55 protein-coding genes (2 of these 55 cut by a window edge) are annotated in these 57,671 nt (G+C 40.0%); 15 read left to right on the forward strand and 40 right to left on the reverse strand.

The annotated features are described in order from the left end of the window. The 5 genes from AB6T38_RS05630 to AB6T38_RS05650 all read left to right on the forward strand — a co-directional run. On the forward strand, positions 1-1,702 hold the 3' portion of the coding sequence (locus AB6T38_RS05630; protein WP_372546377.1) for a VWA domain-containing protein. Its footprint begins 197 nt before the window's first position; 1,702 of the gene's 1,899 nt are visible here — the last part of the coding sequence; its start codon lies off the left edge, out of view; its stop codon occupies positions 1,700-1,702. A gap of 1 nt (position 1,703) precedes the next feature. Next, on the forward strand, positions 1,704-3,452 hold the full coding sequence (locus tag AB6T38_RS05635; RefSeq protein ID WP_372546378.1) for a BatD family protein: 1,749 nt from the start codon (positions 1,704-1,706) through the stop codon (positions 3,450-3,452). 18 nt (positions 3,453-3,470) lie between these two features. Continuing rightward, positions 3,471-5,324 carry a DUF885 family protein gene (locus tag AB6T38_RS05640; protein ID WP_372546379.1) on the forward strand — a complete coding sequence of 618 codons (1,854 nt, stop codon included), beginning with the start codon at positions 3,471-3,473 and terminating at the stop codon, positions 5,322-5,324. Positions 5,325-5,492: 168 nt separating this feature from the next. Next, positions 5,493-6,050 (forward strand): sigma-70 family RNA polymerase sigma factor, encoded by a 558-nt coding sequence (locus AB6T38_RS05645; protein ID WP_348492786.1) that lies wholly within the window; start codon positions 5,493-5,495, stop codon positions 6,048-6,050. After that, the gene (locus AB6T38_RS05650; RefSeq protein WP_372546380.1) at positions 6,043-6,756 is read left to right on the forward strand and encodes a DUF3379 family protein; all 714 of its coding nucleotides are present in this window, start codon (positions 6,043-6,045) and stop codon (positions 6,754-6,756) included. Before AB6T38_RS05645 ends, AB6T38_RS05650 begins: the two co-directional genes overlap by 8 nt. Before the next feature lie 91 nt (positions 6,757-6,847). Here the strand turns inward: AB6T38_RS05650 and AB6T38_RS05655 are convergent, their stop codons facing one another. Then, positions 6,848-7,354, reverse strand: a complete 507-nt coding sequence (locus AB6T38_RS05655; RefSeq protein ID WP_372546381.1) for a DUF3087 domain-containing protein — start codon at positions 7,352-7,354, stop codon at positions 6,848-6,850. Between the two features lie 131 nt (positions 7,355-7,485). Here AB6T38_RS05655 and AB6T38_RS05660 point away from each other — a divergent pair, with 131 nt between their 5' ends. The 3 genes from AB6T38_RS05660 to AB6T38_RS05670 all read left to right on the forward strand — a co-directional run bounded on the left by AB6T38_RS05660 (position 7,486) and on the right by AB6T38_RS05670 (position 9,193). Continuing rightward, positions 7,486-8,034 carry a hypothetical protein gene (locus AB6T38_RS05660; protein ID WP_372546382.1) on the forward strand — a complete coding sequence of 183 codons (549 nt, stop codon included), beginning with the start codon at positions 7,486-7,488 and terminating at the stop codon, positions 8,032-8,034. Continuing rightward, positions 8,035-8,229 (forward strand): YwbE family protein, encoded by a 195-nt coding sequence (locus AB6T38_RS05665; protein WP_372546383.1) that lies wholly within the window; start codon positions 8,035-8,037, stop codon positions 8,227-8,229. It begins immediately after the preceding gene. A gap of 106 nt (positions 8,230-8,335) precedes the next feature. Further along, a complete protein-coding gene (locus tag AB6T38_RS05670) occupies positions 8,336-9,193 on the forward strand; it encodes a PA4780 family RIO1-like protein kinase (protein WP_372546624.1) in 858 nt (285 codons plus the stop codon). Positions 9,194-9,247: 54 nt separating this feature from the next. Here AB6T38_RS05670 and flhB read toward each other — a convergent pair whose 3' ends face one another. The 19 genes from flhB to AB6T38_RS05765 all read right to left on the reverse strand — a co-directional run bounded on the left by flhB (position 9,248) and on the right by AB6T38_RS05765 (position 28,574). Continuing rightward, the gene (gene flhB, locus AB6T38_RS05675; protein WP_372546384.1) at positions 9,248-10,372 is read right to left on the reverse strand and encodes a flagellar biosynthesis protein FlhB; all 1,125 of its coding nucleotides are present in this window, start codon (positions 10,370-10,372) and stop codon (positions 9,248-9,250) included. Between the two features lie 11 nt (positions 10,373-10,383). After that, a complete protein-coding gene (gene fliR, locus AB6T38_RS05680; RefSeq protein ID WP_372546385.1) occupies positions 10,384-11,166 on the reverse strand; it encodes a flagellar biosynthetic protein FliR in 783 nt (260 codons plus the stop codon). A 4-nt stretch (positions 11,167-11,170) separates the two neighbouring features. After that, positions 11,171-11,440, reverse strand: a complete 270-nt coding sequence (gene fliQ, locus AB6T38_RS05685) for a flagellar biosynthesis protein FliQ (protein WP_348492779.1) — start codon at positions 11,438-11,440, stop codon at positions 11,171-11,173. A gap of 12 nt (positions 11,441-11,452) precedes the next feature. Further along, entirely contained in the window at positions 11,453-12,202 is a 750-nt protein-coding gene (fliP, locus tag AB6T38_RS05690; RefSeq protein WP_372546386.1) for a flagellar type III secretion system pore protein FliP, read from the reverse strand. After that, entirely contained in the window at positions 12,195-12,695 is a 501-nt protein-coding gene (gene fliO, locus AB6T38_RS05695; RefSeq protein WP_372546387.1) for a flagellar biosynthetic protein FliO, read from the reverse strand. Before fliO ends, fliP begins: the two co-directional genes overlap by 8 nt. Next, a complete protein-coding gene (fliN, locus tag AB6T38_RS05700; protein ID WP_372546388.1) occupies positions 12,655-13,071 on the reverse strand; it encodes a flagellar motor switch protein FliN in 417 nt (138 codons plus the stop codon). Before fliN ends, fliO begins: the two co-directional genes overlap by 41 nt. 27 nt (positions 13,072-13,098) lie before the next feature. Then, positions 13,099-14,157 (reverse strand): flagellar motor switch protein FliM, encoded by a 1,059-nt coding sequence (gene fliM, locus AB6T38_RS05705; RefSeq protein ID WP_372546389.1) that lies wholly within the window; start codon positions 14,155-14,157, stop codon positions 13,099-13,101. A gap of 31 nt (positions 14,158-14,188) precedes the next feature. After that, positions 14,189-14,710 (reverse strand): flagellar basal body-associated protein FliL, encoded by a 522-nt coding sequence (fliL, locus tag AB6T38_RS05710; RefSeq protein WP_372546390.1) that lies wholly within the window; start codon positions 14,708-14,710, stop codon positions 14,189-14,191. 92 nt (positions 14,711-14,802) lie between these two features. Continuing rightward, a complete protein-coding gene (locus AB6T38_RS05715) occupies positions 14,803-17,169 on the reverse strand; it encodes a flagellar hook-length control protein FliK (protein ID WP_372546391.1) in 2,367 nt (788 codons plus the stop codon). Positions 17,170-17,208: 39 nt separating this feature from the next. Further along, positions 17,209-17,646 (reverse strand): flagellar export protein FliJ, encoded by a 438-nt coding sequence (gene fliJ / locus AB6T38_RS05720; RefSeq protein ID WP_372546392.1) that lies wholly within the window; start codon positions 17,644-17,646, stop codon positions 17,209-17,211. Beyond that, positions 17,646-18,980 carry a flagellar protein export ATPase FliI gene (fliI, locus tag AB6T38_RS05725; protein WP_372546393.1) on the reverse strand — a complete coding sequence of 445 codons (1,335 nt, stop codon included), beginning with the start codon at positions 18,978-18,980 and terminating at the stop codon, positions 17,646-17,648. Before fliI ends, fliJ begins: the two co-directional genes overlap by 1 nt. Before the next feature lie 3 nt (positions 18,981-18,983). Beyond that, the gene (gene fliH / locus AB6T38_RS05730; protein WP_372546394.1) at positions 18,984-19,793 is read right to left on the reverse strand and encodes a flagellar assembly protein FliH; all 810 of its coding nucleotides are present in this window, start codon (positions 19,791-19,793) and stop codon (positions 18,984-18,986) included. Positions 19,794-19,835: 42 nt separating this feature from the next. Continuing rightward, on the reverse strand, positions 19,836-20,873 hold the full coding sequence (gene fliG, locus AB6T38_RS05735; RefSeq protein ID WP_303470190.1) for a flagellar motor switch protein FliG: 1,038 nt from the start codon (positions 20,871-20,873) through the stop codon (positions 19,836-19,838). Positions 20,874-20,881: 8 nt separating this feature from the next. Continuing rightward, positions 20,882-22,585, reverse strand: coding sequence for a flagellar basal-body MS-ring/collar protein FliF (gene fliF / locus AB6T38_RS05740; protein WP_348492769.1), 1,704 nt, complete (start codon positions 22,583-22,585; stop codon positions 20,882-20,884). 19 nt (positions 22,586-22,604) lie between these two features. After that, positions 22,605-22,925, reverse strand: coding sequence for a flagellar hook-basal body complex protein FliE (gene fliE, locus AB6T38_RS05745; protein WP_348492768.1), 321 nt, complete (start codon positions 22,923-22,925; stop codon positions 22,605-22,607). 314 nt (positions 22,926-23,239) lie between these two features. Continuing rightward, positions 23,240-24,583, reverse strand: coding sequence for a sigma-54-dependent transcriptional regulator (locus AB6T38_RS05750; protein WP_372546395.1), 1,344 nt, complete (start codon positions 24,581-24,583; stop codon positions 23,240-23,242). Further along, positions 24,580-25,761 carry a PAS domain-containing sensor histidine kinase gene (locus AB6T38_RS05755; protein WP_372546396.1) on the reverse strand — a complete coding sequence of 394 codons (1,182 nt, stop codon included), beginning with the start codon at positions 25,759-25,761 and terminating at the stop codon, positions 24,580-24,582. The genes AB6T38_RS05750 and AB6T38_RS05755 overlap by 4 nt, the downstream gene beginning before the upstream one ends. A 188-nt stretch (positions 25,762-25,949) precedes the next feature. Beyond that, positions 25,950-27,431 (reverse strand): sigma-54-dependent transcriptional regulator, encoded by a 1,482-nt coding sequence (locus AB6T38_RS05760; RefSeq protein WP_372546397.1) that lies wholly within the window; start codon positions 27,429-27,431, stop codon positions 25,950-25,952. Positions 27,432-27,773: 342 nt separating this feature from the next. Continuing rightward, entirely contained in the window at positions 27,774-28,574 is an 801-nt protein-coding gene (locus AB6T38_RS05765) for a flagellin (RefSeq protein ID WP_372546398.1), read from the reverse strand. 292 nt (positions 28,575-28,866) lie between these two features. Here AB6T38_RS05765 and AB6T38_RS05770 point away from each other — a divergent pair, with 292 nt between their 5' ends. The 7 genes from AB6T38_RS05770 to AB6T38_RS05800 all read left to right on the forward strand — a co-directional run bounded on the left by AB6T38_RS05770 (position 28,867) and on the right by AB6T38_RS05800 (position 38,611). Then, on the forward strand, positions 28,867-32,337 hold the full coding sequence (locus AB6T38_RS05770; RefSeq protein WP_372546399.1) for a 6-hydroxymethylpterin diphosphokinase MptE-like protein: 3,471 nt from the start codon (positions 28,867-28,869) through the stop codon (positions 32,335-32,337). Then, complete coding sequence (locus AB6T38_RS05775) at positions 32,327-33,655, forward strand: sulfotransferase (RefSeq protein ID WP_372546400.1); 1,329 nt, start codon at positions 32,327-32,329, stop codon at positions 33,653-33,655. Before AB6T38_RS05770 ends, AB6T38_RS05775 begins: the two co-directional genes overlap by 11 nt. A gap of 170 nt (positions 33,656-33,825) precedes the next feature. Further along, positions 33,826-34,482, forward strand: coding sequence for a class I SAM-dependent methyltransferase (locus AB6T38_RS05780; protein WP_372546401.1), 657 nt, complete (start codon positions 33,826-33,828; stop codon positions 34,480-34,482). A 38-nt stretch (positions 34,483-34,520) separates the two neighbouring features. Continuing rightward, entirely contained in the window at positions 34,521-35,384 is an 864-nt protein-coding gene (locus AB6T38_RS05785; protein ID WP_372546402.1) for a radical SAM/SPASM domain-containing protein, read from the forward strand. An 8-nt stretch (positions 35,385-35,392) separates the two neighbouring features. Beyond that, positions 35,393-36,382 carry a class I SAM-dependent methyltransferase gene (locus tag AB6T38_RS05790; RefSeq protein WP_372546403.1) on the forward strand — a complete coding sequence of 330 codons (990 nt, stop codon included), beginning with the start codon at positions 35,393-35,395 and terminating at the stop codon, positions 36,380-36,382. 3 nt (positions 36,383-36,385) lie between these two features. Further along, complete coding sequence (locus AB6T38_RS05795) at positions 36,386-37,618, forward strand: aminotransferase class III-fold pyridoxal phosphate-dependent enzyme (protein ID WP_372546404.1); 1,233 nt, start codon at positions 36,386-36,388, stop codon at positions 37,616-37,618. Between the two features lie 3 nt (positions 37,619-37,621). Beyond that, entirely contained in the window at positions 37,622-38,611 is a 990-nt protein-coding gene (locus AB6T38_RS05800) for a hypothetical protein (RefSeq protein WP_372546405.1), read from the forward strand. Positions 38,612-38,677: 66 nt separating this feature from the next. On the opposite strand, the gene AB6T38_RS05805 is transcribed toward AB6T38_RS05800, so the two are convergent. The 20 genes from AB6T38_RS05805 to pseC all read right to left on the reverse strand — a co-directional run. Then, a complete protein-coding gene (locus tag AB6T38_RS05805; protein WP_372546406.1) occupies positions 38,678-39,634 on the reverse strand; it encodes a glycosyltransferase in 957 nt (318 codons plus the stop codon). Between the two features lie 66 nt (positions 39,635-39,700). Next, the gene (locus AB6T38_RS05810) at positions 39,701-40,465 is read right to left on the reverse strand and encodes a class I SAM-dependent methyltransferase (protein ID WP_372546407.1); all 765 of its coding nucleotides are present in this window, start codon (positions 40,463-40,465) and stop codon (positions 39,701-39,703) included. Positions 40,466-40,524: 59 nt separating this feature from the next. After that, a complete protein-coding gene (locus AB6T38_RS05815) occupies positions 40,525-41,709 on the reverse strand; it encodes a glycosyltransferase family 2 protein (RefSeq protein WP_372546408.1) in 1,185 nt (394 codons plus the stop codon). Between the two features lie 6 nt (positions 41,710-41,715). Further along, positions 41,716-42,246: a hypothetical protein gene (locus AB6T38_RS05820; RefSeq protein WP_372546409.1), complete on the reverse strand. Its 531-nt coding sequence runs from the start codon at positions 42,244-42,246 to the stop codon at positions 41,716-41,718. A 7-nt stretch (positions 42,247-42,253) separates the two neighbouring features. Next, complete coding sequence (locus tag AB6T38_RS05825; protein WP_372546410.1) at positions 42,254-43,459, reverse strand: hypothetical protein; 1,206 nt, start codon at positions 43,457-43,459, stop codon at positions 42,254-42,256. Positions 43,460-43,461: 2 nt separating this feature from the next. Next, positions 43,462-44,373, reverse strand: coding sequence for a LicD family protein (locus tag AB6T38_RS05830; protein ID WP_372546411.1), 912 nt, complete (start codon positions 44,371-44,373; stop codon positions 43,462-43,464). After that, positions 44,373-45,467, reverse strand: a complete 1,095-nt coding sequence (locus AB6T38_RS05835) for a phosphonoacetaldehyde reductase (protein ID WP_372546412.1) — start codon at positions 45,465-45,467, stop codon at positions 44,373-44,375. Before AB6T38_RS05835 ends, AB6T38_RS05830 begins: the two co-directional genes overlap by 1 nt. After that, entirely contained in the window at positions 45,464-46,591 is a 1,128-nt protein-coding gene (aepY, locus tag AB6T38_RS05840) for a phosphonopyruvate decarboxylase (protein ID WP_372546413.1), read from the reverse strand. The genes AB6T38_RS05835 and aepY overlap by 4 nt, the downstream gene beginning before the upstream one ends. Beyond that, positions 46,591-47,892, reverse strand: coding sequence for a phosphoenolpyruvate mutase (gene aepX, locus AB6T38_RS05845; protein ID WP_372546414.1), 1,302 nt, complete (start codon positions 47,890-47,892; stop codon positions 46,591-46,593). The genes aepY and aepX overlap by 1 nt, the downstream gene beginning before the upstream one ends. Positions 47,893-48,014: 122 nt before the next feature. Next, entirely contained in the window at positions 48,015-49,187 is a 1,173-nt protein-coding gene (locus tag AB6T38_RS05850) for an acyl-CoA reductase (protein ID WP_372546415.1), read from the reverse strand. After that, entirely contained in the window at positions 49,184-50,293 is a 1,110-nt protein-coding gene (locus AB6T38_RS05855) for an acyl-protein synthetase (RefSeq protein ID WP_372546416.1), read from the reverse strand. The genes AB6T38_RS05850 and AB6T38_RS05855 overlap by 4 nt, the downstream gene beginning before the upstream one ends. Continuing rightward, positions 50,293-51,705 carry an AMP-binding protein gene (locus tag AB6T38_RS05860; RefSeq protein WP_372546417.1) on the reverse strand — a complete coding sequence of 471 codons (1,413 nt, stop codon included), beginning with the start codon at positions 51,703-51,705 and terminating at the stop codon, positions 50,293-50,295. The genes AB6T38_RS05855 and AB6T38_RS05860 overlap by 1 nt, the downstream gene beginning before the upstream one ends. 3 nt (positions 51,706-51,708) lie before the next feature. Beyond that, complete coding sequence (locus AB6T38_RS05865) at positions 51,709-52,449, reverse strand: SDR family NAD(P)-dependent oxidoreductase (protein WP_372546418.1); 741 nt, start codon at positions 52,447-52,449, stop codon at positions 51,709-51,711. Beyond that, positions 52,427-52,672 (reverse strand): acyl carrier protein, encoded by a 246-nt coding sequence (locus AB6T38_RS05870; protein WP_348491023.1) that lies wholly within the window; start codon positions 52,670-52,672, stop codon positions 52,427-52,429. The genes AB6T38_RS05865 and AB6T38_RS05870 overlap by 23 nt, the downstream gene beginning before the upstream one ends. A gap of 11 nt (positions 52,673-52,683) precedes the next feature. Then, positions 52,684-53,256, reverse strand: coding sequence for a GNAT family N-acetyltransferase (locus tag AB6T38_RS05875; protein ID WP_372546419.1), 573 nt, complete (start codon positions 53,254-53,256; stop codon positions 52,684-52,686). Between the two features lie 7 nt (positions 53,257-53,263). Next, on the reverse strand, positions 53,264-54,346 hold the full coding sequence (pseG, locus tag AB6T38_RS05880) for a UDP-2,4-diacetamido-2,4,6-trideoxy-beta-L-altropyranose hydrolase (RefSeq protein WP_372546420.1): 1,083 nt from the start codon (positions 54,344-54,346) through the stop codon (positions 53,264-53,266). Between the two features lie 78 nt (positions 54,347-54,424). Beyond that, on the reverse strand, positions 54,425-55,477 hold the full coding sequence (pseI, locus tag AB6T38_RS05885) for a pseudaminic acid synthase (protein ID WP_372546421.1): 1,053 nt from the start codon (positions 55,475-55,477) through the stop codon (positions 54,425-54,427). After that, positions 55,470-56,429: a glycosyltransferase family 9 protein gene (locus AB6T38_RS05890; protein ID WP_372546422.1), complete on the reverse strand. Its 960-nt coding sequence runs from the start codon at positions 56,427-56,429 to the stop codon at positions 55,470-55,472. The genes pseI and AB6T38_RS05890 overlap by 8 nt, the downstream gene beginning before the upstream one ends. Position 56,430: 1 nt before the next feature. Beyond that, positions 56,431-57,123: a pseudaminic acid cytidylyltransferase gene (gene pseF, locus AB6T38_RS05895; RefSeq protein WP_372546423.1), complete on the reverse strand. Its 693-nt coding sequence runs from the start codon at positions 57,121-57,123 to the stop codon at positions 56,431-56,433. Continuing rightward, positions 57,120-57,671: the 3' end of a UDP-4-amino-4,6-dideoxy-N-acetyl-beta-L-altrosamine transaminase gene (pseC, locus tag AB6T38_RS05900; RefSeq protein ID WP_372546424.1), read on the reverse strand. 612 nt of this gene lie beyond the right edge of the window; only the last 552 of its 1,164 coding nucleotides appear in the window; the start codon falls outside the window, past its right edge — the gene reads right to left on this strand; it ends in the stop codon at positions 57,120-57,122. The genes pseF and pseC overlap by 4 nt, the downstream gene beginning before the upstream one ends.

Below are 57,671 nucleotides of genomic sequence, written 5' to 3' on the forward strand. Positions count from 1 at the left end.
AGCATTGGGTTGGATTATTGCAGTTACCGCTTTAGCTGGACCGACTTGGGAGCGACTCCCACAACCCGTGTTTCAACTCAATGCGGGGAAGGTGGTAGTATTGGATATGTCCATGTCCATGCGTTCTGCGGACTTGAAGCCTGACAGGTTAACTCGAGCCAAATATAAAGCGATTGATTTAATAAATGAAATTGCAGAAGGTGATGTTGGTTTAGTGGCATATGCTGGCGATGCGTTTACCATCAGCCCATTGAGTTCTGACGCTCAAAATTTAACGACTTTACTGCCTAGCCTAACACCGGAGATCATGCCAGTTTCTGGCAGTGAGCCCTACCTTGGTCTTAAAATGGCCGCCGATTTGTTAAAAAATGCCGGTTTTCTAGAAGGTGAAATATTTTGGATCACCGACGGTGTCGAGGTTTCTCAGTTAGCTGAACTCAATAGTTATATTGAAATCCTGCCCTATCGCATTTCCATTTTAGGTGTGGGTTCGGCCCAAGGAGCGCCTATTCAATTGCTCGATGGCGACTTCTTGAAAGACGATCGGGGCGCAATTGTGGTGCCTAAGATGGATGCACAAATATTGTCAGGCTTAGCTCGCAAAAGTGGCGGTAAGTTTTATGCTATTTCAGCAAATGACAGTGATATTAAATATCTAACTCAGCAAAACCTAATTAATCGCGAAACCATGTCGAATAAAGATGACAGTGAACAGTTCGGCGATGAGTGGCAAGAAGCTGGCCCCTATTTGCTTTTACTTTTATTACCCATAGCGGCATTTGCATTTCGAAGAGGTTACGTCGCAATCTTTGTTGTTATGATGATGGGCAATGCTTTCACACCTCAACCAGCATTTGCTAAAGGGTGGCAAGATTGGTTTAAGAACAGTGACCAACGAGGATTAGAAGCCCTGCAAAACGAGCAGTATGAGCAGGCCGCAAATGAGTTTAAAAACCCAATGTGGCAAGGTGCCGCCCAGTACAAACAAGGAAACTATCAAGCAGCCTTAGATGCGTTCTCCCAAGCCGAAGGTCCCCAAGCCCTTTACAATCAAGGAAATACTTTAGCGCAACTTGGTGAACTCGATGAGGCCATAAAGCGATATGACGAAGTTCTTGAGCAGCAACCTGACCATGCTGACGCCTTGAAAAACAAAGAAATTCTTGAACAGTTAAAGGAGCAGCAAGAACAACAGGAGCAGGAGCAACAACAAGATCAACAAGGAGACGACTCTGAAAATCAACAGTCTGAAGATCAGCAATCGGAACAACAGGATGGTCAAGATCAGCAGTCTCAACAGGATCAACAAAGCCAAGAGCAGCAAAATCAAGATCAGCAATCCCAACAAGATCAACAGAATCAAGAGCAGCAACAGCAGTCACAGAACGAACAAGACTCCGAGCAAAATCAGCAAGATTCTCAACAAGAGGATGCTAAGCAAAATGATTCAGAGCAAGAAGCTCAAGCTGAACAGCAAAAAAGCGATGAAAAGCAACAAAACGAACAACAACAAACTGCAGAACAATTGCAACAAGCAGACGAACCAATGACGGATGAAGAGCGTGAAGAAATGCAGAGAATGCAAAACTTATTGAATCGTGTCCCCGATGATCCGTCCTTTTTATTAAAACGCAAAATGCAATTGGAAAATCAACAAAGACGTCGTCAACGTACGCCAAGCCAGTCGAAGAGGAATTGGTAACATGTTAGTTAAATTGTTAACCCGTAAAACCCTGTTATTTACCCTGTTGCTTTTTAGCTTAATAAAAGTAACTGCTGTATATGCTCAAGTAGATAGCGTGACCGCCAGCGTGGACAAAAACCCAGCAATGGCAGATGAATCTATTGTGTTATCAGTGGTTGCCTATGGCAGTGCTAACAACGCTGATTTTGACCCTAGTGTGTTAGAAGACGACTTTGTTGTGGGTCGAACCTCAGTGAGCACGCAAACTCGTGTGATTAATTTTGATACCACACGCTCGACTACCTGGACAACCATTTTAATCCCGCGCCAAGAAGGAACCTTTACAATTCCAGCCTTCGATGTGGGCGGTAAATCAACGCAACCTATAACCGTTAGAATTATTCCCGTTTCCGCAGCAAGTAATAATAAAGCTCGAGAAGCCTTTATCACTGCTGAAGTAGATGTTGGCCAACCTTATGTACAACAAATGGTGAAATATAAGGTAAAAATCCATCTAGCCACCAGTTTGCAGCGAGGAAGTTTGTCTGAACCTATTTTGGAAAACGCAGATATAAGTCTTATTGGAAAAGATAAAGATTATTCTGAAATTGTCGATGGCCAACGCTACCGCATAATCGAACGCAATTACGCCGTAATCCCGCAAACTAGTGGCCAAGTTAAAATTAAAGGCCCATTGTTCGAAGCAGAAATCATTGATCGTAGCCAAAATAGCTTTAGTTACTTTAATCAGACTCGTCCTATTAACCGCGTTGCTCCAGACGTTGTTTTAGATGTGCAACCTATCCCATCGGATTTCGACGGACATTGGTTACCCAGTGAGTTTGTGCAATTAAATGAAGAGTGGCAACCTGATTTATCACAAGCCACTGTAGGCGAGCCTATTACTCGAACCCTTACGTTATCTGTTTTGGGTGTTTCAGAACAACAATTACCGCAAATTTCAGGCCGTTATCCACCTGATTTTAAGGTTTATCCTGATCAAGCTACAACCGCCTCGGTTACTCGAGAAGATAATGTCATTGCTCAACGGGTAGAAAATATTGCAATCATTCCAAATCGCGCTGGAAATTTTGTTTTACCGCCAGTGAAAGTAGCCTGGTTTAATACCTTAACCAAACAAACCGAATACGCAGAATTACCAGCGCGCAGCATTGAAGTGGCGGCATCCACGACATCTACTCAAACCAACACTCTGCCTGAGACACCTACCCCAGTGTTGGAACCTCAGTCTCCTAGTAATTTGGATAATGACAGCAGCAGTCCATTGACTCCTAAGGTAATAACCGTAACCGAAAAATCCATTTGGAGTATTAGTAGTTGGGTTCTTCTTGTAGTTTGGCTGTTAACGCTAGTGCTTTGGTGGTTTACCCGCAAGCCTAGAACAGCTGCTCATTCAACGCCCCAAGAGTTGCATACCAGTGAGTTAGAGACTGAAAATTGGAAACAACTCAAATCTACATTGAAGGGACATAAATCGAGTGAAATTTACCCTGCATTTCTTAAATGGCAGTCCAGCTTAGCGGATTCTTATAACACAAAATTGTTCGATGAAAATGATATTTCAAGCTCAGAGTTGCAAGAAGAGCTGAAATCAATGTTCGCCAGTCAATATGCGCAAGGTGACAAAAATTGGAAAAGTGATACCCTAGCAGCCGTGTTAGCACGTTTACGTCAAAATATAATAAAAAATAAAAACAATTCGTCTTCGTTGCATCCTCTATATGCTTCCCAACGGGTTGTGACTTAACGCCAGGAAAAGTACATCATGAAAAATTTAAAACAATTTGTTCCATTAAGCCTGATTTCACTTGGACTCATTGCTTGCTCTGAACCGGCGCAAAACGTTACGCCAGATACGCAAACTCATGTTGAAAAACCACTCAATGAACAAGTTGAAGTCAGCGAGTCGGAAAAGCTTGCTACGTATTTCGCAGATATGTTCAAAGCAGATTTGAAACGCTCTCCTATGTCTCAAAGTTATTTAGGGTATAAATGGGACTACGGTAAGTGGGACGATATTTCTGACCATGCCGCAGATCAAGATGTAGCCATTTTGCAGGAACGATTAAAAGACTTAGAGGGCTTCGATAAAGAGCAACTTAATCAGCAAGAAAAAATGAGCTTAGAAATTGCTAAAGTCGATATTCAACGTCGTTTGGAAAATGATAAATATAGACATCATACCTATATAATGGATCAATTCCGCGCCTATCATACGGTGGTTCCTAGCTTTTTAGTGAATATCCACAGAGTCAAAGATGTTAAGGATGCTGAGGCGTATATTTCTCGCTTAGACAAAGTAGACGAACTTTTTGGGCAAGTAATAGAGCAACTTAAAATTAGACAAGAGTTAGGTGTTTTCCCACCGAAATGGTCTTACGATCAAATGATTCAAGCATCACAAAATGTGATTAGCGGAAACCCGTTTATTGAATCAGCAGAAGACTCCACCATTTGGAATGATTTTCAACAAAAATTGGAAGAGTTAGATATTTCTAACGCCGAAAAAACTGGCTTGAAAAAACAAGCTAGAGATGCGCTGCAGGAGTCTGTTTTACCGGCTTATCAAGCACTAATTGGCGAGTTGGAAATTCAACGAGAACTATCCCCAGAGGGTGATGGTGTTTGGCGCTTACCCGACGGTGACAAATGGTATGACAACCGTTTAGCTTGGTTTACGACAACGGATCTCTCTGCTCAAGAAGTTCACGATATCGGCCTTAAACATGTAGAGCGTATCCATACATTGATGCAAGAAATTATGGATAAAGTGAATTTTGAAGGTTCACTTCAAGAATTCTTCCACTTTATGCGCACCAGTGATCAATTCTATTACTCAAATGATGACACTGGCCGTGAGCAGTATTTAGCTGATGCCACTGCCCTCATCGATGTAATGAAAGACAAAATTCCAGAGTATTTTGGATTAATCCCTCAAGCAGACATGATTGTGAAACGTGTGGAACCCTTCCGCGAAAAATCTGCAGGTAAAGCATTTTATCAAAGTCCGTCAAAAGACGGCTCAAGACCGGGTAGCTACTACGCTAACTTATATAATATGAAAGATATGCCAACCTATCAGATGGAAGCTTTGGCTTATCATGAAGGTATTCCTGGACATCATATGCAACGAGCTATTGCTCAAGAATTAGATGGTATTCCTGAATTCCAAAAGTACGTATCTTTCACTGCGTATACTGAAGGTTGGGGATTATATTCCGAAGAATTAGCCAAAGATATGGGCTTCTATCAAGACCCTTATTCTGACTTTGGACGATTAGCTATGGAGCTTTGGAGAGCCTGCCGTCTAGTGGTGGATACCGGTATTCATTCGCAAAAATGGAGTCGTGAAAAAGCCATTCAATATCTTGTAGACAATACACCAAATCCTGAGGGTGATTCGGTTAAAGCAATTGAACGTTACATCGCTATGCCAGGCCAAGCCACCGCATATATGATTGGTAAGCTAAAAATCATGGAACTACGTGATTATGCTAAGCAAATATTAGGCGAAAAGTTCGATATTAGCGGATTTCATGACGAAATCTTAAAGGACGGTCCAGTCCCTCTTAATATATTAGAAGATAAGATAAAAGCTTGGGTAGATAGTCAGAAATAACTATACTGACTAAGCGAAGACATTTATTAGAAAATCCGGTCACCGCCGGATTTTTTATTGTCTATTACTTTATGAATAGTTAGGGTGATAGCCTAGATTTCATGCAATCATTTTTTAAATTTAATTCTTTTACTAATCATAAACTTAATAAAAAAGGTTTAAGAACTTATGTTTTTTCGAAAGCAATCTGCCAATGACTCGGTCTCTGATGATGTGGTAGCAAAACAAAAACGATACGAGGCACTGGTACATAGCCTTCATGCCGATATATTTCGGTATGCTTACTGGTTGGTAAAAGATAAAGCTGTAGCTGAAGATATTGTTCAGGAAACTTTTTTACGTGCTTGGAAATCGTTGGATTCACTTAAAGATGAAAAAGCTGCTAAGTCTTGGTTAATAACCATTCTTCGACGCGAAAATGCTAGAAGATTTGAACGTAAACAGTTTGATTTAGTCGACATGGATGATGTGACATTGGAAGGGGATAATTTGTCAAACGAATTAGAAATTGAGTATCAAGAACTCAGGTTACTAATGGCAGGTTTAAACGAAGAATACCGAGAACCCCTCATACTTCAGGTTATGTACGGTTATAGCGGAGACGAAATTGCTCAGCAATTAAACCTAAACAAAAATACAGTAATGACCCGATTATTTAGAGCCCGCAGTCAATTAAAGGAAGCTTTAGAGAAATCAAATAACAGTAGAGGTTATAAAAATGGATGATTTAACATTCCGTCGTACCATTTACGCAGACCCTAATTGTGCTGATGACGACGTAATACAGGCAGCGAAAGAAGATCCCCAGAAGCAACAATTTTGGGACGAGGTTAAACAGCTAGACGAATCTATTGCTAAAGCGGCTAGCATTTCTGTTCCAGATAACTTAGCTGAAAAGTTAATTTTAAGACAATCCACAGAAGTGGTTAAAACACAGCGAACTAAAAGTCGTATACATTTAGCAGTAGCGGCATCAGTAGCCTTTGTTATTGGTATTAGCGTTAGCCTGTTTCAACAACCAACAGGGATTGACTTAGGCGAGCATGCATTAGCCCACGTTACTCAAGAGGGAAATGGATATGCGCTGCAAGTCGATGGTGATTTCTCCTTAGATAATGTCAATGTTCAGTTGGCTAATCTTGGGGCAGAGTTCACTCAAAAAGTAGGCCGAATTTATTTTGCTAATTTTTGTGTATTCGACAATGTTCGCAGTTTCCATATGGTTTTGGAGTCTGAAGATGGTGAAAAGATAACGGTTTTTGTTGTGCCGCAAACTAACGATATGCATAGCAATGAAAACTTCTCTGGCAATCATTTGAAAGGCCAAATGTTTAGCAGCCATCAAGCTAACGTTATTGTCGTTGGTGAACACGGTAAGTCCGTAGGGAAAATGAAAGAGAAATTGCAAAAAACACTACGTTTTAGTGCTTAGTAATTTTTTGAAAACGTTTACTTAAAACTCATCAGCTGATGCTAACTTATATAGGTTAGCATCAGCTGACATTAAGCTAGCCCTACTCTCATCAGAATTGTTTCATCATTCTGTCATCATAATCATTAGCATTTAAAGATAAATTATATTGAGCGGCCATTGCATTGAGTTCAACTTGATGAATCGCTAACTCTTCCATGGTAATAGTATTATCATCGAGTTGCCAAAGTTGCCGAGAGCCTGCATAGCAGTATTGCAAAGTAATCAATGCATTCACATCTCCAGTTTGCGCTGCGGCCTTAATTTTCGTCATTTTACGATTAATTTTATTCAGTGCTTTTTTCAATTCCCAAACATAAACAACTTCAGTCATGAACTCATGAGTTCGGTATTTATTTAATAGCCAAGCAATGCTGATTGCGGTAATTAATACGCCGAGGAAATTCCAATGAAAATGACTGCCACGTTCATCAGGAAATAACAATATGAGCAGTTGAGAAATACCTAAACTGCCGGCAGCAAAGGTGATCACACAGGCAATAATAATTCGATTTAAGCGTTTACGATAAAGTGCTTTGTTAATATCTGTAAGGTGCATAATTAGCTGAGTACAACGTTAATAAATATTTTAATGTATGCAATTGTAACTAAGTTACTCTGTTAACTAAAAAGTATTTTATACTAGTTGCGAATAAATCTAATTTCGGTAAATAACGAAGGAAAAATCTCGTGAAGAAGATTACATATGTGTTATTGATAAGCTGTTGTTTTATGTTTAGTACATTTGCCTCTGAACAGGCACTCGATGTCCCCATACCGGAGCTGAAAAACTATCAGGTTAATAATACTAAAATGGTGAGCTCGGGGTTACCGACTAAACAACAATTACAACAGTTACAGAAGTTAGGTTTACACAATGTTGTTGATTTAATTCCCGGGGATAGAACAGAGCATCAAAGTTTAATCGATAGTATTCAATTGAATTATCATAACATTGCTGTTGAGTGGGAAAATCCCACCCTTGAGAATTTTCAAGAATACGTTTCAGTAATGCAAAGATTTAGGCAAAATGAAGGGGTAACCCTCACCCATTGCCGTGTCAATATGCGAGGCTCGGTTTTCACTTATTTATACCAGGTAACGCAACTACACATACCAGAAAAAGTTGCGCGCCAAGATATGTTAGCAATTTGGCAACCAAATGAGATTTGGTTAGGCTTTATTGACAAGGTTTTAACCACTTATGAATATCAAAATAAATTTAACAGGACAAAATAAATGAATGGCACTCAACGCTCGAATATCAAGATAGGCGCGAATGTGTCGATTGTTTTAAAACAAGATCAGCGCAGCGGTAATCTTACCCAAGGCATTGTTTCCGCCATACTCACTAAGTCACCTAACCACCCTCACGGCATTAAGGTGCGTCTGGAAGATGGTCAAGTTGGCAGAGTTAAGCAAATAGAGTCTTAACATCAACTCAACTTTAGGTTTAAAAACAGCTATTTGCTCAATTAAAAATCAAATAATTCAGACAAAAGCTATTTAAAAACGAGTGTGAGTGCTGTATAAACGCGCCATGAAAATTCCAAAACGTTTACAACCATTAGTCGAAGACGGACTTATTGATGAAGTGCTTTACCAGCTTATGAGCGGTAAAGAGGCGACTGTGTTTGTGGTAAAAAGTCAAGGCGAAATCCGTTGCGCCAAAGTATACAAAGAAGCAATGCAGCGTAGCTTTAAAAAAGCCGCGCAGTATCAAGAAGGCCGTAAAGTAAAAAATAGTCGTCGCGCTAGAGCCATGGAGAAAGGCTCTAAGTTTGGTAGAAAGCAACAAGAAGATGCATGGCAAAATGCCGAAGTAGACGCACTATTCACCCTTTCCAAAGCTGGCGTCCGCGTGCCCCAACCTTTCGGTTGTTATGATGGCGTGTTATTGATGGAACTCGTCACCGTTGATAATGGTGAAGTTGCCCCCCGTTTAAACGACGTTTCGATGTCTCAAGAACAAGCCCTAGAAGATCATGCTCAGGTCATGTTTTATGTGATGCTGATGTTATGTTCTGGTTTAGTCCACGGAGATTTATCGGAGTTCAATGTGTTGGTTGATGATTATGGCCCAGTGATCATTGACTTGCCTCAAGCGGTCAACGCAGCGGCGAATAATAATGCATTTAGTATGCTTCAGCGGGACGTACGTAATATGACAGAATATTACGGAGAGTTTGCCCCAGAGTTGCTTAACACACATTACGCCGAAGAAATGTGGGCATTATTTGAGGCTGGTGAATTGACTCCAGAGACCGAATTAACTGGACAGTTTGAGTTCGATCAAAGTGCAGCTGATGTGGATAATGTATTAGAAGAAATAAAAGCCGCGTTTGCTGAAGAAGAAGAACGCTTAGCACGTATTCGCGCCGCTAACAGCGATGAATAGGCCAAGCGTATACATACACCCGTTCTGTTTAATACCAATTTACCCACGAACTTTTTAATAACGCATATCATCTGGTATAGGCAGATTTTTACTAAGTGGTGCAGGACGTTTGCCTTTGCCGCTCTTGAAGGTTTTAACCTGATAAACATAAGCTAATACTTGGGCGACAGCCATAAATAATTTCTCTGGTATTTCGCTATTTGCCTCAGTGGTGTGGAATATCGCCCGTGCCAACGGTGGTGAAGAGATAATGGGAATACCATGTGCCCCTGCTATTTTACGAATATGCATGGCTAATTCATCAGCCCCTTTGGCAACCAAAATAGGCGCGGTAGCGCCGTTTTTATCGTATTTTAAAGCAACTGAAAAGTGCGTTGGGTTAGTAACAATGACATCGGCTTTTGGTACCTCTTGCATCATTCGTTTCGCCGCAGCTTGATATTGAAGTTTGCGAATTCGACTTTTTACTAGAGGGTCACCCTCAGAATTTTTGCGTTCATCTTTGACTTCTTGTTTGGTCATTTTCATTTGTTTGTCATGTTTCCAAGTCTGATAGGGGACATCAAAGGCCGCAATCGGAATTAACGCACAACATAAGAATAAAAATGCCCATGCCAATAGATCCATAGCGTGAAAAAGATTGCGTGGATATAACTCCATATCTAAATGCAATGCTTCATCTTGGAAAACCACGAAAGCGATATAAGCTGCAGATGCGACCACCACAAACTTAGCAATAGCTTTAAGCAACTCCACCAAACCATTAATACCAAACATCCGTTTAAAACCGGCCAATGGGTTAATTTTACTGGCTTTGGGTTTAGTTGATTGCCAAGTGAAATTATACCCACCTAAAGCGATACTACCGTAAATACCGGCAATCATAGCTATTATCAAAAAGAACAATACCGGAATGCTGATGGTTTCAAAGGCGTATCCCCATGCTTGAAACATATGGTTAAAATCGTAACTTTCATCTCTGGAAAGACTAAAGGTTCTCTGCATCACTTGATACAATGCACTGGCGATGCGTTCGCCAATTAACAAAAACGCGATAGCGCTTCCCACCAAGACCAAGGTGGTGGACAATTCACGGGATCGGGCAATCTGACCTTTTCTTCGGGTGTCGCCTTTCTTTTTTGCCGTGGGGTCTTCTGTTTTTTCGCTTGAATCAGCCATCTATGCTTTCCTCAATTCGCGCATACTTGCAGCAAATTACACATCAACTGTTGAGCTCTTTGCCATTGTAATTCGAAATGATGGGTGAAGTTATCCATGGTTAACCAGATAATTAATAAGCCCATAATTTGCGCGATGGCAAAACCAATACTAAAAATGTTCAATTGCGGCGCGGCCTTTGTCATTACACCGAACGCTAGGTTCACCAGTAATAAGGAGACAATAGGCGCTAAAGAAAGTGTTACCGCGGCAACAAACATCCAACTCGCCCAATGGGCAATTTCTTTAAACTGTTCAGGTTGAAACCAAGCTTCGCCAATGGGAAAAGCCTCAAAACTCATCACTACCATACGGATCATTGCCAAGTGACCGTCCAATGCCCAAAACAACAGGGTAGCTAAAATCAGATAGAACTGACCTACTGCTGGTACATTAATTCCATTAACAGGGTCAACAATTGAGGCAAAACCCAGACCGGTTTGCATTGCTACCACTTGCCCTGCGATTACAAAGGTATCGAGCATCATGGCTGAAATAAACCCAATTGCTAAACCAATAATTAATTGCTGTATAATCAATACAAAAGTACTGACAGAAAATATCTCAGAGATATCCACCGGCGGCACCACAGGCATGATTAAGAGGGTAAGAAAAAGCGTCAACAAAGTACGAATGGGAGTAGGAACCGTTTTCGCACTAATTCCCACCATCGCGGCAAACATACCAGAGATACGCATAAATGGCAGTAACATGTCTGCCATATAATCGGTAATGGTTGAAGCTGCAAATTCCAAAAAACTACCCCACGACTTCTGGTATTCGTTCAACCATGGTGAACGTAAAGTCCATTAGTTTTTGCACCAGCCAATGGCCTCCCCAACTCAAAACTAAGAGAGTCACAATCAAACGGGGTAAAAAACTCATGGTTTGTTCATTGATCGACGTTGCTGCTTGGAATACCGCAACAATCAGGCCCACGAATAAACTCGGTAAAATAATCGCCGAAACCAACAAAATAACCATTTGCAGAGCTTCTTTTAAAATTTCGACGAAGACTTCTGGTGACATAGTTTATCCTCCCTACCCTAAGCCAAAGCTTGTCGCTAAAGTGCCAAAAATCAGATTCCAACCATCGACTAACACAAATAGCATCAGCTTGAAGGGCAAAGACACTATCATCGGCGATAACATCATCATCCCCATTGCCATTAGGATGGATGCCACCACTAAATCTAAGATGAGAAAGGGAATAAACAGCATAAAACCTATTTGAAACGCAGTTTTTAACTCACTTGTCACAAACGCAGGGATCAACACGTTCATAGGCACTTCAGATGGGTCATCAAACTGGCCTTGCATATCGCCTAACTGAACAAAGGTCTCTAAATCTTTGATACGAGTCTGAGACAGCATAAAGGCGCGCATTGGCACTTTAGCCTGCTCGTATGCTTCTAAGGAGGTCATTTCTTCATTAAGATAGGGTTGCAAGGCATTTTCGTTGATCTGTTCAAATACCGGCGCCATGATAAACATTGATAAAAACAAACTCACACCAATCAATATTTGATTTGAAGGTGACTGCTGTAAACCTATGGCCTGACGCAAAATTGACAGTACAATAATAATTCGCGTAAACGAGGTCATCATCATCACAAAGGCAGGCAACAAGCTCAGTGCGGTCATTATTGCCAGCACTTGTAACGTCATAGTGTAATCTTGAGTACCGTCTGGATTTGTGGTGATGGTTAACGCATCCACACCAGGTGCCGCTAATGCGTCGGTAGGAGCCAATAAAATGGCACTTAACAATACAAGTAAATATTTAATCATTCTCTTGTCCACTTTTTTGCGGTTGGCTTTTATCAAAGTTAGGGTTAATTTTACCGGCAAGTGCTTGGGTTAACTTATCTTTAAAGCTCTCTGAAGTGGAACTAGAAGGTTTTTCTAAGGACTGCTCAAGCTTCGCTAAGTGATTGATATTTGTCGCAGTTACGCCAACTAAATGCTGCTCATTACCGACTTCGATAACCATAATGCGTTCTCGGGTGCCGGCCACCATAGATGCCACGACTTGAAGCTGACCATTTCCCGTAGCAGTGACATTAAACCGTCGCATTAGCAACGCCAACACCACAACAATCACAATAACCAATAATAATGATAGGAAAATTGACACTACTGAAGTAGGGTTTGAAAGGCTATCGACTTGCGCGAAAGCACTTTTAGAAAGGCTAAATAATGGGCTTAGAATAATCCAAACCCATGTTTTATATAAGTTTTTATTACCTAAGCTTTTTGATTCTCTCGATTTGACTAATAACATCCGTTAACCGAATCCCAAATTTATCGTTGACGACCACTACCTCTCCATGAGCAATCAACGTGCCATTTACTAACACATCAAGAGGTTCGCCTGCGACTCGGTCTAACTCAACAACGGATCCTTGGTTCAATTGTAATAAATTACGGATACTAATATGACTGCGTCCAACTTCCATAGAAATCGTAACAGGTATATCTAAAATGGTATCGAGTTTTTTCTTTTCTTTTTGGGTGATAGGCGCATCTTCCGATAATTCATCCAGTTCAGCTACCGACACGTCAGCTTCTTTATCGCCTGCGTTACCTTCTGCACCTTCCTCGTCAGCTTGTTCAGCCATGGCTGCAGCCCAGTCGTCCATTGCATCATCTTCACTCATTGTTCTTTACCTCGTTGTTGCAGACGTTCATAAGTCTTCCTCAAGTATAGAAAGCTCAGCATCACTGTCTATTCGGCGTCCGCCTTTCGTTAATAATTGCAATTCAGATTTAACTGAAGTGGGTCGTGGAATTTTCTCAGTAATTTTCACTGCTATATTGTCCCGAGAACGACCTAGTTTGGCTCTAAATGTAGGTAGGTCTTCAATTAAAACCGTAATTGTTTCAGGCATTTCAATGGGAATAATATCCCCAGCTTCAAAATTCATTAATCGTTGTAAGGAGATATCCACATCTAACATATGGGTTGAAACCGCCACTGTAACATCGAGAATTTCATCCCGAAGTGCTTTACTCCAGCGCAGATCCGTATCTTCCTTATCGCTTTGCACACCTGCATCTAGGAGCTCCCTAATGGGCTCTAACATGGAGTACGGCAAAGAAACGTGGAAATCACCACCACCGCCATCTAATTCGATATGGAAAGAACTAATGACCACCACTTCAGTTGGACTGACTATATTGGCCATTGCTGGGTTCACTTCTGAGTCTAAATACTCAAAAGAAACATCCATAACCGGAGCCCAAGCTTCTTTATAATCCTCAAATATCAACTTTAGTAACATTTGGGTTATACGGCGCTCTGTAGGGGTAAATTCGCGACCTTCAATTTTTGCATGATAACGACCATCACCACCAAAAAAGTTATCCACTAAAATGAAAACAAGACGTGCTTCCATAGTAATTAAACCAGTGCCTTTGAGTGGTCTGAAACGCACCATGTTTAAACTGGTAGGGACAAACAACGTATGAATGTATTCGCCAAACTTAATCATTTGAATACCGTTGATAGACACTTCTGCAGAACGACGCATCATATTAAACAAGCTCACCCGCATGTGCCTTGCAAATCGCTCATTAACAATTTCCAACGTGGGCATCCGACCACGCACAATGCGGTCTTGTGAAGAAAAGTCATACTCGATCATCGAACCATCGGTTTCGAGATCTTCGGTATCCTCTTCTTCAACATCATCAACGCCGTGAAGTAGCGCGTCAATTTCGTCTTGTGATAATAAATCGCTCAAAGTTTTGCTCGCTTAAATCAACATTTACCGATTATTGCATTACAAAGCCAGTGAAAAGTACTTGCTCTACCACTTCACTGCCGACTGTTTCATTTAATACTTTTTGTACTTCTCTGCCCGCTTGGTCTCTTAACGCTACCTTGCCAGCTTCAGTGACTAAATCATCTGCGTTTGAACTACTGAAAACCTTTAATAAGGTGCCTTCAATGAGCGGCACATGCATTTTTGCCATCTCTTCGTTGTCTGTTCCACGCACCATTAATTGCACTTTTATTTGTGCTAGACGGTCTTTCCCTTGTCCTGGAACGTTAAAAACAAACGGACGCGGCATTGCCACATACAAAGCAGTCCCTTTATTCGCAGAAGACATTGCAGCCCCATCATCTGACGCACCTTGTGACATTTCAGAGTCTGCAGTCATGTCAGGCTCATCTGAACTACCCATTAAAAAATATGCTGCGGCACCGCCACCGATTAAGATTACGGCTACGATGATTATGATAATCATCTTACCTTTGCCGCCCTCTTCCATTTGTAATTCTTCTTCTGCCATCGTCTTCTCAGTTATGTTTAGTGTGACTATTTGTGCATTGTAACAATAAATTGCGCTAACTAAACGATTCTAATCGCTCAATAACACTTCTATTACACAAAATAGTCTATTCCGCCTAATCTGCCATTAGAAATTCGCTGTTCAATAATCTGGGACTCTTCTGCCGGCATATTTTCGTCGCCCTGATTAGTGCCCACATATTCTGAATCTTGTTCACTGTTGCTACTACTTTCTTGCTGCACTGAAGACTGTCCAAGTTCAATACCTTGTTGTTCAAGGAGCTCTTTAAGTCTAGGCGTAGCTTGATCTAGCACATCTCTAGCTTGCTGTGATTGCACCACAATATTTACACTAGCTGTATCACCGGACATATTTAAGCGTACTTTCATTGCGCCCAAATCTGGCGGATCTAAACGGATCTCAGCTTGTAAATTGTTTTGATTCGCCATCCAACGGACCTTTTCCGTTAATTGCTGCAAACCTTCATTGCGGGTAATATTCACCGCCTTATCAAATTGAGCTATTTGCTGACCTTGTTTAGTCTGCAAATGTTGCGCCTGATTTACGTTTTCTTTAACTAAATTTCTTTCAGATACAAAGTTATGCTGTAACTGTTCTATTTTAGCGTTTAATTGACTAGTTAATTCTAAGCTTTGATTAAAACGTGTCACCGACTGATCTAACACTTCTGGCACTATTGGTACTAAATTGACTTTATTAGCCGCATCGTTAACCAATGCCGATAAGTCGATTGCAGGCTGATGCCCTTGCTTCATTTGTGCTTTTACTTCTTCAATTCCACTTTTCAACGCACTCACAAAGTCAGTTTTAAGATTTGTTTGGGAAGTATCAACTTGAGTAGTCGCTGATTTTAGATCTAGACGTTGGGCAAGGTTTGTCAATGCAGCATCGAGTTTTTCAGCTGGTAAATCAAGTAAAGCGGCAAGCTGCTTGTCTATCTGCTTGCTTGATAATTTTGTCTGTTGTGCCGTATTCGAGGCAATTTCTGCGGTTTGCGAGTTTAGTATTGTTTTGCCATCTTGTTGTAGTTCACTATTAACCGCTCCCTTTGGAGTGCTATCACTAGCATTAGCACTAGTATTAGCGACATGCAACATACTCAGCAGTAACTGCATATCTTCAATCACTGTATCTTGAGCTTCAACGTCTTCTAACGACATCATATTATTTGACATCGCTACAGCACCTGACTCTATGCTCAATGTTTCCCTTAGTTTATCCATAACCTTAGGATCAAGTTGTTCTAACAATTCGCCAATACGAGTAAGCAATTCATCGGCAGATTCTGCATCACCATTGGCACTGGTTTGTTCGGATGCATTAAGAGCACTTTGTAATTCAGTGACTAAGGTGGTTAAAGTATCTAGGGTGACGCTAGTTTCTTGCTCCACCGTAAGACTGCCGGCTTCCTCACTCACTTGGTCATTTATTTTTTGTTTATTCAGCTCGGCCTGTGGCTGATTTTGCGCAACATTTAACATCACCTCTGGATTATCAGCATCTATTTCAGGATCGACAATCAAGGTCTCTGCGGCAGCATCGGCACCTATCAATTCACTATTTTCTTTTTGCGAGAGTAAATCAAGCAAGGTTAAATCTGAATCCAAATCACCATCCACATCAGTTTGCTGATCTAGTATTTCATTGGCTATGTCTGTTTCACTATCAGCACTTTTATTCAATGTCGGTTCAACATTATCGGACGCTTTGGCGATACTTTTTTCTAACAAAGATAACCAATCAATCAACTTATCTTCGTCTACCGCTGCGTCTTCGGAAATTACCCCATCAAGTTGTTCGTGATTCTGGTTAATACTGTTAAGTGCACCTGCAACTAAGGTTTCATCCGCTATAGTAGTATTGTCTTGCAGTTGTTCAGCTTGCTCGTTAGAGATAATGGTGTCTTGCTCTGCTGCTCGCTCATCGCTGCTCTGCAATTTTGCCGTTTGCTCTTTTGTATCCGGTTTTGAAGTAATGTCTTTGCCGTTGCCTGTTAGCGGTTGATTAACATCTTGTTGGTCAGAAGCTAGACTGTCTTTATCACTCGATGGGTAAGCAACATCATCAGAGGTTTCATTAGGTGTCTGAGCTGAAGATTTTTGCTCTACAGGTTTAGCGTATTCTCGCGAATTATCTTTGCTCTTTTCTGTTAGCTCTGACTGTCGGCTCTGTTCAGCGGCGTTGGTATTTTCTTGAGCAATATAATTTTTACGAGGTTCATCAGGTTGGCCATACACCTTATCTGCTTGCTTTAAATACGAGCGAAACTCTAGCTGTTGACTAATATTGTTGCCAGAATAATCATTCACCTTAGTCATCAAGGCGGCAATTTCTGATTTAGTGGTGGCAATATCTTGCATCTTTAATTCCCGTTTCAGCATTGATTTATGGCTTAAATCAATCATCTTAGCTGGATACAGCAAAGAGTGTTCCAACACTGCAATTTTGCTGTTGGAAAAGGGCTTAAGAAACACACTTTATTGGTTGCGGATAAAACGTTGGGTGGAAAGTTCGTCCATAAATAACTGTTCAAGTTTATTATTCCTCACTTCTCGTGCCTGTCGCTTTTTATCTAACAACATTTCCACAGCTTTGCGTTTGCGCTGTTGGGCTAGCCAAAGGTCTCTTCGTTGCTCAGCAACTAAAACTGCCTGATTATGTACTTGCATTTGTTGCTGACAAGCTTTGTCTAACTTGCCGATAAATGAGTGTAACTTGTTAAATTTATCGATATTGAGTATGCCTGCACTTTTCATTTGCGTCTGACGTAAATAGTCCAAGCGGTAACCTTCCAAACTAGTCAACTTCTGCTTGTTCAACTCAGCATGCTGTTGTGCCAATTGAAAATCCTGGGCAAGACGATCTTCTTTGTCTTTTTCCCATCTGGCGACTAATTCTAACTGACGTTCTGCCATTAACCGTTACCTAAGCCCTTAGTTAAAGACAACATGGCTTCCATACATTCATCATAAGGTAAGATTTGTTTCATGCTTTGTTGCAAAAAGGTGTTGATGACAGGTTCAGCAGCGATGGCTAAATCCATTCTAGGATCGCTTCCTTTGGTATAGGCACCGATATTAATTAAGTCTTTGTTCTGTTGATAATTGGAATACACTTGCTTAATCCGACGACTGGCCATTAGGTGTTCTTCACTGACTACCATGGGCATAACACGACTAATTGAAGACTCAATATCGATGGCTGGATAGTGCCCGGATTCAGCTAAATTTCTAGAAAGTACAATATGCCCATCGAGAATCGCCCGTGCTGAATCAGCGATAGGATCTTGTAAATCATCCCCTTCGGTTAGTACCGTATAAAACGCAGTAATAGAACCTTGCCCCTCTTTACCGTTTCCGGCTCTTTCCACCAAAGCTGGCAGTCTGGCAAACACCGAGGGGGGATAGCCTTTGGTGGCGGGCGGTTCACCCACGGCTAAAGCAATTTCACGTTGCGCCATTGCATACCGTGTTAACGAATCAATTAGCAATAGTACGTTTAACCCTTTATCTTGAAAATATTCAGCTATTGCCACTGCGGTTTCACAGCCTTTGAGGCGCATAAGGGGGGATGTATCTGCTGGTGAGGCCACCACTACCGACTTTTGCCGTTCTTGATCGCCCAAAATATCTTGAATAAATTCTTTTACTTCTCGGCCACGTTCTCCCACCAAGCCAACCACTACTACATCTGCTGAGGTGCCGCGGGTCATCATACCTAACAGCACACTTTTTCCCACGCCACTGCCTGCAAACAAGCCCATACGCTGACCTTCACCCACGGTGATCATCGAGTTAATGGCTCTAACGCCCACATCTAAGGGATTCGAAATAGGTTTTCGAGATAATGGATTGATAGGTGGTTTACTTAGAGAAACGCGTTTTTCCGCTTTGATTGCTCCCAAACCGTCTAGGGGTTGGCCATTGCCGTCTACAACTCGTCCTAACAAAGACATACCGACAGGTAACCCTGGCTCACGGGAAAGAGGTTCCACTCGAGAACCTGGAACAATCCCTTTTACCGCTTCAGTGGGCATTAAATAGGTAATATTTTCGGCGAACCCAACGACTTCTGCTTCGATCTGTCCATCTACCGTTTGTACTAAACACTGGCTCCCCACAGGCATTTGACAGCCCACGGCTTCTAAGGTGAGGCCAATACCTCGAACTAGCTTTCCTGAAGCAACAATATGTGCCTCAGGGACTTGGCTTTGTAATGATTTAATTCGCTCGAGTAGTTTTTCCGACATCTTTTAGGACTCACTTTCGATATCACTTAGGCCTTGTTCACGCAAAAACTTATTGAGTACGTCTTTAACTCTTCGCTCAACAGAGGTGTCAACGGCATTTGTTTGTGTGCTGATATCGCATCCACCTCTAGACATATTTGGGTTTTCCACAAATACCCAAGCATTTTTTTCAATTTGTTCAGCCGTAAAACGCTCTTTAACCAATTCAATATCCTCAGGGTGCATATGTATTTGATATTGAGACTCGTGGACGGGAAGTGTTTTTAAACCTTCATTTAACGCATTAAATAGAATTTCTGGGTTAGTTTGTATTTCGGTTCGAATTACCGATTTTGCTAAAGAAACGGCCAATTTAACTAATTCAGACTGTAACTCTTCTTCTACTAAAGATACGGGCTGATGTAACTGTTCCATAAGTGTCTGCCAAGCCTCAATATGCGACTCAACTTGTTCTTTTCCCTGAGCTAAACCTTCTTCTAACCCTTGTGTTTGCCCTTGCTCTTTACCTTCTTCTAAACCTAGCTCTTTACCATCTGCATAACCGGCTTCATGACCTTCTTTCTTGCCTTGTTCAAAACCTTCTTTGTAAGCAGACTCGCGTATTTGCTCAATTTCTTCGGCAGTAGGCGGCAAAACCTTTTCGTCAACCTCTGGTGGTTCATACTTCCAGGTGCGCTTTCGATCAAAAACATTGGTTTTGGTGTCGGTATTTTCAAATGTTTCTTCTAAGATCGGCAATTCCCAAGCAGCGATATCATCGTCACTTAGGGTATGTTCATCAGTATCTTTTGCAGTCACATTTTTGTCCGTCACATTTTTATCCGTTTCATTAAAGCTAGCTAATTGAGAGTGGCTTTATAAGAACTCTTCGCCACCGCCGCCGCCAAGCATAATTTCGCCAGAATCAGCCAGTCTTCTAGCCACCGATAAAATTTCTTTTTGCGCAGTTTCGACTTCACTGATGCGAACCGGACCTAGGGCTTCTAAGTCATCAATTAACATTTCAGCGGCACGTTTAGACATGTTTTTGGTAATTTTGTTTTTCAGTTCATCATCAGCGCCTTTGATTGCTTTGAGTAATGAATCCTGTTGCACTTCACGCAGTATTGCTTGAATTGCACGATCATCCACATCCGCCAGGTTGTCAAAGACAAACATTAAGTCTTGGATCTGCTGACTCATTTCCTCGTCTTGTTCGCGTATCGCATCCATCAACTGGCCTTCGATATTGGTATCAAGATAATTCATGATATCCGCCGCTGACTTCAAGCCGCCCATTTTCGCTGCTTGTGTGCCCGCTTGACCGGCAAATTGTTTCTCCATAATTTCATTTAGTTCTTGCAAGGCAGCAGGCTGCACTTCTTCAAGATTAGCCACACGCATCATCAAGTCTAAACGCACTTTTTCAGGGAATTGTGCCAGTATTTCTGCCGATTGCTCAGCATCCAAATAGGACATGACTATGGTCTGAATTTGCGGGTGTTCGTTTCGAATGATACTGGCAACTTGTTTAGAATCCATCCATTTGAGGGAGTCGAGACCTTTAGCTCCGCTTCCCATTAGTATTTGGTCAATCAAGTTGGCCGCTTTATCTTCACCTAATGCTGCGGTTAAAGCGCGTTTCACGAAATCTTGGCTTTGGAAACCAATGGTACTGTAATTCTGTATTTCTTCGATAAAGTGTTTATGCACAGCGGTAATTTTAGGCTGGGTCATATCATCGATTTGCGCCATGGCTTGCCCTAAACGTTGTACTTGTTTGGGCTCTAAATGCTTAAGAATTTGCGCAGCATCCTCTTCTGATAAACTCAAAAGTAAAATAGCGGCTTTATCTACACCTTCTAATTTTCCAACGTCATAGCCGCTGGATTCTGGTAATTCTTCTTCAGGCATGTCTATTCCTACTCATCTTGCATTAACCAGCCTTTGACTACCTGAGCTGATAATTCAGGTTCATTGGCGACTAGAGCGCGAACCGCTTTTAATACATCTTCATCTTTGTGTAAATCAGGTAGCATCAAAGAACCATCAGCCGCAAAACCAACTTGTCCTTCATCAAACTCTTGAGACAACATACTAATAGTTTCATCTCCTAAGTCCAAAGCGCTATCAACATCAAAGTCGTCGCTTTCAGTGGTATCTTGAGGATTAATTAGTCGACTCAACATAGGTTTAACTAAAGCAAATATTAGTACGATAATAATAAGGGCACCAGCCGCTACTTTTACCGTTTGCGCAAACCATTCTTCTTTATAATAAGGGACTTCAACAGGTACAAAATCATTGTCACGACTAAATGGAATACTTACCACCTCTAAGGAGTCTCCTCGGGTGACATCAAACCCTATCCCACCTTGCAGTAAACGACGAATATTAAGCAGCTCTTGTTGCTCCCTTGGTGACGAGGACTGTGTGCCATCTTCCGCCACTTGGTTAACATAATCGACAGCAACAGACACGCTCAATCGTTTAATAAAGCCAGTCTGCTGTTTAGTATGACTAATTGTAGTATCTAATTCGTAATTGCGGGTTTCTTCTTTTGAATTTCTACCGGGTAAGGTTGTTTGTGAGTTACTACCAGTGGCATTTTCCGGGATGTTAGAGTCTAATGGAGGTTGATTGGTTAGGGCACCTGGAATACCAGCAATTGCGCCACCGACACTATTTTCCTCCACCAGCATCTCACTGCGTATAGCCGGCAAATCTGGGTTGTAACGGCGCTGGGTTTGTTCAACAGCGGTAAAGTCCATTGTTACATCCGCTTGTGCGGTGTAATTACCGAGTCCTAAAACCGGTATTAAGATAGAATCAATCTTTTCTAAGTACGCATTTTCCCGTTGTTTTTCTAATTCATATTCTTTTCTAGAACGAGCTGAAGCTGCATCTTGAGAGCCTGAATTAAGTAAACGACCATTGCTATCTGTTACTGTAACTCGACTTGGTTCCATGCCTTGCACCGCTGAACCGACGATATCAATAATGGCATCCACTTCTTCATTGGACAAACTAGAGCCACGCCCAGAGGTAACAACGACAGTGGCACTGGCTTTCTTCTCTCTTCGTGCAAAAACATTTTCGACCGGTAAAGCAAGGAGTACTTTAGCCCGTTTAACGCCATTTATTTCTTCAATGGTACGCGCAATTTGTTGTTCCCTAGCATGCTTTAAACGCTCTTTTTCAACTCGCTGAGAAACCCCAAACCCCATATCTTGCATGATAATTTCAGCACCGGTGTTTTCAGAGGAAGAAGAAAGACCTTGGCGAGTCATATTTAATTTGATCGCTTTATAGTCGCTTTCCAATACTTTGACAACGTTACCTTCAAGTATGTAGTCGGGGTAATTCTGATCAAGGTAATCGAGGGTTTCAATAAGTTCTTGGGTTTCCATTTTCCCCAAAGGACGGTAAGTAGGTTCTTGTGCCCAAATCACGATAAAAATCGCAATAGCGATACAGATCACTAGCGCAATCACTATGGTCACTTGACGCATAATGTCTACATTGCCTAATGCGTCCATAAAACCAGATTTATGCTCTAGTTCTGTGGAATCTGAATAATTGTCATTGTCACTAAGTGCAAGCTCAGTGCTAGTTGCCTCGGCCACGAGTTATCCTCTTGCTAAGTTAAACGGGCATGTTCATGATTTGTTTATATGCTTCTAGCACTTTGTTGCGTACCTGCACGGTAGCTTCAAAAGCAATGCCTGACTTCTCTTTGGTCAACATCACATCAGCAAGGCTCATATTGGGATCACCCATCTCAAATGCGATTTGTTTGTTTTTTGCATCGAGCTGCATATCGTTCACAGTGTTTATGGCCTGACCTAACATTTCGGCAAAGTTGTGTGAAGAAGGATTGGTGCCAGGAAGCTGCGCAACGTCCATTTGTGCGTTGGACGCCATTGCCTGCATTTCTTGATATAAAGATTGTGCTTTGATTTCCATGTGTCGCTCCGGTGGTCAAATCAATAGGCTTTGCGAATGTCAAAAAAAATGGCAAAGCATGAATTCTTTTACAGCTATAGCTTGACTAAGCAAACTCAATGCCAACCTTTTATATCTATAAATATCAATAAGTTATGGTGTTTGTCATTTTATTGACGGAGTGCCGTTTCCCCACGACTTAAGCCTGACTAAGCTGAGTAATGCTTTGAGATTTACCGGAGTAGGTTAACAGGAGGGTTTGAAGAGGTATGAACTCATCAAAAAAACTAAAAAAATAGCCGTTGGTTAACGGCTATTTTTGGGATATTAAATCACTAAGCAGGTAGTTCGATCCCCACTTCGCGCATACGAGCTAATTTGTATCTCAAGGTACGAGGACTAATGCCCAGTCGTTCGGCTACATCTTTGCGTCGACCGTTGCACGACTGCAAAGTGTCTAGAATGATTTGATGTTCTTGATGACGTAATTCACTGCCTAATTTACTATCATCTACCTCGGCTTGATTTCCTTGCTCAGCCACCATAGTTTGGCCAGTCTCAATTTCGATCATCAAATCATTGGCGTCAATCGTTTCACCATCAGATAAAATTAACGCGCGTTGGATCACATTTTCCAACTCTCGTACATTACCCGGCCAAACATGTTGCATTAATTTACTTCTAGCTGAAGCGGTTAAGCTCGGAGCAGGCTGATTACCGTTGTAATGCCTTTCTATCATGTGTTCAGCTAGGGGTACTATGTCCCCTGCTCGCTTATCCAATGGATGCCACATTAATGGGAAAACATTTAATCTGTAGTATAAATCCTCTCTGAATTTACCATCACTGACAACTTGTTTTAAATCACGGTTACTAGTGGCAATCACTCGCACATCTAATGCAATGGTTTTGCGGCCACCTAATCTTTCCACTTCTTTTTCTTGCAATACACGCAATAGTTTTGCCTGCAGTGCTAAATCCATTTCAGTAATTTCATCTAATAAAATACTGCCGCCTTGGGCCAATTCAAACTTACCCGGAGAGGCTTGCAATGCACCGGTAAAGGCGCCTTTTTCATAGCCAAACAAAGTCGCCTCTAACATATTCTCAGGAATGGCAGCACAATTAATAGCAACAAATGGCTGATCTTTGCGGCTAGACTGATCGTGAATATATCGCGCTAACACTTCCTTACCCGAACCACTAGGTCCTAAAACCATTACTGTTGCATCCGAGGTAGCGACTTTCTTCGCTAAATTAAGCAAGTTAATACTTGTTGGGTCGGCAGCAATAGGATTGCGGGATTCAACTTGTTGAGCTGGAGCATAACGTCCCACTAAATTTAGTAGTACTTCGGGACTAAATGGTTTTGATAAATAATCAGTTGCGCCATCGCGCATTGCTTGTACTGCATCATCAATTGTTGCATAAGCCGTCATCAATAAAGTCGGTAAGTTAGGGTATTTATTTTTAATACTGCGCAATAAGGTTAGGCCACTCATTTCGCCCATTTGAATATCACTTACGACCAAGTCGACTTTATGTGAACTTAGTTTGACCATCGCTTGTTCAGCCGAGTTTGCCTCTATAACCTCGTAACCACCTAGTAATAGGGTATCGACCAATGCCTCTCTTAACCCGGCATCATCTTCTACAATTAATATGCTGGTCTGACTCACGATTTCTCTCCCAAAGCCTGTTTAGTTGCTTGACTTGAATTAATAATAGGTAACATGAGGCTAAAACATGCTCCTGCGCCTGGCATATTTGACACAGTAACCGAGCCACCATGGGACTTAGCCACAGTTGCGACTACTGAAAGCCCTAAGCCTGTACCATGACTTTTTGAGGTATAAAAAGGCTCAAAAATGCGATTTAAACACTGTGTATCAACGCCCGGACCGTTATCTTGGATGTGCAAGCTCACCTGTTGACTGTCGTTCAAACAACTAATAGTTATTTGGCAATCTTCAGGCTGGACTTGAATCGCATTGTGAATAATATTTTGCAGTGCTCCCAAAAGCGCGGGTTTATTGCCTAATATTGTTAATTGTGGGTCAATATCTTTGACGATTAACTGGGCGTTAGCTTGTTGAACCATATTCTCTGAGGAAACCAATAATTCTGATATTAGCTCTGTTACAGAGATGTTTTGTACCACTTGCTCTTCACCACTTTTAGCAAACAACAACATGTCGTTTACCTGACCTTCTAAATCTTTCAACCTTAGCATGAGCTTTTCGCCAAAGCGCTCACGAGCACTATCACTAAGTTGATTGCTGGCTAAATTCGACGCGTACAATATCGCGGCAGATAGCGGCGTACGGATTTGATGAACAATAGATGCAACGGTTTTTCCTAAGGAAGACAAACGTTGCATGTGGCTAATTCGCTGCTGTAATTGTCTAGTTTCAGTCAAGTCAGTCAGCACGATAAGCTGACCTGGCTCGGCTGTTAACGGCGTAATGGATAATTTTACTTTTCGGCCATCATGCAAAGAGACCTCATGACCATCATCAGCTTGTGGTTTAAAAGAGCGGGCGATGATTTTTCGCCAAGCTTGGCCCTCTAACGGCTCACCTAATAAGGCTTTAGCTAAGGCATTGGCTTGTTTCACTTGCCCTTGTCCATTAATTACCACCACTCCGGCAGGCATAACCTGTAACAGGTGCTCAAGCCTAGTAGCTTGGCTTTTTAACTGCTCAAATTCTTGTTTGGACACTTCAGTAGTTGATGGGGTGTTTGATTGAGGTGCGACTGAATGTGAAGCACGATCACCTGAATGAGACGATGTTATAGAGCTAATTTCGCTCTGTTCGTCTGCATAGGATATGTTGAATGCACTGTCGAACGCCATAAAGTCCTCACGTCAAAAATATTACTCATGGTGAGTATTTAGCATATCCCATGCCAATTATTTTACCCTACATATCAATAGGTTAAACGAATTTAAACGGAGAATGGAACGTCAACAAAATGACGGGTGTGGATTTTAGTCTAAAAAACTTAGGAAACTAATTTAGGTAAAGATTAAACCCAACGGCTTTAGTCGCGGACAATAGCATATTTTCGCATCTTTTCAACAAGGGTGGTACGGCGCATACCTAGGGCTTCTGCTGCTCGAGCTACTACCCCATCTTGTTGGTCAAGGGCTTGATTGATCATGCTGATTTCAAGCTCTGATAAATATTCTTTTAGGTTCATACCGTCTGATGGCAATGCTGAATTGGTGTTCAATTCAGTGTTTTGATTAATCTCCTGACTACCATTGGAATCAGCAAATTCACTTTCATGGCTATCAGTGGATTCATCATCACTTGTGTCATTAAACAAAGCGATTATAGCTTCACGTTCCAATAACTCTTCAGGGTAATCAGGTTCAAAGTTGTCGCCATCGGTATATTGGTATTTAGAGGGTAAATCAGTTACGTCTACCACTTGATTGGGGTATAAAATCAATAATCTTTCGACTAGATTGGAAAGCTCACGCACATTGCCGGGCCAGAGGTGCTCCACCAGCGAATTAATCGCATTTTCGGTAAAACGCAATGACTTCTCATTTTCTTGCTCTAGTCGTGATACCAATTCTTGCAACAACAAGGGAATATCTTCTTTGCGCTCTCTTAATGCAGGGCTTTCAATGGGAAAAACATTCAAACGATAGTATAGATCTTCCCGAAAGGATCCTTCAGCGATCATATTTTCGAGTTCTCGGTGTGTAGCGGCCACAATACGAACATCACATTTAATGGGTTTATTGCCCCCTACTCGCTCATATTGACGCTCTTGTAAAACCCGCAGCAACTTAACTTGCATTTGCAAAGGCATATCGCCAATTTCATCTAAGAATAGCGTACCGCCTTCGGCTAATTCAAAACGACCTTTACGTGAATTGATAGCCCCAGTAAATGCGCCTTTTTCATGACCAAACAGCTCACTTTCGAGTAGTTCAGCTGGAATGGCACCACAATTTACAGGAATGAAAGGACCACTATTTCTATTTGACAAGAAATGTAGATTGCGAGCAATGACTTCTTTACCTGTGCCAGACTCGCCTAATACTAAAACATTCGCGTCAGAACTTGATACTTGCTCAATTAGGTGACGAACATTCTGAATTTCTTCGCTTTTCCCCACTAAACTACGGAATAATTTGGTTTTACTAGTATTCGTACTTTTGGCTGGCCGTTTACGTAAGTATTCTTGACATCGATGTAGCATCTGAGTCAAAACGGGATAGGTTACGGGCTCTTCTAGATGTCCGACAATATTAGCTCTAAATTCAGCATCTGTTTGTGCGTTGCCAATGACAATAAAGGGTTGGGCTGGAAATTTGCTTACCACATCATCAGTAAGCTCGGGCGAGTCGAAATCGATAATAACCGCTTCAAAGCTATCTTGTTTTTTCAACGCAGACATTGCTTCGGAAAAAGGAACCTGGGCACAACGTTCGCCTAAAAAAGACAAGATTGTTTTGAGATTATTGGCGCGCGACGTATGCCCGCTGATAATCAGAATTGTGCTCATCCTTTCCCCAACTTTGTTATTTTTATTTTTTGTATTCAAGGGTGTGTCAAATCCAAGTAAATGTTTGCCAAGCTTTTCTACTTTAAAATAGGTAATAACACATTACCTATTCGCGCAGTCTGTCTGCTCAAAGGTTAGCGTATATTTTTACTCATGTCAGCAACCTATAAAATGAAACTGAAACACACCTTGCGATTCTATCTTGATTTTAAACATTCGTTGTCGGATAGCAACTACCAATTTTTATGTTTATGAATAAAATCAGTAAATTGAACAAAATAAAGCAGCCTTAGCTGCTTTATTTTTGCTTACTCTATTTAAGTAAAACCCTTTGTGGGGAACTTAACTCAATAATGACAATACTTGTCCTTGCTGTTGATTCGCTTGAGATTGCACAGACAAAGATGCTTGGCTTTGAATTCCGCTAGCAATACTATCCGCTGTTGCTTGTGCATAATCGGTATCTTGCAAGCGACTTCTAGCAGCTGAAACATTCACATCAGTTTGGCTTAGATTACGTGCGGCACTAGCAAATTGATTTTGAGTCGCTCCTAAATCAGCTCTCGCCCCACCCACATATTCCAAAGCATTATCAGTAATTTCCAATGCTTCTTCAGCGCCTGCAGATGTCGACACGTCGATGTTTAACACATCATCAAGTTGAGCAGCCACATCTTGTGTGCCTACGCCTATGCGTTGCCCTGCGTTAGCTCCCACTTGAAAATCAATACTACCTTCTTCTGACAACAAGGGTTTTCCACCAAAATTGGTTTGCTCAATTGTCTGGGTAATGTTGCTTTGTAATTGAGAAATTTCCGATTGCAGCGCTTCGCGATCAGAATCACTAAGTATTCCATTGCCCGCTTGTACAGATAACTCACGAATTCGATTCACATCGGTATTAATCCCAGACAATCCGCCTTCGGCCACCTGAGATAAAGAGACTCCATCATAAGCATTGGAGATAGCTTGTCGATTCCCCTCTACTTGCGTGGTTAATCGATCAATGATCTGTTGCGCAGCAGAGTCATCGGCAGCACTATTAACTTGCTTACCTGAAGCCAGCTTTTCAAACAAGGTTTCTTGCTTTTGTTGTAACTGCTGTAAAATTGATGAATTGTTACTGGTATCAAGATTGATCATAAATCTTCTCCTCTTACACCTGTGGTTAAGGATAGCAAAATATCGCCGATAAAGTAAGCGACCGGCAATCAACTTAGGTGAAGCTAGGTATTGATATTCATAACTATGTATAATTATTCATCATAAAAGTATGATTCAATTAAACACAATTGACTCAGATACCACCAAAGGGTCACAATCATCCTAAGTACTAAATATCAATAAGTTAACGCTTTAACAGGAAAAACACGCCAGTGACTGCACTGGTCAATTTTAACGGGTTAGCTTGTGGCGCCATTAAAAATTAGAAACCATGCTTAAAAATATACGACTACACATCGAAAAAGATGAAGAAAAACAAAAAGAATTAGATCAAACGTTGGCTGCAACTATTGTTGATATGCAGCATACGAATATCAATAGTTTTACTCGAAACATTCCTTCATTGGTGCCAACGATTAAATCGACTTCATTACAAAACCATTCTTTATTTTGTAATAAGTATGGTGAAATCAATATTGTCGATTATGGTGTGGGCCGGACATTATATGGCTTCCATCCGTTACAGGAAATTACTCAACAGATTCAACGTTTCCAACAACACAGTCCTTGTATCTCGTTAACTGAAAACGCCACAACGCCAACTGTGACAGATGAACCAACAAAAGGCTCTTTAGATTTTCATACCCTTAATGCATTTCAAATTAGGCAACAGCAACACTCGTTGCCTGAAGAAATTGAATGTCTGGTGGTTTTAGGCTGTGGATTAGGTATGCACCTACCTCTTCTACTTAGCCAACATAAAATCAAAAACCTAGTGATTTATGAACCACAAATTCAATACTTCCAATGCTCAGCCTTAGCTATTGATTGGTCTGAAATTTTCGCTTTAGGGAAAAAGAATGGAACCGCAATTTTCTTACAAATAGAAAAAGATGGCCGCAACATTGTTGACGATATTCAACAATTACAAGAGCACGAGGGCATTGGTAAGTTTCGTATTTTCAAACACTATAACCATCCTATATTTGATGCCGTTTTTAATGAGCTATCACAACGTTCATGGTCTGATATTAAAAAAAACGGTTTTAAAATTAGTGAAACTGAAAACTATCTCACATACGTGCCGAGTTGGACACCAGAAATACAATTGCAACAATGTGCGCCAGTTTCGGAAAAACAACAAAGGTTCGAGAAAAACCTAAAGGCCTTCGAGAAGTACTATCCGGAAATTTACAAGCAGTTTAAAACATATACACCGGTTCACTGGTTACCCATTAAATCCCAAGAAGATGAAGTTAATTTATTAAATAAAGAAAACCTGACAACTTGGTATGGCGAATCCCCTATTCACGACTGCCAATTAAATTTTGATAACTTTTACTCTCAACCAAATAAAGATGGGTTAGTTTTAGGTTATACCGGAACTAAATTAGCCCATTACGAACATTATAAATTCGTAAAACAGACCGAAGACCTTTTAAAAGAAGCGGAGGATGAAATCGGCGAACTACCTAGTAAGGTAGCTTCGATTATTATGTTCGGTTTAGGGGTTGGTTACCAACTTGAGCGTTTATTAACAAACCATAAAGTTGAAAAACTATTTATTTGTGAGCCAAATTCCGACTTTTTCTATGCTTCACTATTTGCCATTGATTGGACCGCTATTTTCGAAAAAATTGATAAATCAGATGCACGCATTTACTTAAATATCGGCGACGATGGCACCAATTTATTTAGGGATTTATTAAGTCAATTCCACTCCATTGGCCCTTACATTTTAAACAATACCTACTTCTATCAAAGCTATTACAACTCATCATTAAATAGTGCTATTGGTCAACTGAGAGAACAGCTACAAGTTGTTATCTCCATGGGCGAATACTTTGATCATGCATACTATGGTATTGCTCATACTAAAGAAGGGATGAAACGCAAGATCCCACTATTGACCAGCAATCCTGCTGACAAGCTAAGTTACGATGACAAAGAAGTTCCAGTGTTTATTGTTGGCAATGGACCGTCGTTGGATAGTTCGATAGAAGCGATTAAAGAATGGAAAAGTCAGGCAATCGTTGTCAGTTGTGGGACCACATTGCAAGCTTTACATAGACATGGAATCACCCCTGATTTTCATGCGGAGATTGAACAAAACCGCAGTACTTTTGACTGGGCCGTACTAATAGGCGACTTAGAATACTTAAAACAAATAACACTTGTTTCATGCAATGGAATTCATCCAGATACTTGTGATTTGTACAAAGACGTATTAGTTGCTTTTAAAGAAGGTGAATCTTCCACTGTTTCAGCTTTAAATATATTAGGACGAGAGAACTACGGTGTTTTGCAAAACGCATTTCCCACTGTAAGCAATTTCGCCTGTGATTTATTTTGTGAACTTGGTTTCACAACCATATATTTATTAGGAGTAGATTTGGGTTTTGTTAACGTAAAGCACCACCACTCTAAATCATCAGGTTATTATTTAGAAGATGGGCTTGAAACATACGACTATGCTGAAAAAAACAATACTTCTTTAGTGGTCCCTGGTAATTTCAGAACTACCGTAAATACGAAACATGAATTTAAGGTTTCAAGACAAGTTATTGAACAAGTCACAGCGAAAAAATCCAAAGACCAAACATTTTATAACTGCAGTGATGGTGCGAAAATTAATGGCGCGTTGCCAATTAGGCTGGATAATTTATTAATTGTATCAACCAATGAACAGAAGGAACAGGCTATTAGTTCATTAATGACTCATGTGTTTTCAGCGAAAGACACTGACAAATACATTGAACGTTTTGAACAGGTCTACTCCCAAGGTTTACTAATTGAAGAGCTCGAAACCCTTGAAACGCTTTTAGAGAAAGAAGCCTCCAGTCAAGAAGATGTCTACCGCATCATAAACAAACAAAAGGAAATGCTATTTTCATCCTATAAGCAAGGACATTCTTTATTGTTTTATTATATGTACGGCACAATGAATTATGCGAATGCCGTACTTATTAAACTTCTCGAATCACCACAAAGCATAAATAAAGTACAAAAACTCTTTTTAGCAACATTAGCTAAAATAAAGTTAAAAGTATCAGTAAATACCAAAATATTTGACAATTCACATTTTAAAAACCATCTACGAGAAGTTAAGTTATTTAAACTCTTAACAAAGTCAAAAGTCATATTTATCGTGACAGATTGCGAAGAATTTAGAAGGTCTGCCCTAAAAGCAATGTCAAGACACTACTCTTGGATTGTAACTAAAGTCATTAACGTTAAGCATGGTTCATCAATCGAGGATATTAGAGGTATTGATAAAGACAGTTATGCAGTTATTTATTTAAAACCGAGTACACCTAAACAATATTTAGATATCTACATGAAACCTGCGAATCGAGATTACACAATGAGCAACCTTCACCGGGTGCAGTGTCTTCCTTGGGATGGCTTGCAACAAACATACATTAATTCAGCCTATTACTCAGCAAAACTCATAATTAAAGCATGTTTATGTGAACATAATGCCAAAATTGTTACTTTGAAATACTACCTTATTGAAAACACCCTCATCCCTAAACTTCCCGCGAGTGAGCATTCTAAAGATGAAGTAGCTTTTGACTTTACTGGGTATAACGTATTTTACGACTACACTGATTACCTCGATCAGAATAATAGCAACAATGGAGAACGCGGTTCTTTGATCTTTAACTTTGATTACGAAAGAGAGTTTTTTAGAGAATATATTTCCATTGACAAACAACGTGCAATTAAACATGAACTATAAATTAAATGAATTTGCACTGGTGAGTTTAGGTCGTTGCGGAACAACAATGTTTCAAAATATGATTAACAGCCATACTAAATTATATTTATCAGAAGAATGTCATTGGATGCGATACTTGACCGCTCCGGGCTTAGAGTACCACAGGTTTGCAGAAGTTGATGATTTAAGTATTAATAAAATTCCTTCCAACTCAAAATGGTGGGATGCAATAAAGTCTCTCAATTCATCTTTAATTATCGACAAAAAAAATAAAAAATGTGGTTTACAATATATTGGAAAATCAAATTTAAATACCCTTGAAACGCTATACAAAACCTACCCCAAATTACCAACAATAATACTAATTCGTGATCCTAGAGCCCTATTAAGTTCCTTATATAGAACGGGAATTGGTTACCCGTCTGCGGCTAATGACATGAAAAAGGTCATAGAAACTGTCAAGAGCTATACAGATAACATTCTAATTGTCAGATATGAAAGTTTTATTCTAGAACCTAAAAATTGTATTAGACGAATCTGTAAATTCTTAGACGTGGAATTTGAAGCAAAAATGCTTCTCTCTTTAACAGAGGTTGTTTCCCATGGAAGCAAGTCCGCTTTATCAAAACAAAAAAATGAGCTGTTGATAGACACTTTGCCGCCATCACAGCTCTTTCCTATTTGTAACCAAATTGAAGATATACAAGCACTTGATTATAAAATCGTGGAAAAAGAAATAGATATAATATCAAAAGAGGCACTACTGCCACACCATTTAACCTCTAAAGACTTAACTATAGACTTCAAAAGTACAAGAAGAGTAAACGGCATATTTACCACAAAAGCCAACGCTCGCTGCCTCGGAATCATCACTATTGATTCAAATATTAAAGGCATACAAATAAACACAAACGATCAAATTTTAAATCCAGCTATCTCTTTTTTTGATCACCATATATTTGACATAAGAAAAACTGAAACAAGCAACATTACTAAATTAAAACATAAAAACTTTAAAAACATAGTCAGCCTATTAGAAATATTTGAGTCAATAAGAAAAAAGCGTATTTACATTTACTCCGCGGGCACAGAAACAAATGAATTTATCGAAAGGTATAATTTTCTTAATCATTTAAATATTGTTGCCGTTGTCGACATGTCACCAAAGAATAAATTTTATATTCACAAAAGTTTCAGTAAAAAGATGATCGCATTGCCTCAAGTTGATGATTCTGGTAAAGAAATTTACTTAGTTACAACTCTTAAGCACAATAAGTCTGCAAAACGAAACTTATTGGAGTTAGGGGTCGATGAGGATAGGATTTTCACGGTCATATAATCTACGTCATTCAAATATCAACATTAATTACTAAACCTATTTACAATACCGATGTTATTGAATAGGGAATTCATAGATTCACGTAAACATAGGATATCCATTCAGGTTTTATTTAACCCTGTCGATAACTTATACATGTAATAAGGGGAAATAAATGCAGAAGGTTGAAAATGTCTACTAATTCACCGTCTAAAGACTATGTGTTTTCATCCGATGCCAACGGTAAGCTTAGCTTTAAAGGTGATTTTGATGAATACTATAAACATGAGCATGATCCTTGGGATCAATCTGCTACAGGTGAATCATCGGAGTATTACCTAAGTTCTAGAAATCGGTTAGCCAAACTGATAAGAGCTAAAAAACCATCTCAGGTTTTAGAGATTGGGTGTGGGCTAGGTTATGCTTGTGCTCACTTCAATTCACAATATGTTTCGAATTACTCTGGGTGGGACATCAGTGAAGAAGCCATCCGTAAAGCAAAAGAAAAATTTCCAAGTTTTACTTTTAACAGATGTGATATCACTACACCACTGACCTCGACTAAAAAGTATGATGTGGTCATACTCAATCAATTACTATGGTATATCCTTCCACAAATCGACCAAGTCATGGACAACTGTTCTCGTTTATTATCAGATAACGGTTTATTAATTGTCGCCAATGCTTTTGCCCGTGAACAAAAGTATGGAGTGGAATTTATTGACGGTTTTGGTGGCGCATTTAATTACTTTAACCTTTCGAAACATCAAGTTAAGTTAATCCAGTGTGAATACAATGATGAAGGGTTTAGAAATTTAGATGGCGTTTTTATTTTCAATAAAAAATAGCACACCCTAAATTGGTTCATGTAAAAATAAGGTACAAAATGTTAAACGAAGCCACAAAATCAAATTTGAGACGAAAATCAGTTTATATCGATGACGTACAAGTGATTGAGGATAAACCACTTTTTAGCTGGATCGATATTAATCCTACTGAGTTGTGCAATCGTAAATGTGTCTTTTGTCCCCGTGTTGATGAACAAGAATACCCAAATCAACATTTACACATGGACTTAAAACTAGCGCAACAAATTGCTGACGAATTACGCGCTTTAAAATATCAAGGGGTAGTCGTCTTTTCTGGTTTCGGTGAACCAATGATGCACCCAAAATTCACAAAATTGGTAGCCATTTTTAAGGATGTTTGTAGATTAGAAATGGTGACAAACGGCGACTTCCTCAATGAGAAAAAAATAACCCAACTTTCAGAAGCCGGCTTAGATTATTTTGTGGTTAGTATGTATGATGGCGAACATCAAATTGAAGAATTTAAGCAAAAGTTTAAAGCTTGTGGTTTAAGCCAAGACCGTTATATTTTGCGTGACCGCTGGCATAATGAAGAAGATAGTTTCGGACTTAAATTAACCAATAGAGCTGGCATGATAAATATAGGTGACCAAGCACCCATAGATATTAAACACCCCTGTTATTATACCGCCTACTCTTTAACGTTAGATTGGAATGGTGATGTTTTATTATGTATGCAAGATTGGAATCATAAAGTGAAGTTTGGTAATTTGACCAATCAATCTTTATTCAAAATCTGGAACTCTCCATACTACAATCAATTTAGGCGGAAATTGCTTAACGGCTCTAGAACTTGTGTTCCTTGTAGCGGATGCAATACAGATGGCACATTACATGGTCACGAACATGCTAAATTATGGCGGCCAATTATTAGCAAATGAGTAATCGAATGAACAATATTACTTTTGACAAAATACATACCCAGACAAAACAAAAAAAACTAATGGATATGATGCATTTATCTGCACTAGCCTGTCATCAAATTTACAATACAAATAATCCAGCAAGTGCTTGTCCTATATGCCAGAGTACCGAATTTTCATTCTACGTCGAAAAGTTTGGGTTTCGTTTAGATAAGTGTCATAAGTGTCAACAAATATTCTGTAACCCAATGCCAAATCGTGAGCAATTAAACTGTTATTATAATGGAGAAATGGGTGAGTTCGAAAATCAATTTTTTGAAGACTCCTTTGAAAATCGTATACCGATTTTTGATTATCGAATTAAGATCATTCAGCAATATTTGGATGCAGGAAATTTATTAGATATAGGCAGTGCTATCGGTATTTTTATTGAAGCATTAAACCGTGCTAACACCAAATTGAATATTAGTTGCTGCGAACCTAGTGAAGATGCGTGTGAAAGGTTACGTAAACGATTTCCTAAGGTCACCCTATTTAACGATTGGATGCAAAATCTCCCAAACACCGCTCAATACGATGGTATTTCTTTGTGGGATACCTTAGAGCATATTGATCAAATTGATACGTTTTGTACTAAATTATTTAACTTGTTGAAGCCAGGTGGATATTGGTTTTTCTCTACTCCCAATACTTCAAGCTTTGAATGGGAAATTGCTGGCAAAGATCATGTCCAGTTGCTTCCCCCTGGACACATAAATTTGTTTAATCCAAATAGTATTAAAATACTGCTTAATAAACATGATTTTGAATTAATTGAAATTCTTACACCAAACGGTTCGTTAGATGTTAGTTACATAGAAAAGTTACTTGCGAAATCCACCAAATACGACGTGAATATAGGAGCATTTCTTAAAGAAAAATTTAAAGATGCAGAGTTTAAAGATGGATTTATTCAATTAATTTCACAAACAAAAAATGCCGGTAATATGCTGGTAGTTGCACGGAAGCCAAAATAAAACATGAAAAAACCGTATCGTATAATCAACCCAGGTTATAGTCATCAGGCTAAGCAATTCATTCGTGCACACGGCAACTATTTATATGACTCAGACGACCGTCCTTTTATCGATATGGTTATGGGTGCAGGCTCCCTTATATTAGGCCATTCACACAACGCGGTTGTGGAAAAAATCAAACGGCAAAGCGAAAAAAGTTCATTATTCTTACAAAACAACCCTAACGTACAAGCCCTTAGCAATAAAGTTTCTCAACTAATTCCATCTGAACTAACCAATCATATTTATTGCAATACTGGAAGTGAAGCCACACAAAGGGCTATTAGACTTGCTCGGGCAGCTACAGGTAAAACACACATAGCCTCTTTTCAAGGTGGGTGGCATGGTATGAATGAATGGACGCTATTAGATGACGGTGGAAGATTTGGTCAATCAATTGTCAGAGCAGACAACGGGATCCCAAGCGTTGCGCTAGAATATTCTTTATTGCTTCCATACAATGACGATGCCGTTTGGGAAATTATTGATGATAATGCAACAAATTTAGCCGCTATTATAATTGAGCCAATTCAAGGCTCTAATCCGCAACCTAATATCTCCCCTTTTTTATCTAAACTTACAGAATACTGTCGAAAGTTAGGCATTTTAGTTATTTACGATGAAATAATCACAGGCTTTAGAGTAGCACCCGGTGGAGCTGCAGATCTAATGGACTTAAAGCCAGATATTGTAACTTATGGAAAAGTACTTGGCGGCGGACTCCCTCTTGGGTTAGTTGCCTTTAATAATCAAGTGTTTGTCAATACATTTGCTGACAAAAGCAAACAAATATTGACTGGTGGTACATTCTCAGCCAATCCAATATCTGCCGCAGCAGGTTTAGCTACGCTAGATCAATTAACCCCGCAAACTTATACAAAAATTAAACACTTAACAGATTTCTTTTTAACCAAGCTAAATCAGGCTTTTCAAGAGCACAAAATAAAATTCAATGCTGATGGTAGCGGTTCAATCAATAGAATTTATTTTACTGATCAAAAAATTAAAAACCGAAAACAACGAGATAGTTTTGAAATATCGGCGGAAAAACAAACCTCGTTTAGAACAGTGATGCTGCAACAGGGCGTTTTGTGGCCAACAAACGGTATTATTTGTATGCCAGCATCGCAAAATGAAAAATTGTTAACAGAGGTTATAGAAAAAATTATTTACGCCGCTAAAGCTATAGAGGCATAGGTGATGCAGCCGTTACACTTTAAGACAAAAGCTTATCGAGTTTATGCCCCATACCTTTTCAAGTTAAAGAGTTTTATTGCAAGTTCATTAGGCCACTTTTGGAGGTTAGACAAGCAGCAAACTCAAGAGCTTATAAATTATTATTGGGATCAGTACTTAGCAAAAAAGTTTTATCAAGAAGTACCTTATTACCCAGGTAAAAAATTAAATTTAAAAAATATTGAACGCTCCAGTGACACCATTTTTGTTCTTGGTTGTGGGGCAAGCATCAACGATTTAACCGAGAGTGATTGGGGAATCATTAATCGACATGACAGCATAGGCGTTAATTATTTTTATGCTCATGATTTTCGCCCGACTTATCATATGATTGAACTAGGCCAGTCCCCACTTTCATTGACTTGTGTAAACCAACATTTACTTAGTGATAAGTCACGTAGAAATGAATCAGTGTTTATGCAAATACGCCACATAATGCGCCGAAAGGAAGGTAAATTATGTGATGAAAATGGCAATTTATATTTGTACTCACCTTCGGTTCCTAAAAGTACATCTGTGAACTTAATAAAACGTATTATCAAAAAGTGGTATTCCAATAAAAACCACCTCCTCCACCATTCATCAACATTAGATTGCGCGATTCATTTCAGCTATCAAATGGGTTACAAAAATATTTATTTACTTGGAGTAGATTTAAATAACTCGAAATATTTTTGGGATCATCCTCCCTCTTTAAGCCAATCGTATATAGATATTAAAGCGGCAACGACTGACGATTACCTGCGAGGAAACTTTGATCCGACTCCAGAGGCTAAACATGCTACGGCACAAAAGAAAACGACAGAACGTTACAATGCTCTACCCATAATGGAATATCTTAGTTTAGTTGATGAACACATTATGAAAAAAAATAATATACGCTTTGCAACTTGCACCAACACCTCATTATTAAAAGACTACATTGATTATGTTGATTTAAAATCATTGAAATGAATAAAATTTATTTTCCAAACTAGCTACAATCACACAACTAACGGGATATCATCAACAATAGTATGTCTAGTGTTCGTTGGGTTTAAATTTGTAATCTCGATATAACCGCTTGACACTGCCAATCAATAAGCCCAATAAACCAGCCCATCCAGCCATCTCGTACAAAGCATTTTTCCAACTATAATTGTTTTTTGTGCGAGACCAATTACTAATACACCTTTTAGTTTGCGTAAAACACTTTTTCGTTTTTTTCACTAAATAAAACTTGAAGTTATGCAACGTAACCGGTTTATCCCAAATAAACCAAAAGTCTCTACCGATTTTGTAAGCTTTTTTCCATGCCCAAGATATGGTTTGTTTACGCAGAGGCACATAATGATAAATAATCATATTTCTGCTGAAGCCTAACCGTCCTCCATCAGCAGCAATTGCCCGTTGTGCAGCGACTTCCTCACCATAGCCCATAGCATTACCGTTCATTCCTAATTGAGCAGAAAAGCCTCCGATATCACGCAACAAATCTACTTTAAATGTACAATTTCCACCAGAAAAATAAGGCTCATTGACTTTTAATCGTTTTTCTTGCTCCTTAGGCATAAAAGTCGCGTTAGACTCATATGAAGTAAAGAACCAATCTTTTTTGCCAACGTAGTACCAAGGTAAGTACACTCCACCGAAAGCTTCATATTTATTTGATTCAATTAGACTAATATTGTTTTTTAACCAGTCTTTCGCAGGGTAAGCATCGTCATCGAGGAAAGATAACCAAGGTGACTGGCAATTTTTTACCGCATCATTTCGAGCGTAACTGAGTCCTTGAGTAGCACAAAACACGTATTTAATTGATGGATTGTTTTTCTGCAAATTAACAACTACATTGTAAGTGTCATCTGTAGAGTTATTATCGACGATTAACACTTCAAATTGACTATCAATTTGTGGTAACAAATGCTCTAGGCAAATAGACAAAAATTCGCTTCTATTAAATGTACAGATTGCGATCGTAAGCTTGGGAATGCTCAATAGTTTAACCCATAGTTTAGTGCCCTGTTAACGGTCAATTGCTGACCGAAGTTCTGCCGAGGCATGTTATTTTTTTTTACGACAAACATATACTTTTTCGTGTTCTATCAACCCATAACGGTTTTTATTTGCAGACATTGACTTATCCTTGCTCCAATCAAACACTTCGATACTTAAGCCTGCATTTTGTAATAATTCACTGTAATCTCGACCATATAACCTAACATGATCTTCTTGACCAAAATGAGCCAGACGTTGTTCATTGCTATTAATATTCGGATCATATCTCGTTTTCATTAAATTTCGAGCTAAAGGAACCTGTAAAATACTTATCCCTGTATCTTGTTTCATTACACGTTTAATTTCTGAAATCGCCATTTTATCTTCATGTACATGCTCTAAAACATGATTCGTGATTACGAAATCAAAAGCATTGTCACTAAATGGCAAGGCTCTGACATCCAAGAACACATCTGCTCTAGAGCCTTTAATATTAGCTCTAATATAATTTTGTTTGACACGATGAGCGAGAGTTTTCATCAACACAGGCTCAGGAGCAATATGCAATACTTTTTTATGTCCTTGCAAAATGTCCGTTTTGTTTTTTAAATAGAGGTAAATTAGACGTTCTCTATCCATAGAGCCGCAAACCAAACACTTGGCATTACTCCTATATCCTCCACCAACAATATCCATCTCCTCAAAGAGGGGCGACTTTAAACCTGCTGGCATGAAATTGCGTTGCGGCCTGCAACAAAACGGGCATATTCGATTCAGCCCCCAAACTTTTGTCCACCTTTTAAAACGCCGTATCTCTCTAGCTACTTCCATAACCTGTCATTACATCCGCTAAAATAATTCTTTTACTTACTATTGTGTATCGGCTAATGCTAAAAACATATGATTTTATTTTCTAGATATTGACTGTTTTCTAAAACGTTTTTCGTCATAACTTTTTCGTGTTTATCAGTAGCAAGAATTATGGCAGCGACTTGTTCAAATTCCACTTCTTTTAAATAGCTCATGGGTTTAATAGGCTTACCATTAATGGAGTCACGAAGAGGCGAACTATCTAAAAAACACACCACCTTTTTACCTAAGCTATCGTTAACTATTTGCCCATAATAGTTATCGCCATAAATAAAAATATGTCCATCTCTATTTGTCAACTTCCGCTTTAATTTTTTTAACCTTTGATTTATGGCGACAACTTTTCGCACGCCGTCCACAATTGCGTCTACCCCTTCTCTTTTCAAAAAGAGCAGCATAATCCAAAAATATGCCGAACGACAAAGTGCACTAAATATCCTTAACTCTTTAACAGCTTTAGGCAGCAAGGTTAATCGATGAAAATAACTTGCTGAACGCACGGAAAAAAACTCTTTTCTCTCTTTAAAAAAGTGGAGTGAATATTCAAAACTAATATTTTGGCCAACACTATCATGGTTAGATTTATGCCTAATACACAAGGCCTTGTCTATAAAATCAAACTGTATGCCTTTTTTTTCGAGCCTTAGGCAAAAATCCCAATCTTGATGACCTGAAAGTGAAGAGTCAAAAAGATTAGCAAGAGCTAGCTTTCGTAAAATAGTAATTGTTGATGTAGGGGCTCCAACACGCTGATTTCGAACGAAACAATATTCAGTATATCGTTCACAAGAAGCGATCCCGCTACTAGGAATAACCTTACCAGATGAAATTCGGCATTGGTGGTATACAAATTGTGTCGAGTTTTGTTTTGTGTAATGATAAATTGTTGATAACTTATTTTGAGTCCATTCATCGTCAGAATCTAACAGACAAATATATTGTCCTGTTGACGCTTTAATACCAACATTTCTAGCATAAGCTCCGTTGATATTTTTTTCATAACGAATTAATTGAATCTTACTATTACCAATATCATTTACCGTACGTGCAATGTCTTGAGCAAACTGGGGGGTAGAGCCGTCATCAACGACTATCACTTCAAAATCAGGAAAATCTTGTTGAATTACAGAAACTAAAGCCCTTTTAAGTGATGACACTCGGTTATACACCGGAATGATAATGGAAAAGTATGGTTTGTCCTTCATACCAATCTAATAAGGCCTTTTTGCTTTAGCAACTAGATGAATGTCATCTTGCACATAGATATTGATATCAACATAGCCATTTCTTTCCAATACGTATTGCATACGCCGTTTGTTATAGCCTGATTTATGTACATCCCAATAAGATTGATTATAATTCATTTGAGCTGGATTACATTCTCTTTGCCAGCCAAAGATACTAGCAAAGGCATGGCGGGCATCTGACCATTTTTCTTTTATTGTTTGTTCGTTCCATTCAGCCTTTAACCATTGCTCACAATGGTAATCCATATTGGGCACTATGATATGTAATAATCCACCGGGCATTAGAGCTTTAAACCAATCTTTAAGCGCACTTTCACCTTCCATTGCCGTCAGATGCTCAAACATATGCCGACTGTATATTTCATTGAACCCCTGACCATGCTGGCTGAGTTCCCACGCTTGGCAAATAAAGTCTATGCCTTCTATAGGCCTTATATCACTGTGTAAATACCCTTGTTTACGATCGTTGCCACAACCCAAATATACTTTTTTCATTTTTGTATCATTCCACAGTATTTAAATGAGAATACTTTTGTAAAACATGCAACAAGTTATCTCCATTATGACATACTTGCCTATCGACCATAGCAGCAAACAACTTATCTTTTTGATACTGATGCTTGGCCAAGATTGATGTTCCTTCAGTCTCCACATCAATTCCTGCTAAAGCTGCTTCATATAATGCACCTGATGTTACCCCATGGACACACGATGCCCGTCTTAGTAACGTTAAAAATGGCATATCCGAATGGGATTTACCTCTATAATCATATTGAGCTATATTGGGGTCTTTGGGGTGAGGTTTAAACATAATAACTTGATCTTGGGGATAAAAATTAACAATATAGTCAATAAACTCCTGCATACCTTTTTTAAACCGAGAGCATTTTACAATATTAGGATCATCAGGCACTTGTAAAGGCACTAATACATAATCATTAGCTACGTGTTCGAAATTAGCTAAAAAATTTTGTCGCACCTGATTTAACTTTTTTAGATGCTTAGGCTCAACCCAACTCAAATCATCTATCATCAAACTTGAATCTTGGCTTACCCCTAATTTATCTAAATAAAAATGCTCAGCTTGGGGGAAAAAACCATATTCCATATAGGTGATTTTTTTTGTAGAAAAAACATGGCGACCAATATCATACAAATCTCTTTGCCCACTAAATATGACGACATCTCGACAGTTTATGTATTGAGGATAATAATACAGAGTAAGCGGGCACAATGACGTTACCGCAAGGCCTTGCCTTTCAAAATAATCTCTAAATTGCCTCAATAAAGGCCCGTGTCTGGCAACTCCGCTGGCATGTTCAAGTAAAACAATACTCTGTTCTGGTGGTTTTTTATTGATATTTCTGAAATCAATAAAAGGATCGACCAATAAAATATCTTCTATTTGGCTATGATCAGTTTCTGCCAAACTTTTTAATTGATTATATTGATAATTTCCTATATCAGAACCAATTAAAACACAGCCTTTTGCCTCTTCTGGTAAAATCAATTGAGATGTAAAACAGGGTTTACCGAGCAGAATTCGATCTTTATATTCAATTACCGCAGATACACGTGACTGATGTTGTTGATAGATATCTTTTGCATAGCCCCCCGTGCCAAATAACATAAACGAATACTTACCTATTTGTTGCGGTGAAATAGGCTTTATTTTTTTTAGCAAGCTCAGTAAATTAGCAGAAAGCACAATTAGCCCTTTGTGATAGATTGTAAAATTCTTTTCTCTGCCTTGATATCAGCAAAACTAACTTCTTGTAGGTGAGCATAGTCTGTCAACTTGATATCTTTTTTCGGGGTTTCCCAATCACCATACTGAAACGTTAGATAAGCTTGATAATCAGCAGGCACTTGAACTTTTTCTCCCAGCCATTGAATAACAGAAAAGTCATTAAAGTGATGCTCAGGGGCATACCACATACCCATACTAGGCAAATGGATTGATTTACCATCTTGTTCTTTCCTGAAGGAAATGGACGTGGTAAAAACTAAGAGATCTTCTGAATCAGACGTGAATTTTAATAAAACAGAGGTGGTTAAATCATTACTATCTGTGACTTTTTCAATACGCCAATCTATTTCCGGGTTATTCTCAACGAAATTAACCACTAAAGATTCAATTTCTTCAGCGTTATTCTGCGGGGCAGCAAAATCGATATCATCATCCCACGGAATAATATCTTGATCACGAACTAAACCTAATAAAGTACCAAAATCAATGACTAAAGGAATTTTGTTGGCAACAGCTAAGCGATTTAGGCCTTTAATAATTTTTCGACCTAGTAATAAACTACCTTCACAATTAAAGGGTAACTCACTCTTTAATTGATTTTTTACGGGCAAAACAACTTTTTCTTCTGGCACATTAAACTCTTCTATTAATTGCGCCTTAACTGCCATTGCCCATTGGGTGGTAATTACAATTTCGTCGTAGTCTATATCACGCAAAGCTTGTGGTGCATAAACATTTAAATCAAAAATTACACGACCAACTTTGTGACTATCGTTGTCTAAAATCCCAACAAAATTTCGTTCTTTTCGTGTATTATCGATAAAGTACCCTGCGCCTGGTCCTGCACCAAATAAAAGAGTTTTGACTTTCATTATGACTTATCTTCCTCTGCTATTTTTTGGCTACACATTAGTATTTTTGAAATGAGAGCACTATCAACTGGAATAATAAAATTGGCTGTTCGGCTTTGGTTAAACTCGAGTTTCGCTAAGTCTTGAACTTCAGCCCAATTAACCATAGGGGCTAACTCTTGATTAAAATCTATGGTGGTTAACAGTCTTGTTATTTTGGGCTTTAAGCTCATCGGTAAATTTAATTCGTGTTCACCAACTACTTCTAATATTGCTAACAAACTAAAACTGCATGCTAAACCATGGGGCACACCATACTGTAAAGTAAGTGGATACGAAATTGCATGGGCAAGGGCCGTTTTAGTCGTGGATATTGCTAATCCAGCAAGCGTAGCCGCACTTTGTAGGTTTTTTCTCCCATCAATATCAGTCGAATTATTCAACACCCTAGGTAGTGCATCACATATCAACTCAATTGCACGAATAGCAGTCTCTTGGCTTAATTGAGTCTTATTTTTATTCCATAAAGATTCTAAGGAGTGAGACAATGCATCTAACGCAGGATAAAGCGTCTCAGAATAAGGTAAAGTCAGCGTTAAGTTAGGATCTAAAATTGCTGTTGTGGGTGTTATCCCATAGAGGGAATGTTTAGCGTTAACTTCTCCTTCCCAAACCGTTGCAAATGGCGTTACTTCCGCCCCCGTTCCTGACGTTGTAGGAATAGCAATAAGATTAATTTGGCATACTAAATCACTTCGAGTTAATAATTGCCCTAGCGATTGCTTTTTATAACTAACTAGCGCAGCAAACACCTTGGCTGTATCAATCGCACTGCCGCCCCCCAAAGCTACTATGGTAGAAATATCTTCATGGGCGAATGCAGAATAACTGTTTTCCAAAAAGGTTTTTTCAGGATTGGGCGTTACGTCATCAAAAACACGCACTCTATTGGCACTAACGGTATTAATAATTTGTGATACTAAGCCTCTTTTAGTAAACCCTTTACTGGTAACCAACAGAATAGTCCCAGTGCAAATAAGTTCAGGTAACTGCGCCAAGAAGTCGTTGGTTTCGATAATATTCACATCTGAATATTGTGCGAAAAGAGCTGTCATTTTTCACTGCCAACGTGTTGCATAAAAGCTTCTTTGTTTTCAATGGGGCTGCTGGTTGGCCGACCTAAATCATCTCTTGAACCTTGGGATATTTTAATCTCTATTAAAACTGGGCCAGTATTAAAGGTTAAACTTGACCAAATAGAAGCAATAGAATGCTCATCTGATGCACAATAATAAGCCTTATATCCACTGGCTTTAGCCAGCATTTCCATGTCAATCTCACCTGCTACTGTGGGTTGCCCTCCCACTGACTCGTGACTCTGATTGTTCAGTACAATGTGCACTAAATTGCTACTGGAATGCTGCCCGATAATAGGCAAGGCTCCTAAATGCATCAACATTGAACCATCGCCATCGATTGCAATCACTCGTTTTTCGGGTGCGCTCAGTGCCACTCCCATTGCTATAGAAGAGGTGTGCCCCATGCCACCTACGGTTAAAAAATCGCAAGCTGATTCGTTGCGTTTTTTTCTTAGTTCAAATACCTCACGGGAAGTTTTACCAGTGGTCGAAATAACAACATCATTTGCATCAAATACCTGCAATAAACTAGTCAGCGCATCTTCGCGTTTTAATCTATATAAACTGGATTTAGACTCCGCAGTGATAGGTTTACTAAACGTGTTTTTTCTAACCAGAATAGCAACAGCTCTGCTTTCGTGAGTCATTTGCTCTAAAAGGCCAGGTAAAACCGAGTCTATATCCGATTGACTGTCAATAATAACAAAGGGAATACCCAAGATTTCTAATTGTTGTTCCGTTACTCGCCCCTGTTTAACATGCTGCGGTTCATCACTGACTCCTGGTTCGCCACGCCAGCCTATGATCAACAACATTGGGATACTATAAACTTCAGGATCAACTAACGAAGCAAGTGGATTAACGGCATTGCCAATGCCTGAATTTTGCATATAAACGGCTGCTGGAGCACCACTGCCTAAATACCGCCCCATCGCAAGTCCAATAGCGTTACCTTCATTGGCTGTAATAATATGCTGCTCCTGCGATAAATTTTCGTCTATGTAAGCACACAAGTTTTTTAAAAGTGAATCAGGGACACCACAATAAAACTCAATTCCGAATTTAGTTAGCTGGTCACAAAAACCTTTTGGGTTAATCATTACTTACCACCGGGAATTAACTCTAATATGGTTTTTATAGGCATCATTTTATCATCCACTTCAGCGGAACGACCATTAGTTAGAATGGAGGTGGCGGTATCAACCATAGCCGGATAGGCACTGCGTAACAGTTGATTAGCATAAATAACAATGTTTGCACCTTTGGCAGCTAACTCAGACTCATAGACACTATTGTAACTAGATGGCACCACGACTAAGGTCTTTTTATTTTTCAGTTGCGCATAACGGTCACAAAACTCGAAAATTTCGTCTGGTGATTTATTACGACTATGGATCATGATGCCATCAGCTCCAGCATCTAGGAATGCCTCAGCTCTTTGTATTGCATCATCAATACCTTTTTCTAATATCAAACTTTCAATTCTGGCAATGATCATAAAATCATTGGTTGCTTGAGCCTGCTTGCCAGCCTGAATTTTCAGGCTAAAGTTTTCAATACTATCTTGTGTTTGTGCCACTTCGGTGCCAAACAATGAATTTTTCTTCAATCCAGTTTTATCTTCAATTATTACCGCTGAAACCCCTAGGCGCTCTAAGGTTTTTACGGTGAAAACGAAATGCTCTGTTTTACCACCAGTATCACCATCGTAAATGATTGGCTTAGTTGTCACTTCTAATACTTCATTCAACGTATTCATCCGCGACGAAACGTCAACGGCTTCAATATCAGGCTTGCCCTTAGCTGTTGAGTCAGTCAGGCTACTACCCCACATACCATCAAACTCTTGAGGGCCTTTATCAGTGGTGACTTTCACATTTTCAATAATTAAACCCGATAAGGCATTATGAATATCCAAAAATCGTAATAATGGTTTGGCTGAGAGTAAACGTTTCAATGATTTCAAACGAATCTGCGGTGTTGTTCCAATTTCTTTCATGGCTTTATGCAGTGCCGTAGAAGAAATGCCTTGAGTATAAGGGACTTCAACCAATTCACCTTGCCATTGCGCTAAACAATCAATCACACTTTGACGAACTTTTTTCTGCACTCCTTGTTGCCAATCATCACCATGGACGACATAGTCAGGCTTATACTTTTCTAAGTTAGGAACGTAATCTAAAGTTGTTTGTGGTACAACCCGAGCAACTCCTTTAATATTTTGAATCACTTGCTCGCGCTGCTCAAACGTCATGAAAGGGACACGTTTGTAACTAGCAATGGCTTTATCTGTTAATAAACCGATGGTTACTTCACCTAATTCAGCCGCTTTTTTAATTATATTCAAATGGCCTGGATGGACTAAGTCGGCGCTCATTCCCACATAAACTGTTTTGGTCATATACTATTACATCTCATTTATTTATATAAAAGGCGATTATTTTTCTAGTAGAAAATAAGCTTAATTATTCATACATTATTGGTTTTATTTATTTTATTTCTAACCGTTTTGTGAGGGAAACTTCATTTAACCTCTACTCCCCGTGACAGCATGGTTAATAATTGATAACCATCCCAAACCGGAGAAAAATCTAATGCTCTGCCAATAGGCACAACTCTATCTATTCCTTGTATCGACGGTTGCTGAGCAAACTTGACTAAGGCCTGTTGCTCTAGCCCCCAGTAACTCAAGGTTTGCAGTTTAGCACTGCTTGCTGAAGTGATATCCTCCAAGCTGTTTATTGGCAAAAGTAAAAAGTAACCTCCTCCAAGATGCCAATCTAGCCAGGTGTCATCAAAACAGGTAACAGGTATCACCGCCACGGCCTCTTGAATGATGGGCTCCGCGGCTTTCCCAGTGGTTTTTAACAGCTGGCTGGTAACCAAATGATCATTCAAAGCGTTTATCATTTGTCCATTTTGCGCTGCTAAGTGATTTACCTGTTGGAACAATTTACGTTGTAACGCGGTATCACCTAACCAGTAAATCAATCTGGGTGATGAACAAGCTAACTGACCATGAGGATGTGTATCTTGCCATAATAACTGGGCTAATTTTGGTAGGTTTTCATTGGTTAACTGTGCCCCATTAATGACACAGGCCGAATATCTATCAGCAAAACTAATATCGCGACAACGAGGCTGAGAGGGTAATTGCCGAATTCCATTGACACTTTCATCCCCGCCCCATATTACCCGAGCATCCGCCTTCAGGCTGAGTTTCGCAGAATAGTCTGACTGCTTATGATAATGCACGAACAAATTACGTTCCCCTAATTGCACAAACTCAGGCTGTGCAAACAACTGATTAAGGATATTCAGCAAGCATTCTCTTAATTCAGTGCTTTTTGTTGCCACTCGGATAACATTGTTATTGCCCATCAATAACGCACAAACCCAGCTGTAAATAAACATGGTATCCACATTTGCAGGCGTAAAATGCAACACCCAGCCAAGTGGTTTCACAATACCTTCAGGAGCGAGTCCTTGTATTTTTTTCAGGTTAGATTGTCGTAACCAAAACCCTAAGGCCACTAATTCTGGATAGGTTTTGGCTTCGTTATCTTTTAACAGTGTGTTAGATAAAGTCTCAATGAAACTTAACACCTTGGGATCAAAACAGGTAAAATCACAAGCCTGCTCATTCATGACGTCCACATTGCCATTAACTGGAGCTAACATAGTTAATGAAGTCATGTTATTGCCTCTGCATGTGTATCGCTGCACCCGCGCACTTCTGTCTTAGGTAGTCGACCATTAATAGCAAAGTATTTACCCTTGGCACCACAGGGACAATCATCCACTCCCTTTAGTACACCGAGATCTTCGGTCAATAAACTGTGTCCTGGATAGCTAGTTGGCAGAGCAGATAAAACTTGCACTAAACCTTGTTCGCCAATATCACTTGGTTTTAATGTAAAGGGATCGCGGATCAGCACATCGGCAAAGACGGGGGCATGCAAATGACCTTTTTCACATTCCACAAAAATTGACCCCACTTGCTCGGCCATACCATAAAAATTGAAACATCTTGAAATGCCAGTTGTTTCCAATAAGCGTTGTTTAAAAGTACCATTATCAACTTGTTGATCGATGAGCTTTTTCCAGCCCCCACTATGAATAACCACACCTTTAGGCAGCTCAATACGTTTGCCACTAAGATGCAGCATTTCTATAAAATATAACCAAACCATAAAAGTAAAACCAAAAATCAACACCGGTTGGTCAGCGTATTTTTGGCAAAATGCCTCGATAACAGGCCAGTTAGGCTGCATATTTTGGTCTAACGCATAGGTACGATCACGACCAAAAAACGCCAAACCTTGAATACCCGCAGCTCTTGCACTGAATTCAGGTTTTTTAAGAATATCGGGGGAGTCGATAATCAGCATGGGCAAACGTTGCTTGCCAATTCGCTGCTGTAAAATTTTAACCAATACCTTACTTTGTCTTGCACTGGTGGCTTTATCTAAATAAATCGTGGCTGGCGTTTGTGATGTGGTGCCTGAAGATTGTAAGGTTTTAAACACATCGGTATCAGGGATACTCTTTAAATTTAGGTGTTTAAACAAACGTACCGCTAAATAAGGAAGCTCTTCCATTTTTTGTTGCTCAGCAGTGTGCTGATTGACAATGTGTCGATATTGAGTATTTTGAGACTGATGAAGTTGGTGTAATTTATTGAGAACTGGTAGCAATAACGCCGCTTTTTTATCTTGCTTTAGCCCATAAACGTCTGCACTCATCAGCTCTTCGAATGAACTTAGGTATTCTGCCAGTAGTGGATTGTGCCCATTATTCATCAGCTTTTCCCCAATGCCGATTGAAGCACAGCTTGATAATCCTTTTTGCCATTTTCAGTTAACGGCAAATCAGCATAGTGAAGCACTTTAATCACACTTGGGTGTAAATCGAAACGTTGGCTCACCCAGCCTTTAACTTCCACAGTCGATTGTTCGTGCTCTGCAGAGGTAATGGCGATCACCAGATGGCTATCGTTACCTGTGGCTAATCCGGCAATATTTAGCTCTGCTAAACTGTTTTCCACTTCATCGAGGTCAATTCGCAATCCAAATAACTTTAAAAATCGGGATTTTCTGCCAGTAATAAAATAATCACCGTCATCATCAAAATAAGCTAAATCCCCTGTGGCCAGCCATGCATTTTTAGGCTGGTCTGGTTCAACAGATAGTTCATTCAGATCAGCAAGACTATTAACATAACCGAGCATCACGTTTGCACCAGCATAAAACAGTTCACCAACCGTATTAGCCTGCTCGATTAATTGATTTTGCTCATCGACTAATTTAAATCGTCCACCTGGAATCGCACGACCAATAGACTCGGGCTTTTGTGTGACCAACTCTGGCCTTAGAAACGCCATTCTTGGACTTGCTTCGGTTTGGCCGTACATCACATAAAACTCACTTTGATTGGTATTAGCAAACTCGCCTAAGGTTTTGACAGCTTCAAGGTTAAGCTTACCACCGGCTTGGGTAAAGTAGCGTAAATGCGGCAATGTTTTGTGATGAAACCGCAATCTGAGCAACATCTCATAGGTAAAAGGCACACCAGCAAAACTGGCGATCTGATGTTGTTCAAACAACTGCCAATAATCACGACTCACGGGGCTTGCATCAGTAAACACACAACAAGCGCCCTTGTGCAAATGGGAGTTGATGATTGAAAGCCCATAAGAATAGAAAAAAGGCAATGAACACAGTGTCTTATCCGTTGCCTCTATGGGAAGGTAATCACAAATCGCCTCGGCGTTAGCCTGCAAGTTATGGGCGCTCAGGGCAACTTGTTTAGCCGTCCCCGTTGAACCAGAGGTAGATAGTAATAAACTCACATTGCCATGATTCAACCATGCGCTTGTTTGATGATATTGAATTTTACGTTGTTGTTGTGGCAAACAGGTTATGGTCACACAAGGCTCAAACTGGTTATACAATTTTTGTAAAACAGAATCATCGGTATCCGGGCTAAGTAACATTGCACAGTGGCCTTGCCGCAATACACTCAAATAGCTCACTAAGGTAGACAAACCATTAAAGGCTAAAATGAAAATCACGCCTTTACTAAGACCCAATCGCTGATGTAAATCCTTTTCCAAGCCCTCGCAAGCCTGTTCAAGTTCAGCATAGCTAAGTTGCTGTTGTCCTTCGATAGCAGCAATATTTTCAGCATGTTGGGAAAGCGCGTCATAAAACATGATTTATAAGCTCAACCCACCATCAATACCGATGATTTGACCGGTAATAAATGAGGCATTATCGGATAACAAGAAGCTAATTAGTTTAGCAACCTCTTCGGGACTCCCCGCCCGCTGCAAAGAAGTGGCATCGATTAAGCCTTGACGTTTTTCTCCCAGATAGGACGCGGTCATTGGCGTGTCAATAAAACCAGGGGCAACAGCGTTCACACGAATACCAAGTGGCCCTAGCTCTTTTGACAAAGACTTTGTTAAACCGGAAATAGCAGCTTTACTCATTGCATACGCCGCTTGTCCTGCACTGCCGTTTTCACCCACAATAGAACAAAGATTTACGATGCTACCAAGTCGATTTTTAGTCATTAGTCGCATGGCGAGTTGAGCATGCGTAAAGGCGGAAACGCTATTGACGGCAAATTGCTTTTCAAGATCACTTTTCCGCGTCAGCATAAATCCAGAATCCTGCATGACACCAGCACAGTTTACTAAGCCATGCAGTTGCCCCGACTGTTTCATAATCGTTGCAAACCCACGTTTCACCTCACTCTCGTCAGTCACGTCATAGGTTAATACGGTTGCGTCCTCCAGTTGGCTAGCCAGTTCTTGCAGTCGTTCAGTATTGCGCCCAGCCAAATACACAAATGCGCCCTGATTGGCGCATTCAATAGCTGTTGCACGACCAATACCGCTGCTAGCACCGGTGATCAATACGGTTTTGTCCTTAAGCATCAAACTCAATTTCATATTTAGCCAATATTTCTTTTGCCTTAGCCACTGAACTCATATCTATTATATCGTCGGTATCCAACATAACGTTAAATTGGTTTTCCAATTCCGCAATGAGAATCATGTGCGCGGTGGAGTCCCACTCTGGAATAGTGTTATAAGCTAATTCATCACTTACCTTTTCCAACGGTATAGCTAAACTGTCAGCAAACGCTTGTTTTACGAGTTGATGGTTATTCATATAAATGTCCTTTATGACTCCCTTTTATGCCTAGGAGTACGGGAAAGTAAGGCTTTAAGTGTACTGCTATGCCGTTGATAATCATCGAAATTCAAACTAATTTCAATTAAATCCCCTCGATTGACTATTTGATAACCTAATTTGAGATTGTAATTAAGGGCCGCTTGATTATCTGACTTTACTCTTGCGACTAACTTTTTACACTTTAAGGTTTCAAAACAGTAATCATTAATCAATAAGGTGGGTGCAAAAGCAATTATATTATTTCGGTATTTTGGCACGCCAATATACAAACCCGGCTCTATGCAGTGTGCCTCATTAAGGGGTTTACCCAACTCTCTGGATTGAATATTTACACTACCAATATCTTGATCTTTATAGGCAATGATAAAATGTTGTTGGCTGGGATCCCGACTGATTTTGCGAAACCAAGCCGATTGCTGCTCTTCAGTAATCTCTGCCTGAGAGAGCATAAATTGGCTAACCTGCGGGTCATTCCGCCAAGTTCGCAGTTGCGACAGGTCACTCTCTTGAACCTGTCGTAAACTCAGCTGATACCCCTTAAGCACCTGTTCTTCATCCATAATGAGATTATTCCTCGTCAGAACATAATTGCTGAATATTTTCGATGATCCGTTGTGCGCCATTAGTATCACGGCTTTTGAGTCCTTGATGGTGCATTTTCAATAACGCTACATCATCGCCCCAATAGCGTAAAACATTCTTTATTGTGTCTTCTACACGAGTGCGCTTGTGGTGTTCAACCATTTTACTATTTTCATTACCTTTTGCGATAACGCTAAAATCTTCAGTAATACACCAAGCCTGTTTTACCGCAGCTTGGGTAGCGCCAACTTGATTGTCTGCCACCGTGAGCAAACAGCTGGGAGTAGCAGTTGCCTGTAATTCGAACTGACTGCCACCGGCTGCTGAGATAGCCAAGCGAGTTTGTAAAAACGAATGGGCAATTTGCTGGCAGTCATGTAAATGTTGGATGTCCAACTTAGATGTCCGAATAAATTTATTCAACTCATCTAAAAACGAATACGCTGCTCCAGTAATGACCTTTAGTTTGCCACTAAAGCCTTTATTTTGTAAGCATTGCAGCAATGGTAAGGTTAAATTAGCAGGATCACTTCCGCCCATCATAATGGTTAAATATTGGCGCTGTGCAAATGGCAGCTCAGTAAGTTCGCAAAACTCTTGACGCAAAACACGGTAATTCTCACCTATGCATAGTTGAGCGCGAGGCTGATTATCTTCATATTTCAATTGATGAGCACTGCCAGAACCATTAATGATGAGGTTAGCGTGCAGGTGTCCTGAATTATTCATATCATCAAAACAGATCACGGGGTAACCTAATTGTGCTAACTGTTGACGATATAAAGAACTAAAGTCATATCCATCGAGGACAATAGCGTCAACCGGATGACATCGACCATATTCAGCAATCTTTTCTATCGCTTGTGTATCTGCTTGAGATTCAGATACAACAATCACCTCGCCAACCCAATCCTGACGACTTTTAGCGATGTTAGCCCCTTCGTCATTCAGCATAAAAATAGGCGTAAACTGATTTTTCGCCATGGCTTGAGCCAGCGCTAAACAGCGCATTAAATGCCCTAAACCAGACGAGGCTCCAGCATTGACTCTAAATAAGATATGCGGCATAAAATACTCAGTGGGTGCTGATTTTAGCGTTAACTTTATGGTTTACTGCAGTTTTAACCCAGGCACGGTTAAAAATTCTCATTCGAATAGTTCCCAACTCAAGGCTGTTCCGGCGGGCAAATCTTGTTTGGCCACTTTACCTAAAACACTATCCCAATGTTTCGGTGCTAGACCACTAGCGGGACGCACAATTCTAAGGTTATCACGGGTTAAAACTTGACCTTGTTGCACATCCGCACTAACAAAAATAGAACGTCGGTAATGTTTTGATTTCTCCTCAGCAGCACTTCCACCATAGGTCACCTCGCCCATAGCGGCAAACCCACGTTCGCTTTCTTGTACCAAGGATTTTAATTCATCTGGCTCTAATGAGAATGCGGCATCAACGCCACCAGCATTACGATCAAGAACAAAATGTTTTTCTATAACGGTTGCCCCCAGTGCCACCGAAGCGATGGATACACCAATACCGGCAGTATGATCGGATAAGCCCACTTGCGTATTAAAAGCGTCTTGTAGGTGGGGAATGGTCACTAAATTGGTATTACTTGGTTCGGCCGGATACGTGCTAGTGCATTTGAGCAGGATAATATCTTGGCAACCCGCTTTTTTAGCACACTCTATCGCATCTTCAATTTCCCCTAAGGTTGCCATACCCGTTGACATAATTAACGGCTTTCCGGTGGCTGCAGCTTTGCGTATCAACGGAATATCGGTAAGTTCAAAGGAGGCAACCTTGTAACAAGGGACTTCTAAGGTTTCAAGAAAATCCACAGCACCTTCATCAAAAGGTGAACTGAACGCCTCCATGCCAAGCTCTTTTGCACGCGCGAATAAACGACTATGCCACTCGTAGGGTGTGCACGCTTTGGCATATAAACCATGTAAGGCTTCACCGTGCCATAAACTGTCTTTTTCCTGGATCACAAAATCAACAGAATCGACATTTAACGTCATGCTATCGGCAGTATAGGTTTGTAATTTTATCGCATGTGCGCCAGCCTCTGCTGCCGCTTCCACCATTGCTATGGCTAATTCAAAGTTCTGGCTATGGTTTCCGCTTAATTCAGCAATAATAAAAGGCGGATGAGATGGACCGATTAAGCGCCCACCAATGGCAATATCATGCATTTTCTTGAGCCTCAAATATTGAGGTAATACTCTGTGCCAGTTCCTTTGCCGTTGGAAATTCATCGGCTTGGTCTGTGGCATAATCTGGCATCAAAATTCGCGGGTCTAACTGCCCAGGAATTAACAATGTGGGGGTTTCCACACAAGTGGCTAAAGAGAACATCGTATTGGGTAAACAAACCAAAAGATCACTGACTTTCAAGCCCTGCAAACGCAAACCTAAGCTTTCCTGCTCATCATCTTGTATCACTAAATAGCCGTTATTTTGCAGTATTGTTTTCAGTTCATTTAATTGGGGATAAGGATACTGCAGATCATTAAGCGCTAAATAAATAATGCGTCGATTCGCATTTTGATACTTTTGTGCCGGCTCAACATTAATATGCCAATCCAATGGCATGCTATTAAAGCCACAGCAACGGGTTAAGTAATATTCGGGATAGCCGCCGTCAGGCAGGTTATCACTGATCCACCATTGACTGTGCCAGCGACTCATTCCCATAAACGTACTATGCATGTACTCACCCGCATTATTCACGTATTCAGGAAGTAAACTTTGATTCTGTATTTGCTCAATTAATTTTTGTAGCGGCACACTTAAATAGTTGCCCTGCACTGGCTCCCCCGCATCTTTAAGAAAGCGAGCAAGTACGCATGGCATAAATGCCGTATCTAGGTTAATTATCTGTTCAAAACCAATTTCAATGATGGTTTCTGCTAAGCCAAGAAACGCTTCCAAAGACTGTAGAATATTATCTGGCCATTCATGGTTAGGTAAGGTTAATACCTTGGTACTAGGAGCCGCAAGCTTAACTACATCAGCTCCTAAACCATGGGTTAAACAATAAATTTCAGCTTGAGGATTTTGCCGTTGCAACTGACGAATAGTCGGCACTGCAATACTGGCAACATCGCCCATTTCCAGCATGCGAATAACCAATATTTTACTCATATTAAATTCCTTTGACGTAGGCTTGATACATTAATTCTGCTCGCTGCCAATCTTCTGGTGTATCAATATCTTGGACTAAATGACGAGGAAGGATAACGGGCACACTGTGTTGAGAGAATATGCCTTTTTTCGATAGATAGTCATCGGTTCTGCCCCAATAGAACTGCCCAGCATCATGATAAGCTTCTTCTAGGTCTTGGGAACGTTTAAAAATATCTTGTTTAAACATGGGTTCAACATTGCCTTGTTTGACACTGATCGCCCGTTGAATGGGAAATGCAAAACTGGTAACTGAAAATGAAAAAGACTTGTCTTTGTCTTGCTGTAATAGCTTTAAACCTTGCTGCAAGTACTCTGCTTGTAAAAATGGCGCAGTGGCATAGATACAACAACAAAACTCCGGCTTTTCAAAGTTATCAATACAATACTCTATTCCATGTTTAGTGACCGGCCGTGTACCTATAATATCATTGGATAAATTTTCGGGCCGTAAAAAAGGCACTTCTGCGCCATATTCACGGGCAACATCAGCCACTTCTTGAGAATCCGTAGATACCCAAACCTTATCAAACAAGTTTGATTTTTGCGCAGCCTCTATGGAATAGGCAATCAGGGGTTTACCTGCAAAATTGCGAATATTTTTCGCTGGTATGCGTTTACTGCCGCCCCGTGCAGGAATAATAGCTAAGTTCAAGCTAATACCTCATTTAATGCTTGTACAACTCTGTCTTGTTCATCGGCTGTCAGGCTAGGAAATAAAGGTAAAGTTAACGCATTTTGATAATAATTTTCTGCATTAGGGAAATCGCCCTCAGAAAAACCGAGCTTTTTAAAATAGGGTTGCAGGTGAATCGGAATATAATGCACATTGACACCGATACCGCGTTCAATTAAAGCGTCATAAATAACGCTTCTGTTGTGCGCTTTAAGCTCTACCATATAAACATGCCAAGCACTTGTATCTGCATTTTCCATACTGGGTAAGGTTATTGGCAAGTGTTTCAATAAATCATGATAACGTTGCGCTAAAATTTGTCGTTTTTCAATAAAACCATCTAACTTATTGAGCTGTGACAAACCTAAGGCGGCGTGTAAGTCACTTAACCGATAATTATAGCCAAGCTCAACTTGCTGATAATACCAAGGGCCATCGGAAAGTCCTTGCATCTGATTAGGATCACGAGTAACACCGTGTTTAGCAAACAACTTGGAGCGTTCGAACAATACTTCATTGTTGGTCAT

This window comes from Aliiglaciecola sp. SL4 (assembly GCF_041538045.1).
In the GTDB taxonomy this organism is placed as follows: Bacteria; Pseudomonadota; Gammaproteobacteria; order Enterobacterales; family Alteromonadaceae; genus Aliiglaciecola.

Bases quoted from the DNA above. Each gene is read 5' to 3' on its own strand.
- fliQ (WP_348492779.1), bottom strand. From the start codon at position 11,440: ATGTCACCAGAAGTCTTCGTCGAAATTTTAAAAGAAGCTCTGCAAATG.
- AB6T38_RS05770 (WP_372546399.1), top strand. From the start codon at position 28,867: ATGCTTAAAAATATACGACTACACATCGAAAAAGATGAAGAAAAACAA.
- AB6T38_RS05665 (WP_372546383.1), top strand. From the start codon at position 8,035: ATGAATGGCACTCAACGCTCGAATATCAAGATAGGCGCGAATGTGTCG.
- AB6T38_RS05870 (WP_348491023.1), bottom strand. From the start codon at position 52,672: ATGAATAACCATCAACTCGTAAAACAAGCGTTTGCTGACAGTTTAGCT.
- AB6T38_RS05820 (WP_372546409.1), bottom strand. From the start codon at position 42,246: ATGAAAAAAGTATATTTGGGTTGTGGCAACGATCGTAAACAAGGGTAT.
- flhB (WP_372546384.1), bottom strand. From the start codon at position 10,372: ATGGCTGATTCAAGCGAAAAAACAGAAGACCCCACGGCAAAAAAGAAA.
- AB6T38_RS05800 (WP_372546405.1), top strand. From the start codon at position 37,622: ATGCAGCCGTTACACTTTAAGACAAAAGCTTATCGAGTTTATGCCCCA.
- fliL (WP_372546390.1), bottom strand. From the start codon at position 14,710: ATGGCAGAAGAAGAATTACAAATGGAAGAGGGCGGCAAAGGTAAGATG.
- fliI (WP_372546393.1), bottom strand. From the start codon at position 18,980: ATGTCGGAAAAACTACTCGAGCGAATTAAATCATTACAAAGCCAAGTC.
- aepY (WP_372546413.1), bottom strand. From the start codon at position 46,591: ATGATTAACCCAAAAGGTTTTTGTGACCAGCTAACTAAATTCGGAATT.
- aepX (WP_372546414.1), bottom strand. From the start codon at position 47,892: ATGACCAAAACAGTTTATGTGGGAATGAGCGCCGACTTAGTCCATCCA.
- AB6T38_RS05790 (WP_372546403.1), top strand. From the start codon at position 35,393: ATGAACAATATTACTTTTGACAAAATACATACCCAGACAAAACAAAAA.
- AB6T38_RS05635 (WP_372546378.1), top strand. From the start codon at position 1,704: ATGTTAGTTAAATTGTTAACCCGTAAAACCCTGTTATTTACCCTGTTG.
- AB6T38_RS05640 (WP_372546379.1), top strand. From the start codon at position 3,471: ATGAAAAATTTAAAACAATTTGTTCCATTAAGCCTGATTTCACTTGGA.
- AB6T38_RS05830 (WP_372546411.1), bottom strand. From the start codon at position 44,373: ATGAAAGTCAAAACTCTTTTATTTGGTGCAGGACCAGGCGCAGGGTAC.
- pseI (WP_372546421.1), bottom strand. From the start codon at position 55,477: ATGCATGATATTGCCATTGGTGGGCGCTTAATCGGTCCATCTCATCCG.
- AB6T38_RS05835 (WP_372546412.1), bottom strand. From the start codon at position 45,467: ATGACAGCTCTTTTCGCACAATATTCAGATGTGAATATTATCGAAACC.
- fliJ (WP_372546392.1), bottom strand. From the start codon at position 17,646: ATGGCAGAACGTCAGTTAGAATTAGTCGCCAGATGGGAAAAAGACAAA.
- fliO (WP_372546387.1), bottom strand. From the start codon at position 12,695: ATGTTATTAGTCAAATCGAGAGAATCAAAAAGCTTAGGTAATAAAAAC.
- AB6T38_RS05890 (WP_372546422.1), bottom strand. From the start codon at position 56,429: ATGAGTAAAATATTGGTTATTCGCATGCTGGAAATGGGCGATGTTGCC.
- AB6T38_RS05860 (WP_372546417.1), bottom strand. From the start codon at position 51,705: ATGTTTTATGACGCGCTTTCCCAACATGCTGAAAATATTGCTGCTATC.
- AB6T38_RS05810 (WP_372546407.1), bottom strand. From the start codon at position 40,465: ATGGAAGTAGCTAGAGAGATACGGCGTTTTAAAAGGTGGACAAAAGTT.
- fliG (WP_303470190.1), bottom strand. From the start codon at position 20,873: ATGCCTGAAGAAGAATTACCAGAATCCAGCGGCTATGACGTTGGAAAA.
- AB6T38_RS05755 (WP_372546396.1), bottom strand. From the start codon at position 25,761: ATGGCGTTCGACAGTGCATTCAACATATCCTATGCAGACGAACAGAGC.
- AB6T38_RS05670 (WP_372546624.1), top strand. From the start codon at position 8,336: ATGAAAATTCCAAAACGTTTACAACCATTAGTCGAAGACGGACTTATT.
- AB6T38_RS05785 (WP_372546402.1), top strand. From the start codon at position 34,521: ATGTTAAACGAAGCCACAAAATCAAATTTGAGACGAAAATCAGTTTAT.
- fliN (WP_372546388.1), bottom strand. From the start codon at position 13,071: ATGAGTGAAGATGATGCAATGGACGACTGGGCTGCAGCCATGGCTGAA.
- AB6T38_RS05645 (WP_348492786.1), top strand. From the start codon at position 5,493: ATGTTTTTTCGAAAGCAATCTGCCAATGACTCGGTCTCTGATGATGTG.
- AB6T38_RS05760 (WP_372546397.1), bottom strand. From the start codon at position 27,431: ATGAGCACAATTCTGATTATCAGCGGGCATACGTCGCGCGCCAATAAT.
- AB6T38_RS05795 (WP_372546404.1), top strand. From the start codon at position 36,386: ATGAAAAAACCGTATCGTATAATCAACCCAGGTTATAGTCATCAGGCT.
- AB6T38_RS05775 (WP_372546400.1), top strand. From the start codon at position 32,327: ATGAACTATAAATTAAATGAATTTGCACTGGTGAGTTTAGGTCGTTGC.
- fliE (WP_348492768.1), bottom strand. From the start codon at position 22,925: ATGGAAATCAAAGCACAATCTTTATATCAAGAAATGCAGGCAATGGCG.
- AB6T38_RS05780 (WP_372546401.1), top strand. From the start codon at position 33,826: ATGTCTACTAATTCACCGTCTAAAGACTATGTGTTTTCATCCGATGCC.
- AB6T38_RS05765 (WP_372546398.1), bottom strand. From the start codon at position 28,574: ATGATCAATCTTGATACCAGTAACAATTCATCAATTTTACAGCAGTTA.
- AB6T38_RS05650 (WP_372546380.1), top strand. From the start codon at position 6,043: ATGGATGATTTAACATTCCGTCGTACCATTTACGCAGACCCTAATTGT.
- AB6T38_RS05655 (WP_372546381.1), bottom strand. From the start codon at position 7,354: ATGCACCTTACAGATATTAACAAAGCACTTTATCGTAAACGCTTAAAT.
- AB6T38_RS05855 (WP_372546416.1), bottom strand. From the start codon at position 50,293: ATGAATAATGGGCACAATCCACTACTGGCAGAATACCTAAGTTCATTC.
- fliP (WP_372546386.1), bottom strand. From the start codon at position 12,202: ATGATTAAATATTTACTTGTATTGTTAAGTGCCATTTTATTGGCTCCT.
- pseG (WP_372546420.1), bottom strand. From the start codon at position 54,346: ATGCCGCATATCTTATTTAGAGTCAATGCTGGAGCCTCGTCTGGTTTA.
- AB6T38_RS05875 (WP_372546419.1), bottom strand. From the start codon at position 53,256: ATGGATGAAGAACAGGTGCTTAAGGGGTATCAGCTGAGTTTACGACAG.
- AB6T38_RS05850 (WP_372546415.1), bottom strand. From the start codon at position 49,187: ATGACTTCATTAACTATGTTAGCTCCAGTTAATGGCAATGTGGACGTC.
- AB6T38_RS05865 (WP_372546418.1), bottom strand. From the start codon at position 52,449: ATGAAATTGAGTTTGATGCTTAAGGACAAAACCGTATTGATCACCGGT.
- AB6T38_RS05815 (WP_372546408.1), bottom strand. From the start codon at position 41,709: ATGAAGGACAAACCATACTTTTCCATTATCATTCCGGTGTATAACCGA.